Genomic DNA, 56386 nt, shown 5'->3' with positions numbered 1-56386 from the left:
CCGATGCGAGCCCTTGCAACCAGAACGCGTCGCGCATGCCCTGGGGTACGTCGCCGCGGCGGTTGTGTCCGAAGAACGGGCCGTCGGCGAGGTCGCGGTACAGCTGCGAACGCGAGGCACGTTCGCCGGCGCGAATGCCATCGAATACCTCGACCGGCAGGCCTCCGGGGTTGTCGTCGGTGCGCAACATGAATGGCGGCACGGCTGAGACGAGGACCAGTTTCGCCACGCGCGTGGAGCCGTGACGGGCGGTGTAGCGCACCACTTCACCACCGCCGGTCGAGTGGCCGACCAAGGTGACCTCGGTCAGGTCGAGTGTGTCGAGCAGCGTCGCGAGATCGTCGGCGTAGGTGTCCATGTCGTTGCCGTTCCAGGACTGCGTGGAACGGCCGTGTCCGCGGCGATCGTGGGCGATGACGTGGCATCCGTGCTCGGCCAGGAAGAGCGCCTGGCTCTCCCACGCGTCAGAGTTCAGCGGCCAGCCGTGACTCAGCAGTACCGCGTGCCCGTCGACCGGCCCCCAGTCCTTGTAGAAGATCTGTATGCCGTCATCGGCGGTGATCGTGGACATTGCGGCCTCCTCGCGGACGGGTGCGGAGCACTGTGTTCACGATGGGTCATGGCGGCCTACGGGCGAACCACGTATCGCACGTAGTTCTTCACGTCAGCGGGTAGTCGGCGGCAGGTGCTCGCGGAGCTGACGGCGCGACGAAATACCCAGCTTGCGAAAGACTTTGCGCAGGTGATAGTCGACGGTATTGGCGCTGAGGAACATGGTGGCCGCGATTTCGGCGTTGGTGTGCCCCGCCGCCGCCAGTGTCGCGACCTCCGACTCCTGGGCGGTCAATCCGATCGTTGCGGCCGCGCCGCCGACCTGTGCCCGCTCGCCGAACGCGTCGAGTTCGCGTGCCGCGCGCTCGGCGAAGGCCGTCCCACCGAAACGAGTGAATCCGTCAGCGGCAGTACGCAATTGAACCTTGGCATCGGTACGGCGACGTTGTCTGCGCAGCCACTCGCCGTACAGCAGGTGGGCGCGAAACAGGTCGATCGGGGTGTCGGTCTCGGTCAGCGCGGCGATGGCGGCCTGGTAGAGCGGCTCAGCGTCCGCTGCCGGTGCGATCAACGCGCGGCACCGCATCGCGACGCCACGTGCCCATGGCGATTCGATGTCCTCGGCGAACGCGACGAATTCGATGGTGACCCGCTCGGCGTCGGCGGTGTGACCCGCGCGCACTGCCGCTTCGATGTATTCGGGGAGCTGGTGCGGTGTGACTTGCATGAATCGGTCTGCTTCATACGGCGCCAGCAGAGCGTACGCATCCTGATAGTGCCCCTGGGCGAGGTTGCGGATGGCGAGCGCGTTCATCGTGGCGGTGTGCGCGCCACCGAACCCGGCGGCCAGGTTGAGCTCGGCGACCTGGAGGACCACCGAAGTCGGCTCCCCCATCCAGGCGAGATAGGCGCCGTTGACGACATGTTCGGCCGGGTATCCCATCGCTTGCCGCAGTTCCCGGACGCGCGCAATCGCCCGGCCTGCGGCGGTGACATCACCGCGATCGAGATCGGTCAGCGACCGCATCCACAGCAACGTGTCCAACTCTCGGAGTGCGCCCGCGTGGGCGGCGATGCGCTCGCTGCGGTCGAGCCAGTCGTTGCGGGCCCGTTCGTCCCAGAGGGCGCTGGTGAGCACCACCCCGGCCATGCTGAAATCCAGCACTTGCCGATCGTCGAGTTCGGCCAACATTCGCAGTGCCGCCCGATTCGCGGCCGCCGTTTCGCCACATGGTCGCAGGATCAAGCCGCACAGACCTGTCAGCACCGCGCGCACGCCCGGTTCAGCGTCGGCCACCGCGAGACGCATCCGTAACCCGAGCTCAGCGAAGGTGCCCGGGGCGACCGATCGTTCGGCGCTGAGCGCCGCGTCGAAGGCGCGAAGCAGTGCGAGGTGCTCGCGGTGCGAGTCGTGGCCGTGGAACAGCTCCGCCGCCGCGCTCAGCTGATTCGATGCGAGCGGAATCGCCGCCGGGTCGCCGAGAAACAGGGCGAGCGAGGCACGCACGAACAGGCGCCGCCCTGCGGCGACCGGTGCGAGCACGGCGGGGTCAGGGATGCGATCGGTCAGGTCGAGGGCGAATCGCGCGGCACCTGCCGCGGCGGCCGATTCGGCACCGGCGAGCAATCGCTCGTCACGCAATCCGGGGTCCTCGCTCAGCTCCGCGGCACGTGCCAACAGGCTCGCACCCGCGATGAGACCACCGCGGCGCGTTGCCCGCTCTGCGGCGTCTGCCAACCGCTGCGCGACCGACGCGTTCGGTCGCACGGTCGCCGCGGCGGCGTGCCACGCCTCGATATCGATCAATCCCGAAGCCTGCGCCGCTCGCGCGAGCGCACCGTGCACGCGCCGACGCGCGGCGGCTGTCGCGCCGCCGTAGACGGCCGCGCGAACCAGCGGGTGCCGAAATCGCACGGCTCCGTCGATGACAACCAGTCCGGCGACGTCTGCGGCCTCACCGGCACTCTCGTCGATATCGAGAAGAGCGGTCGCCCGATCCACCAACTTCAGATCTCCGGTGGATTCCGCCGCCGCCACCAGAATCCATTCTCGGCAGGCATCGGGCAGCGCCTCCAGTGCGCGTCGATAGAACCGTTCCAGCCGGGAACCCGCGCCGAGCGGTGTGGGTGCGAAACTCGAATCCGTGAGCTGGCGGGCGGTGAGTTCACGGGCCAGGTCGGTCAGGACGAGCGGGTTTCCCCCGACCTCGTCGACGATGTCGGCCGCTACCCGCGGATCGAGCTCTCCGTCGAACCAATACGTCAGCAACTCGATGGCCGCGGGGCGCGCCAATTCCTCGACCGGCAGCACCGGCACGCCGCCGAGGCGGACATCGACGTCATCGTCGGCCCGTGACGCGAACACCACCACCGCCGCTTCGGCGTGCAGTCGGCGCGCGACGAAACCCAACACGTCCAAAGACTCACGGTCCAGCCAGTGCGCGTCATCGACCGCGCACAGCACCGGCCCATGGCGACCGGCTATCGCCAGCAGGCCGAGTACCGCCCGACCGACCAGGAACCGGTCCGGCACCGCCCCCGCCGAGATGCCGAACGCGACCCGTAATGCCTCCCGCTCGGGATCGGGCAACTGCGTGCCGTCGACGTCGAGCGAACCGACCAGGCGTTGCACCCCTGAATACGGCAGATTGGCCTCGGCCTCGTAGCCATCCGAACGCAGGATTCGAAACCCGTGAGCCGACTCGATCAAGGACTCGATCAGCACCGATTTGCCGATTCCGGGCTCGCCCCGCAGGATCACCGCGTGCCCTAGACCGTTGCGCGCGGCGGCGACGAACTCGTCGAGGTGGTCGAGCACATCGGCTCGACCAAGGGGCCCCATCACGCAAACCTCCCACCTCGGTGCCGACGCACAGGCACATTGGGCGAGCGTAAAGCGCTCCGACCAGGCAAACTGGACTCGGCGTGCACGATTTCCAGGCTGATTGTGCAGCGCGGATCGTGCCACGATCAGGCGGAGCGTTTCCGGTCCACCAGGAGGGCGGGATCATGGCCGTTGTTTTCGATACCGGCTTCGTCGCGCCCGCGGAACGCGCCCACGCGATCACCACCGCCATGCAGGAGGCGTCCGCACCGTGCAACGTGGTGCACGAGAACCCCGATGGTCGCACGCACGCCCAGTTCGATGTGTGGGAATTCGGTGATGCCAGCATTTTTCGTGCGGATATGTCCGGCATCCAGCTGATCCGTACGCCGAAGCAGATCCGCACGACTCCATCGCCGATGTTGGCCATCGCGGTGCACGGGAAAGGCGCGGCCCGGTACGAGCAGGACGGTCTACAACGCGAACTCGCCGTCGGCGACCTACACCTGATGGACCTCAACGCACCGTACAACTTCCGATGGGTGGGCGACGGCGGGTCGACCTGCCTCCACGTTCCCCTCGATCAACTCGACCTCCCGGTCGAACGCATCCGCCGGGCAGCACCGCACCTGCATCGCAGCCCCTTCTATCGACTCGTGTCCGGTCACATCAGCGAAATGACACGGCAGGCAGATGCTCTCAGTACCCATCCGACCGCGCGCCTGACCGGCTCCGCCAGCATCGACCTGATCCGCGGACTGCTGCTGTCGGCCACCGCGCCCGACCGCCACGACGGCGCGGTCCTGCCCTCGGAGATCGCGCTCGCCGAGATCCGCAACTACGTGCGCCGCAACCTCGCCGACCCCGAACTCGACGCCGCCCGCATCGCCGCCGCTCTCAATATCTCACTGCGGCACCTGTACAAGATCTGCGCCGCCGCCGACTACAGCCTCGCCCAGTGGATCATCGGTCAACGGCTCGACCGCATTCGCGATGATCTCGCCGACCCCCGGCTCCGTCACTGCTCCATCGCGACGATCGCCCTTCGCTGGGGCTTCCGCGACGCTTCGCACTTCACCCGGCGATTCCGCGTGACCTACGGCGTCACGCCCCGCGAATGGCGTCGCAGCACCGCCGAGGACAGCAGAAACGGCGTCTTCGGCGATCCGCGGGTCTGACCGGCACCGAGGTCCGATGCGGATTGAGCCTCGACGCAGCGGGTATTGCCAGCCCAAAGCCGACTAGCCGGAGGGAACAGTGATGACGTCTTCGAATCAGCACCATGGCCCCGTAGAAAAGCGCTCCGAAGAATCCGGTGGGGAGTTTCCCGACCACGCCCGCACCACCCGCAGTCACGCAGGCGAGAGCCTCGAAGACGGCTACAACTTCCCCGGCATCATCCTGTGCGCGATGGGAATCATCGCGCTGGGACTGTGTCTGACCGCGACCGGATACGGCTTCGCCGGCTGGGCCACCATCGCCGGCATCGCCGCGGTGACGCTGGCCGGAGCCGGGGTCGCGTGGCTGCTGCTCGAGCATCGGCGGATCAAGGCCAAGGAAGGACTGGCGCTGACAGATCCCCGCGGACATTGATCAGTCGGGTGGTTCCTGCGCACCCTCGGCTTCGGCGATTTCTGGGGCGAGCTCCCGGGTCGCCATCCCGCCGTTCTTGCCCTGATCGGTAGGACCCGGTCTGCCGCCCTTCGGTTCGGTGTGTTCTTCGTCGTCGTGATCCTTCGTTCCCGACATGGGAATCCTCCTTCGTTCTCGCAGCGAATTCAACGCGGCCCGGTCGGATAGTTGTCTGAACTCAGAAAACGAGGAAAACTGCGAGCGTGCCCACGGACGTGGAGTTCCAGAATATGCTGCGGGGAGTTTCGGTGCGCGTGACGGCACCGAGGGTCGCCGTGCTGAGCGTGGTTCATGAACACCCGCATGCCGACACCGATTCGATCATCCGTGCCGTGCGGTCCCGCCTGTCGGCGGTGTCGCACCAAGCCGTCTACGATTCCCTGCGCACTCTCACTGCCGCAGGCCTGCTCCGCTGCATCCAGCCTCGCGGTCTGCTGGCCCGTTACGAGACCAGGGTCGGCGACAACCACCATCACCTCATCTGCCGGGCGTGCGGGTCGATCGGCGACGTCGACTGCCAAGTCGGCGAAGCGCCCTGCCTGACCGCTTCCGACGACCTAGGCTTCGCGATCGACGAAGCCGAAGTCATCTACTGGGGCCTGTGCCCTGACTGTGCGAACTGAACGCCCATCGAACACGATGCACTCGCAGCCCGTTAGCCCGTCCAGGAAGGAATATCGTGACCTCCGATAGCCGCCCGCCTGCTCCTGACACCGATACGCACAGCGCCAGTGAGAGCGAGAACCCGGCGATCCCCTCGCCCACTCCGAAGACCGACCAGCGCCCTCGGACCAACAAGGACTGGTGGCCGGAACAGATCGACCTCTCGGTCCTGCACGCGCACTCGTCCAAGTCCAACCCGCTGGGCGAAAACTTCGACTACACATCAGAATTCGCCGGGCTCGACGTCGAAGCCCTCAAAGCCGATATCGCCGCGGTGTTGACCGATTCGCAGGACTGGTGGCCCGCCGATTACGGCAACTACGGTGGCCTGTTCATCCGGATGAGCTGGCACGCGGCGGGCACCTATCGGATCGCCGACGGTCGTGGCGGCGGCGGTCAGGGCGCGCAACGTTTCGCCCCGCTCAACAGCTGGCCCGACAACGCCAATCTCGACAAGGCTCGTCGGCTCCTGTGGCCGGTCAAACAGAAGTACGGTAACAAGATCTCCTGGGCCGACCTGCTCGTGTTCACCGGCAACGTCGCCCTCGAGTCGATGGGGTTCCAGACCTTCGGTTTCGGCTTCGGCCGACCCGATATCTGGGAGCCGGAGGAAATGTTCTGGGGGCCGGAGGACACCTGGCTCGGCGACGAACGCTACAGCGGCGAGCGGGAGCTGTCGGGGCCGCTGGGCGCGGTCCAGATGGGTCTGATCTACGTGAACCCGGAGGGCCCGAACGGCAGGCCTGATCCGGTGGCCGCGGCGCACGACATCCGCGAAACCTTCGCGCGCATGGCGATGAACGACGAGGAGACCGCCGCCCTGATCGTCGGCGGTCACAGCTTCGGCAAGACCCACGGCGCGGGCGACGCCAGCCTGGTCGGCCCCGAGCCCGAAGCCGCCCCGCTGCAGCAGCAGGGCCTGGGCTGGAAGAGCGGCTACGGCACAGGCAAGGGCAAGGATGCGATCACCAGCGGCTTGGAAGTCGTATGGACCGCCACCCCGACCACCTGGAGCAACGGCTTCCTGCAAAACCTCTACGGTTTCGACTGGGAGCTCACCAAAAGCCCCGCCGATGCCTGGCAGTGGAAGCCGAAAGACGGTGCGGGCGAAGGCCTCATCCCTGATCCTTTCGGTGGTCCCGCCCGAACCCCGACGATGCTGACCACCGACCTGGCCCTGCGCGAAGACCCGATCTACGCCGAGATCACCCGCCGCTGGCTCGAGCACCCGGAAGAGCTGTCCGAGGCATTCGCGAAGGCCTGGTACAAACTGCTGCACCGCGATATGGGCCCACTCAGTCGCTATCTCGGCCCCTGGGTGCCCGAGGCGCAGCTGTGGCAGGACCCGGTTCCCGCCGTCGACCACGCACTGATCGACGACCAGGACATCGCCGCGCTGAAGAACACTGTCCTCGAGTCCGGTCTGTCGATCGCACAACTGGTCAAGACGGCGTGGGCGTCGGCGGCAAGCTTCCGCAGCACCGATAAGCGCGGCGGTGCGAACGGCGCCCGGATCCGGCTCGAGCCCCAGCGCAACTGGGACGTCAACGAACCCGCCGAGCTGGCGAAAGTGCTGCCGGTCCTCGAGCAGATCCAACAGAATTTCAACGCCTCGGCCACCGGTGGCAAGAAGGTGTCGCTGGCCGACCTGATCATCCTGGCCGGCTCGGCGGCGATCGAGAAGGCAGCAGGCGACGCCGGTCATCAGGTCACCGTGCCGTTCTCCCCGGGGCGCACCGACGCCACCCAGGAGGACACCGATGTCGACACCTTCGATGTACTCGAACCTCGGGCCGACGGGTTCCGCAACTACGTGCGCCCCGGCGAGAAGGCTCCGCTCGAGCGGCTGCTGCTCGACCGCGCATACATGCTGGACGTGACCGCACCGCAGCTGACGGTGCTGATCGGCGGCCTGCGCGCGCTCGGCGCCAACTACGGTGGCAGCGCACACGGCGTTTTCACCGACCGGACGGGTGTGCTCTCGAACGACTTCTTCGTGAATCTGCTCGATCAGAACACGGAGTGGCAGGTGTCGGAGTCGGCGGAGAACGTCTACGACGGTGTCGACCGGCGTTCGGGCGAGAAGCGGTGGACGGCCACGGCCAACGATCTCGTCTTCGGCTCGCACTCGGTGCTGCGCGCGGTTGCCGAGGTGTATGCGCAGAAGGACGCAGGCGCGAAGTTCGTGAACGATTTCATCGAGGCCTGGGTCAAGGTGGCCGACAACGACCGGTTCGACCTGCACTGACCTGTCTCGAGCCCCGGTCGACCGTTGGGTCTACCGGGGCTCGAGCCGTTCCTTCAGCAGTGCATGCAGCTCCGCGGTTCTGTGGCTCAGCTTTCGGCCCGGTACTTCCGTGCCACGTCGATGAGAAGGCGTGTGCCGTAGCCCGTTGCCCCCTTCGATCGCCACGAATCGTCCGAGTCCGACTGCATCGTTCCGGCGATGTCCAGGTGCGCCCATGGCGTGTCCCCGACGAAGTCGGCAAGGAAGAGCGCCGCGGTGATCGCCCCGGCGTAGGGGCCTCCGAGGTTGGCGATGTCGGCGACATCGGAATCGAGTTGCTTGCGATATTTGTGCTCGAGCGGCAATCGCCAGACCTGCTCGGCGGTGGTAGCGGCCGCGCGTTCGACGGCACCGACCACCGCGTCGTCGTTACCGAACAGCGCGGCGGTCAGCTGGCCGAGGGCCATCAGCGCGGCACCGGTGAGCGTCGCGATGTCGATGATCGCGTCGACGCCGTCCTCGTTCGCGAGCACGATGCCATCCATCATCGCCAGGCGTCCCTCGGCATCGGTGTTCTTCACCTCCACGGTCGTGCCGCCGCGCGCGGTGAGCACATCGCCGAGCTTGTAGGCCGAGCCCGACGGCATATTGTCGGTGCACATCAACCATCCGGTCACCGTCGCGGTCGCGGCGAGTTCGCGCAGTGCGGTGAAACTCGCGAGCACCGAAGCCGCGCCACCCATGTCCATCTTCATGAGCAGATGCATCGGGTCGGACGGCTTCAAACTGATCCCGCCCGAGTCGTACATGATCCCCTTGCCGACCAGTCCGAGGTGACCGGTCGACGTCTCTTCGGGCATATAGCGCAGCTTGATCATCCGCGGCTCCTCGGTGGAGCCCTGGTTGACACCGAGCAGCCCGCCGCAGCCGAGTTCGATGAGCTGCTGCTTGTCGAACACTTCGACCTCGAATCCGAACCGGGCGCCCAAGGCGACGGCGGCGGCGGCGATGTCGGTCGCGGTGAGGTGTCCGGGCGGGCAGTTCGCGAGGTCACGCGCGATGTTCGCGGCACGGGCGGTGACCGTTCCGATCTCGACGCCCTCCGACGCCGCGTCCAGGTCGGCGCCGTCGAGGCGCATCTCGACGTGGTCGAGCGGCACATCCTTCGCCTTGTCCTTCAGAATGTCGAAGCGATAGCGGGCGAGGAGTGCACCCTCGGTCAGCGCCTGCGCCACGTCGGCCGCCGCGATGTCGGCGATCGCGGGTACACGGAGGCCGATACGGGCAGATTTCGCGGTGGCTCGGGCCACCGCGGCGGCCGCATCGCGCAGCCCCGATACGCCGAGCTCTGCCGACGGTCCCACCCCCACGAGCACGAGCAGCGGTCCCGTTTCTTGCGGCAACACCAGCGAGGTACCGGGTTCGGCTTCGAATCCCGCACGGGCGAGCGCCGCACGATCGAGAGCGATGTCGGCGGGAAGCTCGCCCTCGCTCGCGACGAGGACGCCGATCGCGTCGAGGCCGGAATCGTCGAGTTCGGCGACCGCCGCCACCTGCGGTTCGCGCTCCAGCGACGGAGTGGGCGTGAAGTCCTCAGGGATCAGCTTGTTCGGGCTGCGGCTCATGCGGACTTCTCCTGGTTCTCGTCGCGAGCGGCGCGCGTCCGCTCTGGATCTTCGACCGGGTCGATGACGTCGCCGTCGTCGGGTTCGAGTTTCTCGGGGAGATCGCCGTCGCGTCGGCCGGGCATTCTCGTCGCAGGCACGATCGCGAGCAGCGAGAACGCGGCGAGTCCGAGCAGCGAGATCTGCAGCGCCCGTAGCCGAGCGTCGGCGTTCACCGCGACGGCGGCATCCAATTCGGGTCCGGTGGCACGGTCGGCGAGCACCTCGGTGAGTTGGTCGTTGGTGAGGAAGTTGGCCTCGTCGAAGTTCACCTGCGCGATGAGTTCATCGGACACCTCGGGGTGCTCGCGCGCGCCGGCGAGCAGCATGGAGGACAGCATGCTCACGGCGAAGGCGCTGGCGACAGCGATACCGACCGAGCCAGACAGGTTGTGCACGAGACCCCGCCACGCACCGACATCACCGGCGAGCTGCTTGGGCGCGGTCGACAGCAGCGTATTGAACACGAGCGCGACGATCGCGCCCTGGCCGAGGCCGAGCAGGATGAGGCCGGTCACGACGAAACCCTGACTCCATTCACCACGCACAGTGAATGCGAGCAGGACGAGCGCTGATGCCACGACGATGAATCCCGCGGTCGCGAGTACGCGCGGTGTGAACCGGCCGTAAAGATAGGCGACAAATGTCGAGGCGAGAAAGATCGACAATGTGTAGGGAATGATCGCGAACGACGTCTCGATGCTCGAACGGCCCTGCACCACTTGGATATACAGCGGGATAAGGAAATTCGCTGCCGTACCGACGAAGAGCATCGTCGCCATGCAGGCGGTCACCGCGCGCTCCGACCCGGTCGCGAGCACCCGCAGGTCGAAAATGCGGGGCTTGTCCTCGCGTGCCCGGCGGCGCAGCCAGGAGAAGAACACCTGGCCGACGATCAGACCCGCGAGCACGAGCAGCGGCGCCGGCGAGACGTCGAGCACGTCGAACGGCGCCTCCGGGGTGGCGAGCCACACGCCCCACGTCGCGAGGCCACTGAAGCCGAAGCTCAGCAGGATTACGGCGACCGCGGCGAGGAGTGCGCCCGTCCAGTCGATGCTGAGGCCGGGCTGGGCGGGCACCTTTTTGACGAGGAAGCTCAGCAGCAGATTGACGACGGCGAGGGCAACCACCAGGATGAACGACCAGCGCCAGCCGATCGTCGTCGCGAAGGTTCCAGCGATGAGCAGCGCGAGCACGCCGGCCGCGGGAATGGCTGCCGCCAACAGTCCGATTGCTTTGGCCTGCTGCTCGCCGCGGTAGTTCGCCGCGATGAAGACCGTAAGTGCCGGGGCGATGAGCGCGATCACCGCTCCCGAGGTGGCCTGGGCGATGAACAACATCGCCGGGCTCACACTCAACGCCACCCCGAGCATGGCGAGGCCGTGGATCGCGACAGCGACCTGGAATACCTCTCGGGAGCCGAAGCGCGAGCCGATTTTCGCGCCGAGCAGGATGAACGCCGCCATCGCGAAGGTTCCCGCGGTGATGGCGGTGCCGACCGAGGTGGCCGGGGTATCGAGGTCGCCCGTGATACCCGCCATCGACACGGTGAGCGCGTTCACCGCGAACGAGGCCTGGATCTGTGTCGTGACCACGACGATGAGCGGGAGCCAGGAGACTTCGGCGCTGGCGGATGTAATGGGAGTCCCAGTCGACCTACTCATGAACGATCCCCTCGAATCGACAATGGTCCGATGCCGGACTTTACTGCGCTACCGTCGACTCTTCGTTGAATACGTGCATGACGGCGCGTCGAGTGAGGTCATCACTGGCAGAGTCACATTTCCCAGCGACCGCGCGGAATCCCGTGCCGCGAAAGAATAATGAGTCCAACTACTAATTCGCTCGTGGCGACAGAAAAGCAAATATGCTCCGACCTTTGCAATTCGAAAACGATAGGTCACTCGCCACGACCGCACCTGACAGGCTGAGGGACTCGTACTCCGACGCCTGCTGCTGCCAGTCTCCCTCGCCGCGAAAGACTTTCGCCATACAGCAACGTGGTGACATGGGCCGGGACGCGAGCGGGTACCGCGACACCACGTGCTCGACTGACAACAGCGGGCTCGCTGGACGGCTACATGCTGCTGTCGGTGGCCGCGTTGGCCAGGTCGATCTCGGGCATGTGCGCCTCGGCCCAGGCGCGCAACGCGGCCAGTGGGATCTCCAACGACAAGCCGAGTTCGGTGAGTTGATAGTGCACGCGCGGCGGCACGGTCGGCTCGACCCGGCGCGTGGCCAGGCCGTCACGGATGAGGCTGTGGAGTGTCACCGACAGCATCTTCTGCGAAACTCCCGGCATCCGCCGCCGCAAGTCGGCGAACCGTACTTCCCCCGGCGCGGCGTCCGCGAGCACCTTGACCGCCATCGAGGTCCACTTCGTCCCGATGCGGTCGAGCAACTGACGCGTCGGGCACTGCGGATCGAATACATCGCCGCGCTCTGGTCGGGTGGTCACCTCGACCTCACCACCTTTCGAGAAAGTGCCTTCTTGGCACCCCAGCAAAGGTTTCCTACCGTTTCCTGGTAACCGATCGTAACCAGGAGGCCTTGATGCTCGACACCCCGCCTGCAGCCGTCACCCTGCGCAAGATCCCTACCAACGGCATCTACGCCAACGTGGCGACGGCGGGTTCCGGTCCGGCTGTCGTACTCCTGCACGGTTTTCCGCACACCTGGCAACTGTGGCGCGAGATCATCGGCCCGCTGGCCACCGACCATCGAGTCATCGCGCCGGACCTGCGAGGGTTCGGTGACAGCAGCCGGGCGCCGAACGGATACGACGCGGGCACGCTCGCCGCCGATATCGAGGGAATCCTCGATGCTCTCGACGAACCGTCAGCCGCCGTCGTGGCCATCGACGCGGGCACCCCGGTCGCGTTCTTGCTCGCGATGCGACGTCCGGACCGGATCCGACGCCTGATCCTCATGGAGTCGCTACTCGGTCGCCTTCCGGGCGGCGAGGAATTCCTGGCAGCGGGCCCACCGTGGTGGTTCGGCTTTCACGCCGTCCCCGGCCTCGCCGAATCCGTACTCATCGGCAACGAAGCCGAGTACATCGAGTGGTTCCTCGACACGGGAACACGCGGAAACGGTGTACCACAACATATTCGGGATGCCTTCGTCGACGCCTTTCGGCGACCGGAAGCCCTTCGCTGCGCCTTCGACTACTACCGCGCCCTCCCGATCAGCGCTCGTCAGATCGAAGACGCCGTCGCCACCGGCCGACTCACGGCGCCGACGCTCGCGATCGGCGCGCACCCGGTCGGTTCCACTCTCGAGCGCCAACTCCGCCCGATCGCCACCGATCTGACCGGCCACCTCATCCCCGACTGCGGACACATAATTCCCCTTGACCAGCCGGCGGAACTGCTCCGTCTCGCCGTGCCTTTCCTTGCCGCCGACGGTGATTCGTGGTGACCTGCCCGACAGTCGGTGCGCACGCGGTTGGACAGCGAGGTCACCCCGGCCGCGCGGGCACCGAGGGGAATCCCTGAGGCAAAGCTCCGGGTCGGGACCTGATGTGCCCGACAGGCCCCGACGAGACCATTGAAGAATGGAAACCGTTGGTAATCAGACTATTTCAGCAACCGTTCGACGGCGTCGTGGGATCGCCGCACTGGCATCGGTCGTCACGGTTGCCGGCATGCTCGGACTCTCGGCGGGAGTCGCGTCCGCGGACACCGCAGGTAGCTGTTTGTGGGCGGGCACCCCGTATTCGCAGGGAGCCACCGTCGGCGCCGGCGGCTGGACCTTCACCTGCGGCCGATCACTGACCGGAGACGTGCGCTGGGATCGCGGGACGTCGGCGCAGCCGACGAGCACGGTCGCCAATCCAGGCGCCGCCACCGATCCCACCGCCCGCTTCAGCGCGGGAGCCATCCAGCCGGGCACCAGCTACAACGACTACTGCGTGGGCGAGCAGCTCGTCAGCGGTCGTGATTCCGTCTACGAAGCCGTGCCGGACGGCCACGGCCTGCGCTGGCGTCCAGCGGGTTCGATCACACAGTGGCATTTTGATCAGGGCGACGGCACTGCCCCGACCACACGGTCCGTGAGCGAGTGCCGGACGACTCCGCAATACTGAGCCCAGCCCGTAGATCTCGCGAAACATGTTCACGCACAAACCTTCTCGACAGAACCGCGTTACGTTGCACCGGTGACAGCGGTCGGTCAGCCCGCTGCTGTCAGGAGCTTTCCGGCGCGCACCACGGCCTCGGGTTCGGTCCCTAATCAGCACCGAACAGCTCAGGAGATGGTCACGACCGCCCCGAGACGGGGACAGCGGGCAATTTTGTTCGTAAAGTTCATGGTTGTGTCACCGAACTCGAATACCGCGGCTGTGGCCGGGGCCCTGTCCTTGCTCGCTATGAGGCTCGATCGCCTACTGCGCCTGCACCACGCCGACTCGCAGATCTCGTTGGTGCAGCGCTCGGCGCTCACCACACTTGTCCGCGACGGCGCGATGTCACCGGGTGCGCTCGCCACCAGAGAACGGGTGCGGCCGCCGTCGATGACGCGGACTGTCAACGCGTTGGCCGAGCTGGAACTGATCATGCGCAGCCCCCATCCGTCCGACGGCAGACAGGTCGTCGTCTCGGTCACGCGAGCTGGTCAGGCGCTGGTGACTGATGAGGTCTCGGCCCGTGATTCCTGGCTCGCCGGGCAGTTGAGCAAGCTCTCCGATGAGCAGACCCTCCTGCTGAGGCAGGCTCTTGTGATCATCGGACAAATCGGCGAGGCGGAAGCCGCGCCAGGGTGACGGACTGTAGCGAGCCCGCTCCCCCGGCACCGGCCGCGCGCGTCAGCTCCTCGGGTCGAGAACCTCACGCAGCTTGTGCGCGAACGCTTCTGGTTGGCCGGGGTAACCGAATTCACCGCCGGCGAAGCCGCCGTGGTGGCTCGGGAACACCGTCGCGTGCTGACCGAGTAGCTCGGCCAGCCCCACCGCGGTGCGGGCGGTGAAGGTGCCCGAGGATTCCTCGCCCACCGCGACCACGATCCGCGTCGGGGCCGCGGCGAGCGCAGCGAGGTCGGGGCGATAGCTGCTCACCGCCCAGGACAGGTCCGAGAGCAGCGGGTCTTCGCGCGCGCCGTCGTCCTCGGTCGGCAGGCCGAACAGGGCGGGATCGGGATCGGGCTGGTCGAAGTAGTCCTCGGTGAACTCGCCCTGCCATGAAGTCATCGCGATGAAGCTCGCCATACCCGCGCCGAAGCCCTTGGCCACGTAGGCATCTCGATAGCCGGCGCGAGCGCGCTCGGCGGCCGCGGCGTCGGGAAGTACCGGGATCAACGGTGGCTCGTGTGCCACCAGCGTCGTCACGTCCGTGGGGTAGGCGGTCACGAGCGCGAGCGCCACGACCGCACCGCCACTGCTGGCGAACATCTCGACCGAATCGACGCCGAGTTCGCTGATGATGTCGTGCACGTCCTCGGCGTGCACCGCCGGCACGTTGTCGATCCGACCGTCGGTACGGGTGCTGCGGCCGAGACCGCGCGGGTCGTAGGTGATCACCGTGCGATCGCGGAAGTACGACGTCAAGGTGGTGAAGCCACTGGCGTCCATCGGCAAGCCGATCATGAACAGCGGCGGTCGGCCGTCGGTAGTGGGCAGCGGTCCGTATACGTCATAGGTGAGGTGGCTCTCGGTGGTGGCGAGCGTATGTGTCGTCATGCCAGTACTGACGTCGCCCGCGCCCGGAATTCATCGCAGGCGTCCGGGTCCGACACAGTCCCGCGAATCCTCGCTGAAAACGACTATCGCCGAACGGTACGCGCGGTCTCGGTCAACCGGCGATTGGTCACCCGCAGTTGCCGTGCGGTACTGGTGGCCAGTGCCCGCGTCTGATCGGAATCGAGGCGGCCACACACGCGCTCCCAATGCACGGCGACCCGGTCACCGACCGCCACCTCGGTCGCGAGGTGATCGTCAACCTCGGCGCGTTGCAGCGCTGGATCGGACAACCGCAGGAGCGGACCGTCCAGGACCAACCGCCGACACCGGACGGAGGCAGCGCCGCCTTCGCGGGCCACCACGGTCCCCCAGGTGATGCGGCAGCTGTCCAGGATGCGGATCGGGTGCTCGTCGGCGCCGCGTCCCAGCAGGCGGGTCCACGGATACACGCCGAAGACGTGGAATCCGTGGTTGGCGGCGGCCTCCTCGGCGAGGTCGGCGTTCAGATGCGACCAGTAGTGTCCGGCCATCGGCTCGATGATCGCGAGCAGTTCGGTGGTGAACGCGTCGGCGTCGAGGTCGGCGCCGATCCCGCCACCGAGCCAATAGGACTCGACGAGGCGCCGGTCGAGCGGATCGGCGATGCCGGTCAGTCGCGACATCGCCCGCAGGTAGGGCCAGGCTCCGGAGAACTGCCTGGCCAGCGCGCGGATCTCGGCGGCCGAGCCGTTGTGCAGCGCCCGCGCGTCGGCGGGACCGCAGTAGCCGAGCCGATTGGGCGCGTAGGCGTAGCGGGCGAACATCTCGGTCCCGTCGATGATCGCGCCTCCTGTCAGCAGATCCGTGGCAGTTGTTCTCCGGCGGGCAGATCCACCACCCGGGTGCCGCCGAGGGCGGTGCGAGCGACCACCATCCCCGGATGTTCCTCGACACACACGCCGATGGCCTCGGCACGAGCACCCAGCGGATGCGCCCGCATCGCCGCGAGCACCCGGTCGGCGTCGTCGGGGGCGACGAAGGCGACCAGCTTGCCCTCGTTGGCGACATACATCGGATCGAGCCCGAGCAGCCCACACGCGTCGCGGACCGCGTCGGGCACGGGAAGCTTCCGTTCATCCAGTGCCACACCGACTTTCGCGACGCCGGCGATCTCGTTGAGTGTGGCCGCGACTCCGCCGCGGGTCGGGTCACGCAGTACGTGCACATCGGCGCCGGTGGCCAGCATCGCGGCGACCAGACCGTTGAGCGGGGCGGTGTCGCTACAGACGGTGGTGCCGAATTCGAGGCCCTCACGGCAGCTCATCACCGCGACGCCGTGCACCCCGATGTCACCGCTGACGAGTACGACGTCGCCGGGACGGGCACGCTGCGGGCGGATGTCGACACCGTCGTCGATGATGCCGATGCCCGCGGTGTTGATGAAGATGCCGTCACCGTGGCCGGAGTCGACGACCTTGGTGTCGCCGGTGACCAGCTTGACTCCGGCCGCGAGGGCGGCGGTTCCGACGGCCTCGGCGACCCGGGCGATCTCGGCGAGTGCGGTGCCTTCTTCGAGGATGAACGCCGTGGACAGCACCATCGGCCGCGCGCCCGCCATGGACAGGTCGTTGACGGTGCCGTTGACGGCCAGATCCCCGATCGACCCGCCAGGGAAGGCCAGGGGCTTGACGACGAAGGAGTCGGTCGAGAACGCCAACCGCACCCCACCGACGGCGAGCACCGCCGAATCGCCCATGCCCGCTTCGGCGGCGGAGCCGAACGCGGGCAGGAACAGATGCTCGATCAGCTCGCCCGACATCGCTCCCCCGCCACCGTGGCCCATCACGATGGTCGGTGAGTCGCGCAGCGGCATCGGGCACACCCAGCTGTCCATGTCGAGGCCGGCCGTCACGTTGTCCTCACGCATGAGCCACCTCCGCGGGCAGGTCGAGGCGCCGGTACAGGTAGTAGGCCGCGCAGGCGCCTTCGGAGGAGACCATGGTGGCCCCCAACGGGTTTCGCGGTGTGCACTCCTTGCCGAAAGCGGCGCATTCGTGCGGCTTGATCAGTCCCTGCAGAACCTCACCGGAACGGCAGATCGAGGACTCCTCGGTGTGCAGGTCGGTGACCGCGAACCGGTGCTCGGCGTCGTAGGCGCGGTAGCGTTCCGAGAGTTGCCAGCCGCTGTCCGGGATCACGCCGATGCCGCGCCAGGCGCGGTCGGTGACGTCGAAGACGTCGGTGAGCATCGTCTTCGCGGCGAGATTGCCTTCGGCGCGGACCGCACGGGGATAGGCGTTCTCGAGTTGGTGTCTGCCGTCCTCGAGTTGGGTCACGGTGCGCCGGATGCCTTCCAGGATGTCGAGGGGCTCGAAGCCGGTGACCACCATCGGCACCCCGTACTTGTCGGCCAGCGGGGGGTACTCCTCGGTGCCCATGACACTGCAGACGTGCCCGGCGGCCAAGAAGCCCTGGACCCGGCACTTCGGCGATTCCATGATCGCGGCGATGGCGGGCGGAACGAGCACGTGCGAGACCAACAGCGAGAAGTTCTCGATGCCCAGCCGTTTGGCCTGATAGACAGTCATCGCGTTGGCCGGTGCGGTGGTCTCGAAGCCGATGCCGAAGAACACCACCTGCCGATCGGGGTTCTGTCTGGCGATGGTGAGCGCGTCCAGTGGTGAGTACACCACGCGCACATCACCGCCTTCGCTCTTGACCCGGAACAGGTCGCGTTCGCTACCCGGTACCCGGAGCATGTCGCCGAAGGAGCAGAAGATCACCCCGGGCTGCGCGGCGATCTCGAGCGCCTTGTCGATCACCTCGAGCGGGGTGACGCACACGGGACAGCCGGGGCCGTGGATCATCTCGATCTCGTCGGGCAGCAGTTGGTCGATACCGTGGCGGATGATCGAATGGGTTTGTCCGCCACAGACTTCCATGATGGCCCACCGCTGGGAGGTGGTCGAGCGGATCTGGTCGAGCAACTTCTTCGCCAGGTCGGGGTCGCTGAATTCGTCGAGATACTTCATGACGTCACCTCCGTGTCGTCGTCGGCGCCGGAGTCGGTCGCTGCCGGTGCTGCCGTGGGATCGGGGAGCCCGGATTGTTTGGCGGCGAGGGCGAACCCGTCGCCGAACTCCTCGTTGAGCACACCGAGGTGCTCGAATTCGGCCAGTGTGCGCAACGCCGATTGCTCGTCGAGGCGCTGGATGGCGAAACCGACGTGGACCACTACGTAGTCGCCGATCGCCGCGTCCGGAATGTATTCCAGGCACACGTCTTTGTGCACGCCGCCGAAGTCGACGACCGACATCATCGTGCCGTCACGTTCGTGCAGGCTGAGCACCTTTCCCGGGACTGCCAGGCACATCGCTGCTCTCCTTTCGCTCAACCCGCACCAGCGGCGAGTAGTTGTCCGAACGCGAGACCACCGTCGTTGGGCGGCAGTCGGCGATGGGTGATGACGTGGAATCCGTTGTCGCGCAGCATGGTGCGTGCTGCCGAGAGCAGCAACGCGTTCTGGAACACCCCACCCGAGAGCGCGACGGTCGTCGGGCGCGGTGCGAAATCCAGAGCGAGGTCGAGGACCAGCGCCGCCACGGCGTGGTGGAAGCGGGCGGCGATCACGGCGGCCGGGACGCCGTGATCGGCATCGGTGACCACGGCGGCCACGACCGGGGACGGGTCGATCACGGCCGGGTCGGCGGTGTGATCGAGGCCGAACCGGTAGGTGCGCGAGCCTGGGTCGACGCCGCGCGCGATGGCCTCCAGTTCGATCGCGGCCTGGGCTTCGTAGTCGACGATGTGGCGGACACCGGCCAGCGAGGACACGGCGTCGAAGAGCCGTCCCATGCTCGACGTCGGGGTGCACCCGAAGCCGGAGCCGAATTGGTGTACCAACACCGCTCGTTCGTCGGCGGGGCAGGCGGCGACCGAGGCGATCGTGTCCGACCAGTCCAGTCCCGCGGACCACAGATGTGCCAGCGCCATCCGGTAGGGCCGGTGCACGCTGACGTCCCCACCCGCGAGCGGCACGTACTTCAGGTGCGCGAGCCGCCGGAAGCCCTTGTAGCCGGCGGCCAGAACTTCACCGCCCCAGATGGCGCCGTCGGGTCCGAATCCGGTGCCGTCGAACGCGATCCCGGTGACGGTGTCCGAGGCGCCGAGTCCGTGTTCGCCCATGACCGCGGCGATGTGGGCGTGGTGATGCTGCACGGTGTGTACCGGACGGCCTTCAGCGTGGGTGCGCGCCCAGGTGGTGGATCGGTAGCCCGGGTGTGCGTCGGCGACGAGTTGGGCGGGTCGGACCCCGGTCAGTTCCGCGAGGTGCTCGGCGGCGGAGTCGAAGGCGCGCAGGGTGGCCAGATCGTCCATGTCGCCGATGTGCTGGCTGAGCCAGGCGTAGCGGCCTTCGCCGACCGCGCAGGTGTTCTTCAGGTCCGCGCCGACAGCGAGCATCGGCGGTACCGGGACGGGCAGGGTCAGCGGGAGGGGCGCGTAGCCGCGCGAGCGGCGCAGGGGCAGTTCGATGCCGTCGACGACACGCACCACCGAGTCGTCGCAGGGGGTGAGGATGCGGCGGTCGTGGGAGAGCCAGCCGTCGGCGAGTTCGGCGAGCCGGGTGTGGGCATCGGAGTCGTCGAAGCAGATCGGTTCGCCACCGAGATTGCCGGAGGTCATCACGAGCACCCGCGGGACGGGCCGGTCGCCCGACAAGCCGAACAGCAGCAGGTGCAGCGGTGTATAGGCGAGCATGACGCCCAGGTCGGGGTTGCGGGGCGCGACCGAAGGGGCCAATTCGAAGGTGTCGCGATCGAGCACTTCGTGCGAGTCGGCGCCGGATGCCGCCCCGGCGGGGATGCGGACGGGGGCCCTGCGGGCGAGCAGGACGATCGGACGTTGGGGACCCGTGAGCAGAACCGCGGCGGTGTCGTCGACCTCCGCGATCGTGCGCGCGGTGCCGAGGTCGGCAACCATGACGGCGAAAGGCTTGTCGCCTCGCCGCTTTCGACCCCGCAAGGTGGCCACGGCGCGCTCGTTCTCGGCATCGCAGGCGAGGTGGTAGCCGCCGACGCCCTTGACCGCGAGAATTCCACCCTCGCGCAACAGGTTTCGCGCCGAATCCAGTGGCCCCTCGGCGAGTGGGGCGGAAGGGCCGAGGTAGGACAGGCGGGGGCCGCAGTCCGAGCAGGCGATGGGTTGGGCGTGGAAGCGGCGGTTGGTGGGGTCGGTGTATTCGGCGGCGCAGTGGGCGCACATCGGGAAGTCGGCCATCGACGTGCGGGATCGGTCGTAGGGCAGTTCGGCGATGATGGTGAACCGGGGGCCGCAGTTGGTGCAGTTGATGAAGGGGTGGTGGTAGCGGCGGTCGGTGGGATCGGCGAGTTCGGCGGCGCAGTCGGCGCAGATCGCGACATCGGGTGAGGCCAGGGTGCGGCCGCCGCCGTCGCGGGTGGTGTCGGCGATGCGGAATCCGGTGCCGCCGTGCAGCGCGACGGTGGTCTGCTCGACCGACTCGACGACGGCCAGGGGTGGTGGTGTTTCGTGTAGTCGGTGGGTGAACCGGTCGAGATCGGCTGGGGTGCCTTCGATCTCGATGACAACCCCGCGGCTGTCGTTGGCCACCGAACCGGACAGGGAAAGTTCGGCGGCGGTGGTGTAGACGAAGGGGCGGAAGCCGACGCCCTGGACCACGCCGCGGACCATGAGGCGGCGCCGTTGCCGGTCGGCGGTCATGGCTGTTCACCTCGTCCGAGCAGGTTCAACCCGGCCAGCGCGGTGGCCGCCCCTACTTCGTCGGTCTTCTCCACGGCCAAGCCCATGTGGATGATCACCCAGTCGCCGGGGTGGACCGGATCCTGCTCCAGCAGACCGATATTCACCTTCCGGTCCTCGCCGGAGACCGTCACCAGGGCGAGTTGACCGTGGTAGCCGTCGAGGATCTTTACGACCTGTCCGGGGATGCCGAGGCACATGATTCACCCCTCCGATCGGTTCGACGGCGCGACGGGCCCGTACGAGTCGGTGACCGGCCGAGGCGGGTCCGCGATCAGTCGCGCGAGGACCGCGACGACCGCCTCGACGGCGGGATCGACCGCGGCGCCTACCGGGTCGGACAGGCCGATCCCCTCGTCTACCGAGTCCACCTGGCAGCCGACGACCACGGTCGGTGGCAGGGTTCCGCCCAGCGCGCGCACGCTCGCGAACACGGCGTCGGGGTTCATGGCGTGCGCGTCGAGCTGCGCCGCGCCCGCCGGGTCGGGTTCGGCGTGGAAGACCGCGAGGGTGCCGGGCGCGCCCCGGTCGGGGACGGCGTCGACGAGTACCAGCGCGTCCCACGGATCGAGCAGGTCGTAGGCCAGGTGCATGCCGCGGATGCCGTAGTCGACCACGCGCACGGTCTCGCCGTGCGGCGGTAGTCGCCGCACCACTTCGGGCCCGAAACCGTCGTCGCCGAGGAAGATGTTGCCGATCCCCGCAACGAGCACTCGCGCCGTCATCTCACATCCGGCGCATCTTCAGGTAGCGCTGGACGTCCGGTATCGAACGCACACCGAGCACCGCGGCGGCTGCTGCCGCCACGGCGGCGAGCGCCACCGCGATCATTCCTATCGTGGCCATGATTGACCCCTTCTCTCATTCTCGTTGGCTGTCGAGTGGTTCGATCTCCTCCGGGGCGAAATACAGGTACCGGCCGTACCATTCGTGCAGTTCGGCGGCGGGGTCGTCCTCGATGACCACGCCGACATGGGATTGCCCGTCGACATCGGCGTGCACCGAGACGACCTTGGCAGTGCGGCCGTCGTAGAACAGGTCGTGGGCATCGGCGCGCCGAGACGGATGCAAGCGCACCCTGCTGCCGTTGCGGACCCGGACCGCGCCGACCATGATCGCGTCGGTGTCGGGGCGAACAGCGTTGTCGGCCAACGGGTCCCACCAGTCGACGCCGTCGGGCACCTCGGGGATCAGGGCGGCCTGCTCGGCGTGCGGATTCCGCAGGACACCGTGCAGCTGCTGCAATGCCTCCGGTGTCATCGCGTCGCAACGGTCGATGATCTGCGCCGCCCGCTCGTCGGTCGCGCGGGCCTGGGCCTTCTCGTCGTCGGTCATGGTCATGACGCGCAAGGTGAGGATCTCGTCGATCTCGGTGGAGTCGAACAGCGGTCCCTCGCTCTGCTCGGCGATCTCGGGGTGGTCGTAGAGGATGATGGGCGAGATCAGCACGATGCTGTGGTCGCCGGGTGGCCCGGCCAGCACCGGGAAACACCGGTGCTGAGAGCAGCGGGCCACGGCCGCTTCGGCGTCGGGTGGTGGTTCGAGCAGGGAAACGTACTGGCCGCCTTCGGTTTCGGCGATGACGTGCGCGCCGATCAGGGAGCGGGCGATGGCGTCGTACTGGTCGGTCGCGGGGGTGCCGGTATTGCGGAGGGTGAAGTTCAGGCGCAGCAAGCGCTCGTCACGGTCCACGGTCAGCTGGACTTCCGCGTCGAGGTGCGCGCGGTGTCGGACCAGTCGTCCGGCCGGTGCGCCGTCGGGGCCGGGGATCGTCTCGTAGTCGGTGCCGGCCGAAATCGTCAGCCGCGCGGTCGAATCGGTCAGCGGCAGCGGACCGATCACCTGTTCGCGCTCGACCGCCTCGTCCCAGCTGATCCACGATCGGCCGTCGGCGACGAGCTCGGCGACCGGTGTGTACCCGGCGTCCTCGACGGTCCGGCGCTGCAGCTGCAGGAACCGTACGGTCAGCGTGACCGAGGCGGCCTCGTCCGCGTCGAGCAGACATTGCGCCGACAGTTCCGGGTCCTCGCCGAGTCCGGCCGCGGCCGCCCCGGTGGGGCCCAGGACACCGAACTGCCAGCGCGACTGGTTCTTTCGCGAGTTCGCCCGGTACGGGTACAGCAGGTAGCCCTCGTAGAGCACCGCGTCGGCGACCGCGCGTGCCCTGGCCTGCGACCTGGTCAGCTCGCTGCTCATGGGTCCTCCTCGGTGGTGTCGAGCAGGCGAAGTACCGCGTCGTCGAAACCGAGCATCCCGTGGCTGGACTTGTACGCGGCGAGCGCGTCGAGGGTCTCGCGCCGCAACCGAACCCAGCCCGAGTTCGGGAAGTTCGTGGCCATCAGGTCGTCCCAGACCGAGACCGGCATCTCGAACTTGTCCTCGCGGTCCCAGGGAATCTGCTGCACCGCGAAACCGGTGGTGCCCCGGATGAAGACAGTGCCGCTGAACAGGAAGATCAGCGGCACTGTCCCCTCGCGTAGGGCGTGCAGGTATTTGGCGCCGCTCACCTCGAAGTCGTAGGTACACGGCATCGGCAGGTCCACTTGGGCGCCGCCGTGGAAGCCGGGAACCATGGTGGCGCAGTGCATCCAGAGAAAGGAGCGCTGGGTGTCGCGCCAGCGTTCGCGTGGACCGAACAGGTCGACCAGGCCCGCGCTCTCCTCGTCGGTGTAGCTGCGGCGGTGCGGCTCGATCCGTACCTGGGCGCGCAGGGCGATGGCGTGCACCGGTTCCTCACCGAGCACCGCGATGCCGATCCGGGCCGACAGCGTCGGTGTCGCGGCGTAGGGCTCCGGCGCGATGTCGAGCACCGCGAAGGTCGTCGAGTAGGCCGGGCACATCACACACCACCCGGTCGCGCACGCGCCGAGACCGCGGCGAAGAACTCGTCGAGATACCGGTGCACATCCTGACCACCGTCGAATCCGCGCCACAGCATCCGCATCCGGCCGACGAATTCGTAGCAGGTGTCGATGGGCAGCAGCAGGCAGGCCGCCTCGGCGGTGCCCCGCTCGGGGACCCGGATCATCAGTGCCTCCACGTCGGGGACCGCGACAGCGATCTCGGGGTGCCGCTCGAGCAGCGTGCGCCACTGGTCGAGGGGCAGTTCGGATTCGGTGGCGCCCGCCGGTCCCGGATAGAACGCGACGGTGCGGCCCAGTGCCGAGTTGTCGAAGAAGAACGCCAGGCCCACCGGGATCTCGAGTGCGTCCCATTCGCCGTGGCCGATGGTGAAGGTCGGGAAGCGCAAGTAGCGGTCGGGCACCGCGCGGTATCGCAGGACCGCGTTCTGGTCGGTGAACAGCAGATAGCAGCCACGGCACACGCACAACAGTTGGCGCCCTTCGACATTCACCACATGCTGATGCTCTTCGGCGATGGCTTCGGCACACATCTCACATCGCTCGCCCGCCGGAACGGCAGGTTTGCGGTCGACGGTGAGGCGCCGCAGCACCCCCAGCGCGGAACTCATCCGGCCACCCCCACCGGCACGGCCACCGACAGCTCCCCCGCACGGACCAGCACCGGCAGTGGTTCCAGATGTCCTTCGCCGTCGACTCTGGCACCGGCGTGGACGGCGTCGTAGTGCGCCCGGCACGTCGGGCAGCGCAGCACGGCCTCACCGACCGGGAAACCCATCCGGCGATGCAGTGCCGCACCGGCGAGCGAGTTGTCGCAGGCGGGACAGTGATCGCGGTAGACGAACAGATCATCACCGACCCGGCAGGCGAGCACGGTCTGCCCGCCGATGACGAAGCCACCGACCTCGCCCGCACCGAGTTCCCCCAGTTCCGGGACCGCTATCCAGCTCCCGTGCTGCGACTCGACCGGGTGGGCGTCGGCGTGCACCCGGTCGAACAGCGAATCGGCGGAGATCAAGGAATCCGTCGATTCCGGTTGCGCGGCAGCCACTTCGATCGACTCGATTTCCGGCGCGGCGGCGCGCACCGCGTCCTCCACCGCCAGTTCCAGGGTCACCGACGACGAGGGACAGGTGCGACAACTGCCCGACAGTTCGAGGCGCACGACGCCGTCGGCCACACCGAGCAGTTCCACATCACCACCGTGGGACCCCAGGTAGGGGCGCACGCTGTCGAGTGCCGCGCGGACCCGGGTGTGCACGTCGTGCGGATGCAGGCCGTGCACCAGCAGCAGACTCGCTATCAGATCGTCGGCGACGAGCCGCTCGCGGAGTCCACCATCGACCAGTTCCAGGACGCGCTCCAGACCGGCACCGTAGAGGTCGGCGACCTCGCGCACCAGTTGCTCGGCGCGCTCGCGAGCGACGACCCCACCCGCTGAACTCGCGTCCAGCAGGGTCTCGATCCGGTCGCCTGCGCCGCGCCACCGGTCTGGGTCGAACGCCGCCTCGTCGTGCTCCCCCGGACGATCCGGCATCACCGTTACTCCCCGGTGAGTGTCTGGGTCGGCGAGTGGAGTTTGTCCAGGGACTTGCCGTTGCCGAGGTACATGTGCACACCGCACGGCAGGCAGGGATCGAAGCTACGCACGGTGCGCATGATGTCGATGCCCTTGAAGTGCTCGCGGTCGTTCTCCTCGAAGATCGGCTGGCCCTGCACCGCGTCCTCGTACGGTCCCGGCGTACCGAAACTGTCGCGGGGGTTGGCATTCCACGGCGTCGGCGGATACGGGTGGTAGTTCGCGATCTTGCCGTCCCTGATCACCATGTGATGGGAAAGGACCCCGCGCACCGCCTCGGTGAACCCGCAGCCGATGCCCTCGTCCGGCACCTCGAAGTGCTCCCACGTCTTGGTCCGTCCCGCCCTGATCTCCACGAGCGCCTGCTCCGCGAAGTGCAGCGCACTGGCCGCGGCGTAGGCCTGGAAGTAGGTGCGGGCACGGTTGCGTTCGATGGTGTTGCTGCCGAACGCGGGGATCTGCCATTCGAAGCTGACGGGGCCCTTCAACGCGGTCTTGGGCAGGTTGATCTGCACACTGTGCCCGGTCGACTTCACGTAGCCGATGTCGACGAGCCCGGCCAGCGCCGTCGACCACAGCCGGGCCAGCGGCCCGCCGCCGGTGTCGAGCGCCAGATGGTCGGTGCCGTCGAACCAGCGCGGCGACATCACCCAGCTGTATTTGTCGTCCATGTCGCGCTTCTGCGGCTTGGGGTTGGTGTGCTGGTTCCAGGGGTGACGCCGGTCGACCGGATTACCGAGCGGGTCGGTCTTCACGAACATCTCCTGGTCAGTCCAGTCGTCGTAATACGAACTGCCCAACAGGATTCGGATGCCGAGATTGATGTCGACCAGGGACGTGGTGACCAATTTTCCGTCGACGATCACGCCGGGGGTGACGAACATCCGTCGGCCCCACTCCTCCATGTCCTTGTACTCGAAATTGCACACCTCGGGGTCCTGGAACGAGCCCCAGCAACCCAGCAGGGTGCGCCGCAGTCCGACCTGTTCGTAGCCCGGCAGCGCCTCGTAGAAGAAGTCGAACAGATCGTCGTGCATCGGCACGACCTTCTTCATGAATTCGACGTAGCGCATCAGGCGCGTCATGTAGTCGGTCATCAGCTGGATCGTCGCGACGGTTCCCACGCCGCCGGGATACAGCGTCGACGGGTGCACATGCCTGCCCTCCATCAGGCAGAACATCTCCCGGGTGTAGCGACTGACCTGCAGCGCTTCCCGGTAGAACTCGCCGGTGAACGGATTGAGCGCGCGCATGATGTCGGCGATGGAGCGATAGCCGTGCTCGGCCGAATGCGGTGCGGTGGTCTTCTCCGCCTGGGCCAGGACGCCGGGATTGGTCTCGGCGACCATCTTCTCGCAGAAATCCACGCCGACCAGATTCTCCTGGAAGATGTTGTGGTCGAACATGTATTCCGCGGCCTCACCGAGATTGACGATCCACTCGCCCAGGTGCGGCGGTTTCACCCCATAGGCCATGTTCTGGGCATAGCACGAGCAGGTGGCGTGATTGTCACCGCAGATCCCGCAGATGCGGCTGGTGATGAAATGCGCGTCACGGGGATCCTTGCCCCGCATGAAGATCGAGTAGCCGCGGAAGATGGACGAGGTGCTGTGACACTCGACCACTTCACGGTTCTCGAAATCGATCTTGGTATAGATTCCCAGGCTGCCGACGATGCGGGTGATCGGGTCCCAGGCCATTTCGACCAGGCTGTCGGGATCGATCCGCTTGTGTGACGGCTCGGGGATGATGCCAGTCATTCCAATCGCCTCCTACCAGGTGCGGGTGGCGCCGGATTCCAGCTTCTCGCCCTTGTGCCGCCAACGCGGCTCCTTGTCCACCGTGCGTCCGGTGATGTGGCGCAGACTGCGGATCACCGACCCGTACAGCCCTGATGCCGTCGAGGAGATCTTGCCGCCGGGCGGCTCGTCCATGAACGGCATGAATTTGTCCGGGAATCCCGGCATGGTGCAGCCGATGCAGATGCCGCCCACATTCGGGCAGCCACCGACGCCGTTGATCCAGCCCCGTTTGGGGACGTTGCATTTGACCACCGGGCCCCAACATCCCAGTTTCACAATGCATTTCGGGGAGCCGTACTCGTCGGCGAAGTCGCCTTCCTCGTAATAGCCCGCCCGATCACAGCCTTCGTGGACGGTGGCGCCGAACAACCATTTCGGGCGCAGCGCCTCGTCGAGGGGAATCATCGGGGCCTGTCCGGTGGCCATGTAGAGCAGATAGGTCAGCGTTTCGGACATGTTGTCCGGATGAACCGGACAACCGGGCACGCACACGATCGGGATTCCGGCCTTGGATTTCCAGTCCCAGCCGAGGTAGTCCGGCACACCCATCGCGCCGGTGGGGTTACCCGCCATGGCGTGGATGCCGCCGTAGGTGGCACAGGTGCCGACCGCGACCACCGCGGTGGCCTTCGGGGCCAGCCGATCGAGCCATTCACTGGTCGTCATCGGCTGTCCGGTGGCGGGATCGTTGCCGAAACCGCACCAGTAGCCCTCCTCGTGGAGCTGTTCGTTCGGGATGGAACCTTCCACCACGAGCACGAACGGTTCGAGTTCACCACGGTCGGCTTTGAAGAACCATTCGAGGAAATCGTCGGCGCCGCCGGCGGGACCGCATTCGAAATCGATCAGCGGCCAGTGCACAGCGATCTGCGGGAGCCCGGGAAGAGCGCCGAGCGCGATCTCCTCGATACTGGGCTGCGTCGCGGCGGTCAGCGCAACCGAGTCACCGTCACAACTGAGACCTGCGTTGATCCACAGCACGTGGATCAGGGCCTGTTCTGCTTTGATTGCTTCCTGGGTAGGCATGGGCTGTGCCACTTTCTGAAGCGGGATCGCAGGCTCGCGGGAACCTACGTTGTGATCCTGATCACGTCAGTCTATGTCGCCGGTGCACGATCCTCAATAGTTGCCGATCGCTGCCGCCGGAGCCAGTCGTACCACTGCGCCATGCCGGAACCGCTGGTCACCGACAGTGGCAGGATCTGCGCGTGCGGGTTGATCGTCGCCGCGTATTCCCGGCATTTATCCAGGTCGAAGTCGACATAGGGCAGCAGATCGATCTTGTTGACGAGGACCAGAGATGCCGCGGCGAACATGTGTGGATACTTCAGCGGCTTGTCGGTGCCCTCGGTCACCGAGATAACCACGACTTTGCCGCGTTCGCCGAGGTCGAACAGTGCCGGGCACACCAGGTTGCCGACGTTCTCGATGAACAGCAGCGTGCCGGGTGCGGGATCGAGGGACTCCAGCGCGCGGTAGGTCATCTCGGCGTCGAGATGACAGCCCGCACCGGTATTGATCTGCACGACCCGACAGCCCGTCGCCCCGATCCGCTCGGCATCGAGAAGGGTCGCCTGGTCGCCCTCGATCACCGCGATCGGCACCTCGGTGAACTCGCGGATCGTGCGTTCGAGCAACGTGGTCTTGCCCGCACCGGGTGAGCTGGTCATGTTCAGCGCCAGGATGTCGCGAGCGGCGAGCCATTCCCGGTTGCGCTGGGCCAACAGGTCGTTTTTGGCCAGGACTTTCTGCTCGAGGGTGATGGTCTCAGTCACCGGCAGGTGCACGTGATCGCCGCCGTGACCATGGCTGTGCCGGTGCGGCTCGTGTTCGTGTTCGTGTTCGTGTTCGTGTTCGTGTTCGTGTTCGTGTTCGTGTTCGTGTTCGTGCGGGAGGGTGATCACCGCGGCGTCGTCGTCGCCACATCCACAGGTTGCGCACATTCTCGGCTCACTTCCATCGAGCGGATTCGGAGTTCGTGCCCGGCTCTGATCTCGACATCGGCGCTGCCGCACTCGCACAGGGCGATCGGCTCGAGCACAGTGAATTCGGCGCCACAGCTTCGGCAGGCCGCCCGGCCGGGTACCACGTCGATCTCGAGACGCGCGCCCTCGGCCAGGGTTTCCTCGGCAGCGAGTTCGAAGCAGAACTGCATCGCCTCCGGAACGACCGCGCACAGCACGCCCACTTCCAGGAGCACGCTGTGCACCTGTGCTCCCGCCGCGTGTTCGCATACGGCGTCGATGACACTCTGGGTGATCGCCATCTCGTGCATCGCAGTCTCGGCTCGTCGAGGGATGAACCCACCGCTCAGGTTACTCCTGAGCAACCCACCCACGCGATGGTCGGCCGGACCGGCACATGCTCAGCTGAGCCGGTGTTCGGCGAGCAGCGCGGCATCGCCGAGGATGTCGGCGGTAGGGCCGTCGGCAACGACTTCGCCGGCGTCGAGGATGACGGCCCGCTCGCAAATCCGTTGCGCGTAGGGCAGATCGTGGGTCACCACGAGCATGGTGGTCGGCAGCGACAACAGGATCTCGGCGAGCTCGCGGCGGGCCACCGGATCGAGGTTGGCGGCGGGCTCGTCGAGGACGAGGACCTCCGGTCGACACGACAGCACCGTGGCCAGTGCGGCCCGGCGGCGTTCCCCGAGCGACAGGTGCGCCGGTGAGCGCCCGGCACGATCGGTCATCCCCACCGCGTCCAGCGCCTCGCGTACGTGTTCGGCGAGGGCGTCGCCGCGGACACCGAAGTTGGCGGGCCCGAACGCGACGTCCTGTTCCACGGTCGGCATGAACAGTTGGTCGTCTGGGTCCTGGAACACCACCCCGACCCGTTGCCGAATGGCGCGAACACTATTGCGGTCCAGCCGCACACCGCCGATGTGCACCTCCCCCGACGTGGCGGTGAGTACCCCGTTCAGATGCAGCATCAAGGTGGATTTGCCCGCGCCGTTTGGCCCGAGGACGGCCACCCGCTCCCCCGGCGCGATCCGCAGGTTCACCCCGTTCAGCGCGCCGGTCCCGTCGGGATAGGCGAACGTCAGGTCGACCACACGCACCGCGGGTGCCGTCGGTTCGGTCACCGCACCATCCAAGCACCCGCGCAGACCGCGATCGCGGCGGCCGCGGGTAGGCAGCCGAGCAGCCATTGCCCGCGGGTGGCAGGCGGGGTGCCGACATCGGGCACGGTGCCGTCGAATCCGCGCGACAGCATGGCCAGATGAACTCGTTCGCCGCGTTCGTAGGATCGCAGGAACAGGGTGCCCGCGCCGCGTGCGGTCGCACCGGCTTGGCGCAGTGTGCGTGGGTCGTCGCCGCGTGAGATCCGTGCCAGCCGCATCCGCGCCGCCTCGTCGACCAGCACGTCGACATAGCGCAGCATCAGAACCACGATCATGACGATCGTGCCGGGAACGCGCAGCCGCGTCAGCCCTTCGGGCAAGGCGCGCACGCTCGTCGTCGCGGCCAAGCTCAGTGAGATGCCCACGCCTATAGTGCCTTTCGCGATGATGCCCCACGCGGCATAGAGGCCGGTCACCGACAGCGACAGCCCGAAGACGTCGGTGCGGGGTTGCCCGGCGGCGAAGGGCAGCAGGAACGCCAAGATGACGAACGGCAACTCGATGAGCAGACGCGGCGCGATCCAGCGCAGCCCGATTCCCCACCACCGCCACAGCGCGACCAGGCCCACGGCATAACAGCCGAACGGCCACAACAACTCCCGTGGTGTCGCCACGACCGCGAACACCGCGACCACCGCGCAGACGATCTTCACCTCGGTCGGCGCCCGATGCGCCGGTGAATTCCCCGCCAGATACAGCCGGTGGACAGAGGCGCTCACTTACTCCCGCTCCGTATCCGACCGCGCCGCGACGTCACCCTCGCGGGTTGCCGGGCGCGATCCGCTTCGGCCGATCCGGATCGTGCGGACCACCGCGAACAGCACGACGAAGGCGGCCCCGACACCGACGACGCCTGCCGGACCGGCCAGATCGCTGTTGCCGTCGATCGCGTAGTCCGCCAGCGGAGAACCGACGAACCGGTGTTCCTCGGCGCTTCGGGCGATGCACTCACCGTGCAGTTCCTCAGCCCCGTTCACCTCGACCGTGGAGCACCCGCGTCGGGTGGTGGCGTCGAGCCCGTCGGGCTGCGAACTCGCGGCATAGGAGAGCCCGCCGGCGACGAGCACCGCGGCCGCGGCGAACGCCCACAGGAAACCGGTGAAGGACAGCCGCACGCGAGCGGGAGAAATTTCGGCGGACACCGGTCCAGCGGCACGCAGCACATAGACAAGATCCGGTCGTGCGCTCACTACCGCCACCACGGTGATCGCGGTGATGACGCCTTCCCCGATCCCGATCAACGCGTGGGTGACGAACATGTACCCCGCGACCGCCCCGACCGTGGAGCCCGCAGCCCCGCCGATGGCGTATTCGATGACGAAACCCATCGCGGCACAGAGGGTTCCGATGTAAGCGGCGACGAATGCCATGACACCCACCCCCGTATCGCGCCGCCGGCGGAGCAGCGCTGTCCCGGCCCGAGCGACGAGATATCCCGCGCCGACACCGATCAGGGCCATGTTCGTGATGTTGGTGCCGAGTGCGGTCAGCCCGCCGTCGGCGAACAACAGCGCCTGCACGACCAGCACCACCGCCATGCACAACGCCCCGAGATAGGGCCCGACCAGAATCGCGGCCAGCGCCCCACCCAGCAGGTGCCCACTCACACCGGGCAGGATCGGAAAGTTCACCATCTGGACCGCGAAGATGAACGCGGCTACCAGCCCTGCCATCGGCGCGGCACGCTCATCGAGTTCAGCCCGCGCTCGCCAGCCCGCGAGCCCGAGTCCCACCGCCGCGATCCCCGCGAAGATCAGCGATGTCGGCGCATCGACGATCCCGTCGCTCATATGCATTGCCACGGTGCTGCCGTTCACCTATCAGAACACTACGCCCTTTATCTGTCCAAGTGAACAGATAAAGGAATGTCCGACGGCGACGTCGGTCCGGCTGCGTCAGGGGTGAGATGCGCCTAGAATTCGGTGATGGAGCGCCGCCGCAGTGAAGCCGCGCGCAGCCGTGGCGGAGGTGATCGCCGGTCGCCGTTCGATCGGTTCGTCGAGCAGGCCGAGCTGCGAGTGAGTCAGGCTCCGTTCTTCTTCGTCTGCGCCGGGATCGTCACGGCGTGGCTGGTCAGCTTGCCGTGGTGGACGGACCTCAAAACGTGGCAGGTTGCCATTCACACCGTTGCGAGCGTCTTCACGCTGCTGTTGGTGGTGCTGCTCGAGAACGCAGGCCGCCGCGCGAGCGAGGCCGCGCAAGAGAAACTCAATGTCATCGCCGAGGCACTGGCCGCGCTCCTGGATTCCTCCGCGTCCACCGATCCCGAACTCCGGGTAGCCGCGGATCGGCTACGAGAAGCCGTCGGGCTCGAAGAGCGCCACTGACTGGCCGAAGTCAGTGCTCGCGATCGCCGACGTGCTGCGGACGCATGCGAGACGGTCGTTCTACCGCCGGGACCGACTGAATGACCAGACTCAAGTTACCCGTGCTTCTGATGTTTTAGCCGATGGCCCCGGACCGCACGGACACGTCACTGCAGACTGAATGGTCTTTTGCCGATGATGAGCTTCTGATATGTGACCTTCGATTCAGTTCCTGCGGAGATGGCCTGGAACCCGCTGCGGAACGTGTTCCACCACTAGTGTCGGGGCATGGCCGTTGGTGAAGTTCACACAGCAAAGACAGCGCCTGGTCCCACACCGAAGCCGAGTAGCCCTGCGCCGGTCCGGCGGAGGCCGGCCGACCGTCGTGAGCACATCGCACGGGTCTCCGCCGAAGCCTTCGGTGCACGAGGACTGCACGGTGTGAGCATGAACGAAATCGGCGCCAAGTTGGACATCAGCCACGCCGCTGTGTATCGGCATTTCCCCAGCAAATACAGCCTGTTCCGGCAGGAGACGCTACGGCTCAGCGAACTCGGAGTGCGGGTGGTGCGCCTGCCCGAGACTGCACGGAACTGGGATCCTCGGCGCAAGTTCGACTTCACCGTCGACGCCATGATCGGTGCCGCGCTCGCCAACCGTGGCTGCGGTGCGCTACTGCGATGGCAGCACCGCTACCTCGACGACGACGACCGGCGAATTCTGCTGGATCAGGTCGCCGTCGCCGAAGCTGCTCTGCGCGATCGGATCGAACAGATGCGACCCGAGTTGTCCGGCGCGGAATGCTCCGTCCTCGCCAGTGCGTTGATGAGCGTGATCACCAGTGTCTGCGACCACCGCACCCGTGTCCCGGCCCCAGAACTGGCCGAGATTCTGGCCACGACTTGCACAACGATTGTCGGCACCACGCTTCCGACCATCGTGCCCGCCGACAGTGAATTTCCCGCGGTGCGAAGGCATCACCACGAACTGGTGATGTACCGAGCTGTCGAACTGTTCCGTACCCGCGGTTACCCCGTCGTCAGCGTCGAGGACATTGCGACCGCGTCCGGGCTGCCTTCCGCGTCGGCGCTCTACCGCTATTACCGCAGCAAAGGTGACCTGCTCACCGCCGTGTTCCATCGTCGTCTCGACCGAATCGCGACCGCCGTGACCGCTGCTTCCGACGGCGACCCGCAGGCCGCGCTGACCCAGCTGATCGAGAGCTATGTCCAGGAATCGATCACCGAGCCCGGACTGTCCTTCGTGTACCACGCCGAGATCGCCAATCTCCCGGCTGCCGACTGCACGACGATGAACCACCGTCAGCGACTCGCCATCGAGGCCTGCGCCCAGTTCGTCACCGCCGCCCGGCCTTCCCTACCGCCCGCGCACGCCCAAGTCCTCGTCCACGCCGCACTCGCCCTCGTCGTCGACCTGGAGCAATTGATGGGAGCCGACCATCCCGAATGCGGCGCTGCCCGAATCAAGCACCTGATGTCGGATATCCTCCTCAGCACCTAGGGTGTGACCACACAGTTCCAGGCCGGTCAGCTCGGTTATCGCGACGACAGTGCTCGTTCGCTGCGGCCCCTTCGCGGAAACTGAACATCGGTACTGTGCGTGCATGAAGCAAGGGCCGTCAGGTGACGAACCCCATCTGAAGCGCGCCGCCCTTCAGCGACGCTGGGATGATCGGGACCGAGCGCACAGCGATTCCCGGATTGTCGACAGCTCGACGGCGGCGTTTCGCGAGGCCTACTACGCCGAGGATTCCCGGCGCCGGCGGCGAGCACGGGAGGAATTCGATACGCGGAGTTGGGAATTCATCATCGATCCAGCGATCGATGAGTGGGCCCGGGCGTGGGTCGTGGGAGTACCAGCGGCGTTGCAGCTACGCCGGTCGACATTTCCGGACTGGGCCGATCTGCTCGGTCTCCGCAGTCCCGGCTTAACGATCGATACGGCGCTGGTGGCGCTGATCAACCGCGCAGCCGCCGACGACGTGATGTGCTTTCCGTGCCAGGGCGTGGTCACTACGGCATTCTCCAGTCGCCATCCCTACACCGAACTCACCGACGGAGTCGGCTTCGGCTTCTATCCGGACGACACCGAAGAGTTGATCGTCCACGGCTCGGCCGCAGTCCGATACGAGGAATTCGACAGCAGGCCCGAATACGGTCCGGGTGCCGTCGTTGCCGCGATCCGGATGGTGCACGATACCTTCCAAAATGCTCGACCTGGACATATGCAGCCCGGGAGATATTGGCAGCCCACTGATTGAGCCCCGTGTTCTCGAAGGATTCCTCAAAATCCAGATCGGCGAGAGTCGTTGCCTGCCGGTGGTCGATTGCGCGCTTCGCGGAGTTGGGCGTTCTCGGCCCCAGCCGGTCCGGGGCGGCGTGACGATCTGGCCCGCGCGATGCCCCGTTGGCAACCCTGTGGCAAGCCCGGTAGCGTTTGGTACTGGTGGTGCCTCGTCGATGCTGGGTGATCAATCCACTGTTCCGCAGACGAGAGGCACGTTGTGACAACCCCCGCCCGAAACCTGACCGAACCCGTTGCCCGCGTGCTGGATTCGGCAAGCGAGCGGGACCTGCGGGAACTGTTCGGGCATTCCACCGCTGTATTCGTCTCGCTCGCGGGCCCGAAGCATCTGGTCGACACGGCCAACCCCGCGTTTTTCGCCACGATCGGAAAAGACCCCGCACACACCGGGATTCCGCTCGCCGAGCTGGTGCCCGAACTACGCGAGCACGGTGTTCTTGCCGTACTGGATCAGGTCTATCGCACCGGTGAACCCTCCACCAGCCATGCCGTTCCGGTCCTGCTGGGCGCTGACGCCCACAAAGTGCGGTCCTCCTTCGATTTCAGCTACGAACCACTCCACAACGACGAGGGGTCCGTGATCGGGATCCGGCTGATCGGCGTGGAGACCACCCAACTCGAACACGCGCACCGACTGATGGCCGAGCAGCGCGCCCTGGTCGAGCAGATCGCCCGCCAAGCGCCCCTGGCCGAGGTTCTGGACGGCATGGCGCGCGCGATCGAAGATCTCGCACCCGAACAGGTACTGGTCTCGGTGCTGCTTGCCGACCCGGACAGGCGACATCTACGCCACGGTGCCGCGCCGAGCCTGCCCGACTTCTACAACGAAGCCATCGACGGGATCGCCACGGGTGAAGGCGTCGGCTCGTGTGGCACCGCCGCGCATCGGCGCGAACCGGTCATTGTCACCGATATCGGCACCGATCCTTTCTGGGACGACTTCCGGGAGCTGGCCGGGCGAGCACAGTTGGCAGCGTGCTGGTCGACGCCGATTCTGGCCCGCGACAGCACCCTGCTGGGAACCTTCGCCATGTATCACCGCAGCCCGCGCGCCCCGCAGGACAGCGATCTCGCGCTTGCTCGGGTCTTCGCCGACACCGCCGCCCTGGCCATCGAGCGCCACCACATCGAGCAGGCGAAAGCGGCGGCCGAGGCACAAGCCGAAGCCGCGCGCGAAGAACTGGCCACAGCGCTGCGCATCGAACACCAGTTGCGTACCGAGGCCGAGCAGCGCGCCGAAGCGGCTGCTGAACTCAGCGCCCGGATGGACAGTGCCGCAGCAGCGCTGGTGGCTGTGCCGCGTCCTGAGCATTGCGAGCTCGGCGGGTCCGCGGGCTGTAACGAACCGGCCGAGATCAAGGTCGCTGATTCCTGGGGTGACGCGGCGTGGGGTTGCCCCGACCACGTCGAACACTCCCTGCTCAATGTGAGTTCGGTGTTCATCGCCAACGAAGATCTCGGTGGCCTCGCCGCCTACCGCAACCGCTGACCTCGACTCACCACCGGCCGTCTACGCGTCACCCGAGGGAGACGCAGCCCTGCAATGTCTGGAAGTCACCGGCCAGTGCCGGGCCACCGACGCAGGTCGGTGTGGTCCTGCCGTCGATGGTGACGCTTGCCCCGGCGCCGGCGATCCCGAGCGCCAGTCCGGGCCGCACACCGCTGACGTCGACCGTCGATCCTGGGCCCACTGCGAGCGCGGCAGGCCCGGACAGGCCCTGTGCTTGCGAGGTTGCCGCGCCTCCGCCGACGCCGATCGCGAGAGCGAGCCCCTGTGGCCCCGCCTGCGCGGCCGCGGATCCATTGACTCCGAACGCGGCAGCGGCACTTCCGCCGACGCTCGAAGCAGCGCATTCCGAAGTGTCCGATGAATTCTCGATCATGCCCGCTCCGGGGACGCGGCAATCGACTGGCGCTGCGGCGGCAGTCGGAGCCATCGCGATCACACCCGCGATCGCGATGGCCGCGCCGAAGCCGATTCCTGCTGCTCGCCCGTAATGGTGATTGTTCATGTCAATCTCCTAGAGAGGTGTTCGATGTTTCTCGTCGAGATATCGACGAGATTGTCACTGCGGCATCAGAACCGAATCAATCAGGTAGACCGTGGCATTGGCGGTATCGATGCCACCGCAGATCACCGCGGCGTCGTTGACTTTCAGCTCGTCACCGGAGCCGGTGACAGTCACCGTGCCACCCTGCACCGTCGTTTGCGTACCCACGATGGCGTCCGGCGCGATCCGGCCCGGCACCACGTGATAGGTGAGAATCTTCTCGAGCGTGGGTGCATCGGTCTTCAAGCTCTCGATGGTCGCGGGATCGACCTTGGCGAAGGCCGCGTCCACCGGAGCGAAGACTGTGAACTCGCCGCCGTTGAGCGTGTCGACCAAGTTGACCTGCGGATTCAGCTGACCCGATACCGCAGCGGTCAAGGTGGTGAGGAGCGGATTGTTCGATGCCGCCACTGCCACCGGTACTTCGGCCATGCCTTCGACCGAACCCGGCCCGGTCGGGACTTGCGCGGCATACTCGGCGCAGCCCGGGCCCACCAGGGTGTCCCCCGCCGCAGCACCCGAAGTCGGCGCCATCGATTGTGTCGACATCGATGACGTTGTCGCCATCGACGACGATGTCGAGTCCGATGACGAATCGTCTGACGAACACGCCGCCAGGCCGAACATCGCCGTCGCTGCCACCGATACCGCTGCCACAGTTACTCTCGTGTTGCTTCTCATCGTGTTCACTCGCTTTCTCCTTCCGACGAGGCGGCGGGTTCGCCACCACGATTTCCGACGGTCATCGAACTTTCGTCCAGGTTGCCGACGGCCAGAGGAGAGGGCACCCAAGGCTCGTGCGGGCTGGTGCGAGGGCAATTCCGTGAGTTGATCAGGGTTGCCGAGTGGTCGCCGACATGCGGTTGTCACCTCCAGTGATCCTAGGAGCGAAACGGACGCGATCAAGCAAATGATGCAAAACTGATGCACACTTTTTCGTGTTCACCTGGCACGGTTCCGCGTGCGCATTTGGTAGCGACGCTCCGCGTAGGAGAGATCGTCACGCCACAATCGGGTCGCGGCGTGTGTCATCAGCGGCCTCAGCGCGGCACCAGCGTGTCGGGCTACGCGGAAGCCACGCCTGGCGCTGTCTGCGACCACTGCTTCGATGACCGCCGTGCGTGGCTGTCCATCAGGTCCGACGCCCAGTGGAGTGGCATGGGTTTCGACGACACTGCCCTGTCCTTCGCCATCGATGATGCGCATCGTCAGCGTTCGTGGTTCCGGGCTGATGAACTCCGCGTGCACGGGGACGCCGAGCCGACCGCCGACCCGGAAGGTGACCGCGACGACGAACCGTTCGACAGAGTCGGCGGCGCCGGGTTCGGACGCGGGAGATTCGAGCACCTCGAGATGGGCGAACGAGTACGGGTGAAACCAGGATCCGTGCCAGGGATCGAGCCGGTTGGCGATGATGTCGGCGGGCTCGCACACCCCGGTCACGGTGGCGACCGCCGAGATCGCGCTGTTCGAGGCTGGACGAGCACCGATGACCGGCGCGTCCAACGGCGGTTCGTCGCCGATGTGGTCGAGTCGGACCCAGACCAGCACCCCGTCGTCGTGGCACGGCAGCGCTGCCCACCCCGGCCCACCGTCCCCGCTGAGCCGTAGGCCGTGCCAGCGGCACACCAGCGCTCCGCAGTCGATTCTCGCCTGCGCCAAAGGCGCACCGAGGTGCGGGCATGCGCCGGGTCCGACCACCAGCTGTCGATGCTCGTCACGCCAGGCGACGAGCTCGACGTCGGCGACAGTGGCACCGAAAGGCCGATCGTTTCGGACGTCACGGCTCGCGCCGAAGACGTACCAGTTCCCGGAGGGACGATTCTGCGATCGTTCGAGTGCCGCGCCGATGACAGCGGGGTCGGCGTCGCGGTAGGTGGGATTCTGGGTGGACCACCGTTCGGAATCGACAGGTTGCACCGGCCAGCCGGTGGGCCAGCGCCGAAAGATCCTGTCTCTCATACAGATTCCTCCTGGATTGCCGCTTTCGACATTTCGCGCGCGGCGAGACGTCGCAGTACCGCGTGTCGTCCGGTGGTGGGCACGGTGTACAGGTCGTGCCCCTCCGAGCCCCATTGCGTGAGCAGGGCATTCGCCGCGGTCCAGCCCGTCGTGGCAGCACGTTCCATCAACGCGACAGGCAGGTCGATACGGATGCCGTCCCCGGCCAGCATCAGCTTGTCGTGCGGCGTGCGAACCGGTGGGCGGGCGGCGTGGTCGCCTACTCCGAACAGGGGGCAGTCCTGTCGCCACTGCACCTGTTCACCGACGATCCGCGCGTCGGCGGTCTCGGGATACAGGTGGTGCAGTCGAGCGAGAAGCTGCGCGCGGATCTCACGATCGAGCTCCGGTGTCCGAACCTCGGACAGTGCGTAGGCATGCAGTTCGACCACCGCACCGTTGTGCTGCTCGGCCCAGGAGCGGGCCTGATCCTCGTAGCGGTCCAGGACGCTGATGTTGTCCAGCGGAGGCATGCCGCCGGTGGCGAGAAACGCCGGTCTCTCTTGCGCGACCGGCCGATCCAGCCATAGGCGATGGACGAGAAACGGCGGGGCGCTGCGCAACGCCTGGATCCGTGAGCGCCAGTCGGAATCGCCGAGATCCGGGGAGTCGGCGACGATACGACGCAGCCCTGCGACATCGGTCGCCAGCACAACCGCATCGGCATCGACGACGCCGCCCGCATCGTCGTGGACTCGGAAGGTTCGGTCTCCGCCCGTCTGCACCCGGGTGACTGTCGTTCCGGTGCGGATCCGGGCTCCGCGCGCTGCGAGGTACTCGCTCAGCGGCGACCACAGCGCGGTGTCGTAGTTCGACGTCGGCACGTCGAAGAGCAGCCCTTCGCTGGATCCGAGGAAATAGATGTGGAACATGGCGGCCAACTCGGCGGCCGACATCTGCGCCGGCGGCGCGAAGAAGCTCCGGGAGAAGACGTCGAAGGCGAGATGGCGCGCGGCGACGGGAAATTTGATCTTCCGCAGAAACGTTTCCGCGTCCACATGATCCAACTGCTCGTAGATGGCGGGCACTGACACCATCGCCAACGGGGCCGCGGCCCTGGCATCGAGTCGGCGCAACTCGTTCAGCGGAAACGTCCGACTGCGCGCCGCGAAGGCGAGCGCGTTCCACGGCGGTGTGAGCGGCAGGCGACGGAACGAGTCGCGTCGGCCTTCGGCATCTACCAGCGGATAGTCGTCGACGCGCGTCATGCGCTGCAGCAGGGGATCGGTGCGGCGCAACAATTGCCGCAGGTTGTAGTACTGCCGGAAGAAGGCATGAAAACCACGGTTCATCGCGATCTGGGTGCTGTCGGGAAGGGCGTCGGTCCACCCGCCGACGCGACCGCCGAGGTATTCCTGGCATTCGATCACCTCGACCCCGATGCCGCGTTCGGCGAGCCCGGTAGCGGCGGTCAGCCCGGCGATGCCCGCACCGACCACAACCACGTACGGGCGGGTGCCCGGCTTACGACCGATGGGAGGGGCGGCGGCATGGCGAACGATGCGCCGATCGCGGCCGATAGCAGCGTCCACTAGCGCTCGATCCCATCCAGGTTCGGAGAACGATGGGTGGTCGCCAGGAACGTGTGCACGATGCCGTGTTGCCAGCCTGGAACGGTTTCGCTGCAGACAGCCGTGAAGCCGTTCTCGCGCAGCCGCTCTCGGAATCGGGACGTGCTGTCGAAGGAGACGACGCTTCGTTGGAGGTGCCGGTACAGGGTGGCGTCGCGGCTGAGCATCCATCCTGCGGGCACGATGATGGTGCGGCACACCGTGTTCCAGACGATGCGAGCCCACCTCGATTCCGCGACCGAGTATTCGTGCACCCCCAGTGGGGCGCCAGGGCGTAGCAGTGCGGCGAACGCGCGAAGCTGGGCGTCGGGGTCGGCGAGATTGCGCACGAGATAGGCGGCGAAGATGCCGTCGAAGGGACCGACAATGCCGGCGGCCTCGATATCCTCGATGCGGCTGTGCACGAATCGGACGGAATCGGGCCACGTTTTGGCACGCGCTCGCGCGAGCATCTGTGCCGATCCGTCGACAGCGACGATCTCCGCTTTCGGGGCGACCGATAACAACGCGGCGGTGGAAGCACCTGTCCCGCAGCCGGCGTCGAGCAGTCGCAGCCCTGCCCCGCGGTCGGGAAGTTGCATCCGGCGCGCGGAGGTGCGCAGGTGTTTGTGATAGCCGGGATTCACCGCGACGAGGCGGTCGTAATCATCGGCGACCGCGTCGAAGGCAGTCGGGACCTCGTCGCGAGACAGCCCGTCGACGCCGATTCGAGAGTCGTTCACAAGCGCACACCTTTCCGATCCCGGATTCGTTCGCGTTCCCACAGCAGCAGGACCGCGGTGACCATGGCGAAGCCGAACAGGTAGTCCTCGACCGGGATGTCCCACGGGAACCGGATCCCGGTGATGTGTTCGGAGTTGTAGAGAACTAGCGGTGCGGTGAGTTTGGTGAGCCAGCCGTCGACCAAGATCTGGAAGCTGAGCACGATGATCATCGACAGCCAATAGCCGGGCCGACGGAACAGCCCTGTCCGGAGGAACGCGAGCTCCCATCCACAGACGAGAACCACCGCGACCAGCGCGGGCAGCGTATAGCCGAGGCCGGTCACCGGGTCCGCTCCGAGGGTGCCGAGGACGACTCGGTGGGGTGCAGCCGCTGGAGAATCGACTCGACCGCGTTGTAGGTGAGCAGTGCGCACAGCGGTATGACGAGGAAGAAGATCAGTTCCTCGACCGGTATCGCCAGCGGGAGCGTCCAGCCTGTCAGATAGCGCGGGCTGTAGCTCCAGACGCCGGCAGCGATGGCCATCGCGTCCCAGACGAGGAACACGGCGGCGACCGGGAGCACGCAACGGGCAAGGCGGGCGGGGCGCCGATAGACCCCCTCGCCGAAAGACTCCAACGGGAGGGTCACCAGCAGGCAAAGTCCCATGACGATCAGGTATTGCCAGCGTTCCATCGTGTCACCTAACTTTCGGTCAACAACACGCGGTCCAAACGGCGAAACCATCGGCCCATCTGCTCAGGGATTCCGAGGCATCAGGTACTCACAGCACAAAGTAGTCCCGAACCCCGCCGAGTTCGATGACCCGCACCGCCTGTTTTCGCCGAGTTCGAGAGATCACGTCAGCCTTCGGCCTTGGTCATTGCGCGTGCGCGCCCGCCTCGCCGCGCCCACAACGCGCGAGCCAACGCCGAACCGGCGACACGGGTGCGACGCGCGTTGCCCACGGTGGCTCGCGCGGTGAACACCGCGAAATCGGTCTCCTCGATTCGGTCGAGAATTTCCGAGTACAGCACAGCCGCGGTGGCGACACAGGGTCGCGACACCGGGTGCAGAAGCGCGATTCCGGCGTCGGCGTCTCGGTACCAGTCGCGGGCGATCGCATGTTGTGCGGCCAGGGCCGATCGCACCCTGGGATCGGTGCGGCGATTCGTCCGACACCACTGCAACCGGGCGCGGTCCACATCGAAAGCAGCCAACTCGTCGGCAGGCAGATACACCCGGCCACGGTCGAGGTCTTCGGCGATGTCTCGAAGGAAGTTGGTGAGCTGGAACGCTTTTCCCAGCGCCGCCGCGTACGGCGCGGCATCGGCTTGTGCGCCCACGGTGCCCAACACCGGTAGTACTTGCAGCCCGATCACCGCTGCCGAACCGTGCATATAGCGATCCAGCGCGGCCCGGTCCGGGTAGTCGGTCACCGTCAGATCCATGCGCATCGAGTCGAGGAAGTCGTCGAACAAGGTGTGGTCGATCCGGTATCTGGCGGCGGTATCGGCAAGCGCGGCAAGGATCGGGTCGTCTCCGGGGGTCCCGGAAAGACTGTCGTGCAAGTCCTTCGCCACCGCGTCCAGTCGTGCCGCCGCAGAGCCGGCGGCAGCGTCGGCCGGGGGTTCGTCGACGATGTCGTCGGCCCATCGGGCGAAGCCGTAGAGCGCGTGGATCGCCGGCCGTTGGGCGGGCGCGAGCAATCGAGTGGCGAGGAAGAACGTGCGTCCATGGCGCGCGTTGAGGTCCCGGCATTTCTGATAGGACTCCCGCAGCCCCGCAGCGCGGATGCCGGCGGCGTCGAGTTCGGTGTGCATCATCGTCGATCACTCCTGGTCGCAGTCGAGGCCCGCGAGGTCGACACCGTGCCGGTGACGCGGTCGGCGGCGAGACGGCCCGACAACAGGGCCGTCGGCACCCCGACGCCGGGCACGGTGCCGCAGCCGGCCAGCACCGCGTTGGCCGTGCCGCGTGGCATGTTCGCGGGACGAAAGGGGCCGGTTTGGGCGAAGGTATGCGCGAGTGAGAACGGAGTACCGGCCAGCATGCCCTGCCGTTCCCAATCGGCGGGAGTATCCACGTGCATGATCTCGGCGTTTTCGACGAAGCCCGGCACCAACCGGTCCTCGACGATCGCCGCGAGCTCCTCGCCGTAGGCGGTGGCGCGACGATCCCAGTCCAAGTCCTTGCTGCGGTAGAGGTTGGGTACCGGAGCGAGAACGGTGAACAGATCGCGCCCGTTCGGGGCGAGGCCGGGGTCGGTCGCGGTGGGCCGGGTCACCAGCAGCGACGGGTCAGACATCAACTCCCCCGCACCGATCAGTTCGTCGAAGGTCTGCTTCCATGCTTCGCCGAAGACGAGGTTGTGATGTGCCGTCGGCACCGTGGCGGGAATTCCGATATGCATGACGACCGCAGAGGGTGCCGGACGCCAGCGGATCGGACGGCGCGGTGAGCGATCGAGCAATTCGTAGGCGGTGGGAAGTTCAGTCGCCACAACGACGGCATCGCAAGGGATTCGACGACCGCGATCGGTGAGCACCGAGGTGATCCTGGAACCGCGCCGTTCCAGGTCGTGAACTGTCTCGCCGTAACAGAACGTCACACCGGCATCGACAGCGGCGGCGGCGAGGGCGTCCGGTAGCGCGCGCATTCCTCCGCGCGGGAAGTAGACCCCGCCCACCGTGTCCATGTAGGAGATCACCGCATACAGCGCCAACGCTCGTTGTGGCGACACGCCCGCGTAGAGCGATTGGAAGGTGAATACCCGGCGCAGTCGTTCGTCGGTCAGAAAGGATCCGATCGCCCTGTCGAGGCGCCGGAATCCGCCCAACGCGATCAGCCGCGCGAGCGCCGGTGTCAGCAACGAGAGTGGAGAATCGGCGTTCGCGGCGATGAACCGATCGAATTCGACGCGGTACAGCTCGCTCATCCACGCGCGCAGTCGGCGATACCCGTCGACTTCCTTGGGTCCGGCGAAGGCCAGGACCGATTCGTCCATCGCCGATGCGTCGCTGTGAACATCCAACCCGCTGCCGTCGGCGAAGTGCGCGCGGTAAGCAGGAACGACCGGCAACAAGTCCAACCGGGAGTCGAGATCCTCACCCACCGCGGCGAGGGTGTCGGCAACGATATCGGGCATGGTGAGCACCGACGGCCCGGTGTCGAGTAGATAGCCATCGACATCGCGGCGTCCCGCTCGACCACCGGCGAACATCTCACGCTCCACCACTGTGACACTGCGACCGCGTCCTGCCAGGTGCAACGCCGCGGCCAGACCCGCCAGACCGGCACCGACGACGACCACCTCATCGGTTCTTCCCGAGATCGTTCGCATCGTTACCTTTCAGTCGGTGGTGACGGCGGTCAGTGCGTACGGTGTGTGCACAGCAGCGCCATTCGGTGCAGAGAATCAGCCACCGAGGGTTCGAGATCGGCGACGTCGAGCAGTCGACGCGCATGGTCGACGCGGTCGCCAATCATCTGTTCAGCGCACTGTCCTGCGCCACTGTCGGTGACCACCGCCTGTGCGAGCGCCACGTCTCGCTCATCGATGACCTTCTTCGTCCAGAGATCTCGTAGCCGGGCGCGATCCGACGGCTCGGCCAGCTGATCGGCCAGCGCGATCACGGTGGTCGCCTTCCGTTCCCGAACGTCGTCGCCGGTCGGTTTGCCGGTTGTCGCGGGGTCGCCGAAGATGCCGAGCAGGTCATCGCGAATCTGGAATGCCTCCCCGATCACTTCGCCGTATTCACCGAGAAGGCGCATCACCGTCTCGTCGCAATCGGCCATCGCCGCACCCAGCTCGAGGGGTCGGCGCACGGTGTAGTTGCCGGACTTGCGGCGCGCGATGTCCATCACCGCGTCCAAGGTCGGAACGCGGTTCGCGTCGTTGGACAAATCCGCGAGCTGACCTACCGCCAGTTCGCTGCGCATCGAGTCATAACGTGGCCATGCCCGATCCAACGCAGCGGGACTTACGCCACTTTCACGCAGCATGCGCTCGGCCCACACCAAGTACAGGTCGGCGAGCAGGATCGCCGCCGACTCACCGAATCGGGCCGACGATCCAGACAACCCCTGATCGGTGTGCCACGCGGCGAGACGCAGATGGGCCGACTTCCGTCCCCGCCTGACCTGGGACTCGTCCATCACGTCGTCCTGTACGAGCGCGAACGCGTGCAGGAGCTCCGCGCTCGCGGCCGCGCGCAGCGCGGGTTCGGACTCACCGAGACCGCCACACAGCCAGCCGAGATAGACGAACACCGACCGTACGCACTTGCCGCCCGACGCGAAGTCGATCATCAGCCGACCAGGTAAGGAGAACCCTTCTGGATCCAGTTCCGCCGCGCAACGCGCCCGGACGAACTCATCGACGTGATCGCGCGCCGAGCGCTGTGTACGGTCGAGCCACTCTGCGAACTGCGCAGAACCGTCTTCGCTCGGCGCCGCACGGCAGCGCTGGATCGCGATAGCTACTCGCTCTGCATCCACATCGCCCATTGTGGCATCAACTCCCGAATTTTGCATCGTTCATGCATCGAATACTGGGTCCGAGATTGATCACGCCTAGGTACAACACCCAAGATTCACACGGTTCGGCCCCGACATCAGGCAGGCACGCACCAACGGCGACGTGTCGTCGACCGGAGCGGCGGGCAGCGGCCCAGAGTGGTCGGCGGCCCACCCAGTATTGTGAATCGTTCACCTGCGGGGACAGGTGCCGAACGACGGGATAGACGACACATGAGCGACGAGCGACAAATCCTCACTCCCGGCGAAACCTGCTGGCAGATCGCCCAGGCAGATCGCCTGGCCTGCATCATCGACGCGGCAGACTATTTTCACTACGCCAAGGCCGCGATGCTGCGGGCTCGCAAACGCATTGTGCTGATCGGCTGGGACTTCGACACCCGGATCAAGTTCGAACCGCAGGGCAAGACCCTCGAAGGGCCCGATCGGCTCGGCAAATTCCTGTCCTGGCTGCCGAAGCAACGTCCGGATCTCGAGATCTACCTGCTGAAATGGAATGTCGGTGCGTTCGCCGCGATCGGCCGGGGGATGACACCGATCTTCGTCGTCAATTGGATGACCGACCGACGACTGCACTTCGAAATCGACGGCGCGCACCCCGTCGGCGCGGCGCACCATCAGAAGATCATCGTGATCGATGACCAACTCGCGTTCTGCGGCGGCATCGACATGACCGTCGACCGCTGGGACACCCGCGACCACCGCGACGACAATACCTACCGAACCGCGCCGAACGACGACCGCTACGGCCCTTGGCACGATGCGACCACCGCCGTGGACGGCGCCGCGGCGAAGGCGATCGGCGAACTGGCCGCCGCCAGGTGGAAATCGGCTACCGGGCAAGAACTGAGCCCGGTCGACGAGATCGCCGGGGAAACGCCGTGGCCCGAAGACCTGGAGCCGACGATGCGCTCCGTCGATGTGGGGATCGCCCGAACTCTCCCCGAGCTCGCCGACCGCGCCGAGGTCCGCGAGATCGAGGCGCTGTATCGCGCGGCGATCGCGGGCGCCACCCGCGCGCTGTACATCGAGAGCCAGTATCTGGCGTCGCGCACCCTCGCCGAGGCGATCGCCGCGCGCCTGCGCGAACCGAACGGCCCGGAGATCGTGCTGGTACTCCCCCGCAACGCCGATGGTTGGCTGGAGCAAGCGGCAATGGACGGCGCCCGCCGACGCCTCCTGCATCTGCTGTGGAAAGCCGACATCCACCACCGGCTCGGCGTCTACTACCCGGTCACCGCCGCCGGTGCGCCCATCTATGTCCACGCCAAGGTGCTGGTGATGGACGACCGGCTCCTGCGGGTCGGATCATCGAACCTCAACAATCGATCGATGGGCTTCGACACCGAATGCGACCTCGCCGTCGAGGTCACCCCGACGACCGCCGACGGCGAAGTCCTCCGCGAGACCATCCTCGGCATCCGCCGCCGCCTGCTCTGCGAACACCTCGACGCCGACCCCGCGAAATTCGACGCCACCCTCGCCGAAACATCCTCGCTCGTGCGCACCGTCGAAGCGCTGCGCGGCGAAGGCCGCACCCTGGTCCGATTCGACCCCGAAACCGTCGCGAACGAGGACAGCGTCCTGGCGGAAAACGAACTGATGGATCCCGAACGCACCCCGACAAGATTGTGGGACAGCCTCTTGCCGAGCCGAGACGTTCGCCGCACGAGGTCGACTCGATAAACACGGCCACCTCCTCGAGGGGGCATGGTCCGCGCCACACCTCTTCCTGCCAAGCCGACTCGAAAGCTATTCGGACACCGGAGATGTCGGGTCGAGGTCGGCGCAGGAGCTACGCGTGCCGTCCAGCATGTGTTGTTCGCGTAATGGGCCGGCGGGTAGCTCAGTCACCGACGTGGACGTGTCCCGCCCACCTGGTCGGCACGGCTGGATAGGCGTTCCGCATGCTGCGCAATGTTTCGGTGAGCGCGGTGGCCGCCTCGGCCGTGTCGGGCGGCCGGGTGCCGTGCGCGGTGAGCGCCGCGTAGACCGCCTCGGCGGTCTCGGAGCTGTCCGCGGTGTGCCATAGCGTGCCGATGACGCCGCGGAAGCCCGCGAGGTGGAACGCCGACGCCAAGTTCAGCGGCTCGTCCAGCAGGGCAGGGTCGGGGCCCGCGGTGTCGCAGGCGGACAGGAACGCCAGCTGCGCCGTTGTGGTGCGCAGGTCGTGCACGAACGCGGGCACGAACATGCCGTCGCTGAGCACCAGTCCACCCTGGGCGGGATGCTTTGCGGAGCTGACCGCCCGGCCGTGGCAGGCGAAGTGGGCGATCGCGTGCTCGTGCAGGCCCTGCTCGATGGCGTCGAAGTCGGCGTCGGCGTCGATGAGCACAGTGGAGCCGGGCAGCAAGTTCGCCACCGCCTCAGCCTCGGCGCGGGCGCTCGGCAGCACCGATACGCCTTTGCGCTCGCCGACACCGACGATGAGCGCGGTGTGGCGGGCGTGGCGCGGCCGGGGTGTGCTCAACGTGTCTGCGAGCGCGGTCAGCGATGGCGTGTAGGAGGAGACGACCCGGTCGAACACGGTCTGCCCGGCATTGTCGCGGTGCCAGCCGGCCGCATGCAATGGCAGCTGGGCCATGATTCCGATCGGGCACCACCACAGCCGCGTCGCGTTGACCCGGTCCAGCACCGGCCCGGCCGTGGTGTTCCACAGCCATTCCAGTACAGCGTGCACGTCCATCTGGGCCTGCTCGCGCCGGTCGAACGAGCACGCCGGGTCCTTCACATCGGCGAGCGCCGCTCGCAACCGCTTGACCTGGGCGCGGGCGGCGATCTCGGTGAGCTGCCGTAGCGGCACGGCCTCGACGGGCTTCGAAAGATCGGCGGGAACCACGAGCGCGGCGCCCTGGGCGCTGACGATCACCACGGTCTGCCCGGCCGTGCGCGTGCGCAGGACTTCGAGGTTCGGCGGCGCCAGCAGATCCTCGAATCCCGGCAACGACCGAGCATGCGCGAGCAACCGGTCGCGCCGCGCCGAGAGTTGCCGGATCTGTTCGACGGCCTGTGGTCGTGGGTCCCAGTCCTGGGAGGCGAACCGGCCGTTGGACTCCACCTCGATGTGAAACGTCACGTCGGCGTATCCGTCGGCATCAGTGAGGTCGCGCTCGACCTCGCTGAGCTCCTCGGCCAGCCGGGGTTGTGTCTCGCGCAGTCGTGCCCAGCCGCGGCGGATACCCCACGCGTCGCCGAACAGCACACCGCGGCACCGTTCGACCAGTTCCAGCGCTCGGTCGAGTTGACCTGACCGCACACCGGCGTCCACCACCCGATCGGCGAGGCCGTCCAGCTTCCGCACCGCCTCCACCCTGCGGACCCACGACAGCGCTCGGCTGACCGTCGCGGGGATTACGGTGATCACACGTTCCTGCGCGTCCAACCACGTCGCAGGGTCCGCCTCGGCGAACATCGCGGCCTGGGCCTGTTCGCAGATCATCCGACGCTGCGTGCTGGTGGCTGAGTGCGCCGACACTGCCCGATAGTTGGTGATCGCGAGCTCGCGCAACCGGTCGGCACCCGGCCCGCCGAAGGTGGCGAGCGCACGGGCCGAGCGCGCGAGTGCGAACGCCCGCAACGGCCACCAGTGGTGGTCCCGAGGTGTCTGACCGACGGCTTTCTCCGCGAGCGCGAGAGAGTCGTCCAGCGCGCCGAGATCGCCGCACTGCCGGTATCGGTGGTACAGCACGTCGGCGATAGCACTCTCGATGCGTGGCACGTCAGGGTGATCGGGACCCACGAGCGCGAGTCCGGTCCGGTAGGCGCGTTCGGCCTCGTGAAACGGTTCCGCATGCGTGACATTCGTGCTGACCACCCGGGCTAGCACGGTGGCGGCATAGTTGTAGAGCATGCCTACCCGGCGCACATCGTCTACCGGGAGGGTGGATACTGCGGATGCTGCCGCGTCGACAGCTGTGGTGAACATGCCGTGGTCCCCGGCCTCGGCCACCTCCTCGGCCGCCGCGGACAGGGTCGACCAGCGCAGCGGGAGATTCGAGTCGCCGGGCGGGGTCAGCGCGAGGGCCTGCTCCGCGACGGTGACAGCCTCCCGGCCAGCCGCGGGGTTGCCGCCGACTCTGGATTGCATGATCAGCGCGGACGCGAGCGCGGAGAGCCGGAGTGCGCGCTGATCATTGTCCGGGGCCGGCAAGTTCAGCGCGGCGCGGGCAGCGTCGACCGCCAGCTTCGCTTCGTCGCGGGAGCCGGTCCGCATTGCTGCGGTCGTCGCGCAGTGGGCGAGCGCCTTCAGCAGCTGCGCCCGGATCGCGTCGTCCGGTGAGGTGATGAGCAGCGCTTCGGTCACCGCGTCGTAGGCGAGCGTGATCGCGTCGGTGTCGCCGCCGATATCCCAGAGGTCGGTATGCGCGTAGTAGAGGTCCAGCAGCGCAGCCGGCCTGTCATCGTGGTCCAGCGGTAGTCCGACGGCGAGCACCCACGCCTCGTCACGTCGTCGCGCCAGCACTTCACGGGTGACCGGTTGCCGCCGCAGGCTCTCGACCAGGTCGTACTGCGCCTGCAGAGCGCGCGGATCGCGATGGCAGGTCATCAGGAATCGCGCTATATCGGGACCGATCTCCCTGCTGACCTCTTGCTCGAGCTGCTCGAGCGCGGGCACAGTAGCTGTGCCGGCGTAGTCCCGCTCCAACGCATCGGCGAGGTCACGGCATGTCACCAGCGCGCCGGCCAGATGGATGGGCGCTCCACCGTCGATGTAGAGATCGGTTTCGTATTGGGCGAGCTCGACCACGACGTCGCGCCAAACCGGGCGTTCCCGCAACGCCAGTTGGGCAGCGGCCCGATAGTCGGCGACGATCTTCCCCGGCGCCAGGCCCGCGTTGTCCTGTGCTCGGGCGCGATCGACCAGCCTGCGGGCGCGTTGCGGATCGTCGCGAGGTGTGTGAGCAATCGTCCAGTTCAGCCCGTTGACGACGGTCTCACGGTAGGTGTCGGTACCGTCGTGCTCGTCGAGTAGCAGCAGCAATGTGGCGTGATCGGCGGTGAGCGCGGCTTTCATTCGCTCGTCGTCCAGTGCGTTCAGCACCGTCGTATAGGCGTTCGCGAACAGCACCAGCGAGTCACGGTCCTGGTAGCGCTGGAACTGCTCGCGTGCCTCGTTCAACACCCGGTATTGCGGCATGGCGATGACGCTCGCGACCGCGAGATCACCTGGCGTGCCCGCGATGGCGGCCGCGATCTCCCGGTCGACCAGCCCGGCGAAGCCGCTCTGCGCCTGGAACCGGTGCGAGTGCGCTTGGGCCAGGTGCGGTAACAGGTGCGCAGGGCATTGCTGCGGTGGCGGTAGGCCCGCGGCCAGCAGTGCACCGATGTCTCCGGTGTAGGCAAAGTTCTCGACCACCAACCGAATGTCGTCGTACACGCGAAGCCCCCGATCCCGTTCGGTCCACGGTAGCGTGATCCCAATCACCAAGCGGGAGGTTCGAATTCGGCATGACACCAACGACCGGTCCCCGAGTCGAGGTTCTCTGCGAGCAGGCCGGAGCGGCGCTGGCCGAACGCGCGTCCCGCTACGGCGTCGCCGACGTACTGGCCCGAATCGTCACGGCAGCCCAACAGGGTGAGGTGTCCGAAGCAGACCTCGACCTGCTCGACAGCGCCTTCGCCCAACACGGCATCGACAACCTGACGCGGGCGCACCGCGGTTTCGAGCCGTGGAAGGGACCGCGCGACATCGGAGTCACGGCGTGGGTGTGCCCCATGAGTGCGTGCACTCGGGCAGGGATCGACGAAGGTCCGCGGTGCGGGCTCACCGGGCAACCGTTGCGCAGGATCGAGCTGTGAACGCGTTCCTCACCGAGCTCGGCAAGAACCTGGCTACCCGCTGGGCTGCCTTACTCGCGCTGCCCGCCGCGGTGTTCGTGGCCGTTGTGGTGGTGGCGGTCGCGCTCGGGCCATCGCACGCACTCGACTTCAAGCTGTTGTGGACCCGGGTGACGACGGTGTCGACCGGTCCCGTGCTGGCGTGGGCCGCAGTGGCGTTCCTCGCCGCGACCGCGGTGGTGGGGCTGGCGGCTACCGCGCTCGGCGGCATCGTGATCGCCGCGTGGGCAGCCCCAGACACCGGTGTCGGCAGACCGTTCGTCGCAGTGCGCCACCGCCGTTGGCAGCGGGCGACGGTCAAGGCGGACGCCGCGGTCAAGGCGGTGCTGGCCGACCGATCGGACCGCCGGGCAAGGAACAATGCACAGCGAGCTGTGCTGCGACGCAACGCGATCTCCGAGATCGAACCGGCATGCCCTACGTGGGCGGGCGACCGGCTGCGGAGCGTGGACGACCGCGTCAGCCGTGGCACAGGACTCGACCTGACCACGACGTGGCCGCGCTTGTGGCTGGTGCTGCCCGACGCGGCGCGAACCGAGGTGACGACGGTCCAGGAACGGTGCGCCTCCGCCGCCCGCACCCCGGTGTGGGGCTTGGCCTATCTGGCAGTCGGTGTGTACTGGTGGCCGGCGCTCGTGCCGGGAGTGTGGGCATTGCTGGTGTCGCGCCGTCGGATCCGCCGCGTGGTGGGGGTCTACGCGGACCTCGTGGAAGCCTCGGTCGACCTGTACGCCCGCGACGTCGCCAACCAGCTCGGGTTCGAACTGACGGGCAGGTTGACACCGACGATCGGCGAACAGTTGACCGAGGTGCTGCGGAAACGGCCTGGGTAGCTGGCGGTCGGCCCAGTTCTCCCGCAACTCCGGCAGGGTGCACGAAAGGTCAATCGAGGTGGTAGATGGTGACGCCGACCCGACGGGCGGTGGCACTAGATATGGCGCGACCATCCCGAAGTCCTTGCCTCGCAGCCGTGGCGACTCGATCAGGTGTCCGCACCCAGTTCGACCCGTTCGATGACGTCCCATTTGTAGGAGTTGTCCCGGAGTTCGAGCGAAACCAACGTAGCCCCGGTGGTCACGATGTCGAAGCCGTGGACAGCACTGCCAGCCGTCGCTGCAGCTGCGGTAGCGATCTCTTCCAGACTTTCGAAAACTGGGTATGCGATCGTCACATGGGGATCCGCTGTAGATTCTTTCAGCGACGCCTGCGGCAAAACGGAGATCGTTGCCGCACGTAGCGTGTCACGAAGTTCCATCACCGGCGCCGCGGGTGAGATAACGAAGCCGATCGCACCACGTATGTTGGTCAGCCGATCAACGGACAGGCTGAACGGCTGCAGGTTTCGGCAAGCATGCTGCGCAGCTACTGCAACAGAAGCCCGTTGTTCGAACGTGCACGTGTAAGGGCGCGAGATTCGATCCAACGTCAGATGGAGACCGTCGATCGGCGTGGTCTTGAAGTACGCCGGATCGATAGCTTGCTGGCATTCTTTGGTCCGCGAATGAAGCTCCGAGGCATGATCGAAAGTCAAGAACCAATGATAACCGAGCGGGCCGTTTTCGAGCGGACGCCGACGAAGGCTGTCCAAATTTCCGGTCACTTCTCACCGTCCTTCCTGGCCAACGCATCCCGGACGCCCTGCAAATGCGAGGTATCCCCCCACTTTTCGGCCACGTCAATCATAACCAGCGACCTTCCCATGAGGAGTTCGTGTTGTTCATGTCCGCCAACGCCAGCTCCGCATACTGCTCGTCCGCCATCGCCGACGACAGATACGATGTCGCTGCATTTCCAGCCACCTGCGCCGCGCTGAAGCTTCCCGACGAGATGCTGGATGGCACTCCATCCGGGGCATTATCACTCGTGACCAGTTCGTACGCCCGGTCCACCGCTCGGACGAGTCCGTCTCCAGCATAGTCCCACGCTCGCTCATACCTACCTGCGTAATACTCACAAAAGCTTTGCGGCCCACGTGCTCAGGCTGCGCGAGTCAGCCGTGCACCAGTGGGGTCAGGGCCTTACCTGCCAGTTCGAGGATGCCCGGCTCGTGACCGTTGGCGACCATGTTCACGATGAGGCCGTCGACCCCGTGATCGAGGATGCGGCGCTGGATCTGCTCCGCCACATCGTCAGGGGTGCCGGCGAACACACTGTCCTGCGAGATCACCACCACGACGTCGCGCTGCATGAACTCCTGCGCCAGCTTGCGCGCCCGGTCGCCGTCCTCGTCGACGACGACGACCGCGCGGAAGCTGGTCTCCAGGGTCTGCGGGTCGCGCCCGACCTCCTCGCAGCGCTGTCGCAGTGCGGTCAATTTCTGCGGTAGCGCGGTGGTGTGGCAGAGGAGGTTCAGGTGGTCGGCGTACCGCGCGGCCAGGCCGAAGGTCTTTTTCTCACCGCTGCCACCGAGCAGGATCGGCAGGTCGTCACGCACCTGCGGCTCGTTGATCGCGTTCTCGGCGCGGTACCACTTGCCCTGGAAGGTCGGCCGCTGCCCGCGCAGCATCGGCGAGATGATCTGCAGGGCCTCGTCGAGCCGCTGGAACCGCTCGGTGAAGCTGCTGTATTCGAAGCCGTAGCCGATGTGCTCCAGCTCGAACCAGCCCGCGCCGATGCCGAGGGCCGCGCGGCCGCCGCTGATCACGTCGAGCGTCGTGACGATCTTGGCCAGCAGCGCCGGATTGCGGTACGTGTTGCAGGTCATCAGGGTGGCCAGCTGGATTCGCTCGGTGACGGTGGCCAGCCCGGCCAGGGCAGTGTAGGCCTCCAGCATCCAATCATCCGGCTGCCCATAGACCTGATAGAAGTGGTCCATGAAGAGCACGGCATCGAATCCGGCCGCCTCCGCCTCCTGCGCCTGCGCGATGACCTGCGGGAACAGTTCGCGTGGGGAGGCCGCGTAGCCGAAGTAGGGCATCTGGTATCCGAGACGAATGCTCATGCTCGACGACCCTACGGCCGTTTTGCGCGCCGCCAGGGAGCGATAGCCCTTGGCAATCAACCGGACCTCACACGCCAATGGCTCGGAAATTCACCACACGCCACGGGCGCGCGATTCTGCAGAATTCCCGGTGGGCGGGACCGTATCGGTCAATTGTCCAATTCGCCGGGTGTCGTAGGCGCTCGGCAACTACGGTCCCGCGCATGCCCCGCACTCACCGCATACTCGCCACCGCCGCCCTGGCCGCTGTCCCCTTCGCCGCGGCAGCGCCTGCCCCTGCGGCTCCGGTCGTGAACAAGGTCGTGGTCATCGGTATCGACGGCACCCTGTGGAGTGAGGTGTCGGCGGCCGATGCCCCCAACCTCGACCGCCTGGCCGCGGAGGGCACCCTGGCACGCACCTCCATCGCCCCACACACCACCATGTCGTGCGTCTCGTGGGCAACAGCACTGACCGGCGTGTGGGATACCAAGCACGGGATTCAGGACAACGGATCCACCTGCAACGCAGGACCTTTCGCACAGTATCCGACCATATTCACCCAGGTGGAGCGGGAGCGTCCGTCGCTGTCGACGGCCTCCATCGGGACCTGGGACAAGATCGGCATGATCGCGCGCACCGGCAGCCCGCAGGCCGACCGGGTGGCCGTCACACAGATCGATCCCACCGGCGCGGGCGTCTGTGAGACCACCGCCGATTCCCATGCCACCGCGGAGGTTGTCTCGGCCATCACCGAGGACGCGACCGATCTGTTGTTCACGCACCTCGATCAGGTGGACATCGTGGGTCACACGCTGCGCGGAGTCTGGCCGCAGGCCTATCGCGATGCCATCGGACGAGTGGACGGCCTGGTCGGGCAGATCACCGCCGCGGTGGACGCGCGAGCGGCCTCGCATTCGAACGAGCGGTGGACCATTCTGGTCACCACCGACCACGGACACAAGCCGGATGGGGGGCACGGCGGTCAGAGCGCCTACGAGACAGCCAGTTTCGTGATCGCGCGGGGAGCGGGGTTCGCGGCGGGAACGCAGAACAACGGATTCACCCTCGCCGACATCACCCCGACCGTCCTGGATCTGCTCGATGTCTTGGCTCCCGCGAATCTCGACGGCGAGTCGATGTTGACGGGCGGCTCGGGCAATCCGGCAGCACCGGTGCCGAATACGCCACCGGTCGACTCCGGGATCACCGGTTCGTCGTCCGGTTCGGCGCAGGCGGCCATGGTGGCGAATCCGTTGTGCATCCTGGGAAGTGGATCGGCGAGCGGTTCGTCCGAGAAATAGTGTGTCGACACCGAGACCACGCGTGACACCGGAGGATCGGCGATAGCCTCGGGGTATGACTGACAACGATCAGCCTGCCCAGAGGCATCGGCGACCCGTCGGCGTCAACTCCTCGACAGTGGCAGCGGTCGGCAAGCTGTCGGAGGCGTTGGAGACGACCGAACGTGCTCGCGGGCACCTCTACAGCTTCCACCAGCTCACCGGCGGCGCCGATCTCGCTCTCGGTGAGGCGGTGGACATGCTGCGCGAGGCCGGCCACCATCAGCTCGCCGAGAAGCTGGCCGCGAGGCTGGTCGGCCGCAACGTGCTGCCCGGCCGGTGGACCTTCCAGATCGTGGAGGAATACGACGAGGGCTACTACGCGCAGTTCCGACAGATCGAGCGCGAGATCCGCTACGAACTCGTCGGCGGCCGCACCCACCTGTACGAGGCGGAGATGAAAGAAGCTCGCCGCTCCCACGGTCGTCCTG

54 protein-coding genes and 1 pseudogene (2 of these 55 running past the window's edge) are annotated in these 56386 nt (G+C 66.8%); 16 read left to right on the top strand and 39 right to left on the bottom strand.

The genetic code is table 11. The features are described 5' to 3' along the window. Both IBJ82_RS23320 and IBJ82_RS23315 read right to left on the bottom strand, forming a co-directional pair. Positions 1 to 571 carry the 5' portion of an alpha/beta fold hydrolase gene (locus IBJ82_RS23320; protein WP_194828096.1) on the bottom strand. It extends 257 nt beyond the left edge of the window, so 571 of the gene's 828 nt are visible here — the first part of the coding sequence; its start codon is at positions 569 to 571; its stop codon lies beyond the left edge, outside the window. Between the two features lie 93 nt (positions 572 to 664). Continuing rightward, a complete protein-coding gene (locus IBJ82_RS23315; protein WP_194828095.1) occupies positions 665 to 3394 on the bottom strand; it encodes an AAA family ATPase in 2730 nt (909 codons plus the stop codon). A 167-nt stretch (positions 3395 to 3561) separates the two neighbouring features. Here IBJ82_RS23315 and IBJ82_RS23310 point away from each other — a divergent pair, with 167 nt between their 5' ends. Both IBJ82_RS23310 and IBJ82_RS23305 read left to right on the top strand, forming a co-directional pair. After that, positions 3562 to 4554, top strand: a complete 993-nt coding sequence (locus IBJ82_RS23310) for a helix-turn-helix domain-containing protein (protein WP_194828094.1) — start codon at positions 3562 to 3564, stop codon at positions 4552 to 4554. A gap of 82 nt (positions 4555 to 4636) precedes the next feature. After that, complete coding sequence (locus IBJ82_RS23305; RefSeq protein ID WP_194828093.1) at positions 4637 to 4969, top strand: hypothetical protein; 333 nt, start codon at positions 4637 to 4639, stop codon at positions 4967 to 4969. Here the strand turns inward: IBJ82_RS23305 and IBJ82_RS23300 are convergent, their stop codons facing one another. Then, a complete protein-coding gene (locus IBJ82_RS23300; protein WP_194828092.1) occupies positions 4970 to 5125 on the bottom strand; it encodes a hypothetical protein in 156 nt (51 codons plus the stop codon). Between the two features lie 113 nt (positions 5126 to 5238). Here IBJ82_RS23300 and IBJ82_RS23295 point away from each other — a divergent pair, with 113 nt between their 5' ends. Both IBJ82_RS23295 and katG read left to right on the top strand, forming a co-directional pair. Beyond that, positions 5239 to 5631: a Fur family transcriptional regulator gene (locus IBJ82_RS23295; RefSeq protein WP_194828432.1), complete on the top strand. Its 393-nt coding sequence runs from the start codon at positions 5239 to 5241 to the stop codon at positions 5629 to 5631. 56 nt (positions 5632 to 5687) lie between these two features. After that, the gene (gene katG, locus IBJ82_RS23290) at positions 5688 to 7919 is read left to right on the top strand and encodes a catalase/peroxidase HPI (RefSeq protein ID WP_194828091.1); all 2232 of its coding nucleotides are present in this window, start codon (positions 5688 to 5690) and stop codon (positions 7917 to 7919) included. A gap of 86 nt (positions 7920 to 8005) precedes the next feature. On the opposite strand, the gene IBJ82_RS23285 is transcribed toward katG, so the two are convergent. From IBJ82_RS23285 to IBJ82_RS23275, 3 genes are all read right to left on the bottom strand, one after another. Continuing rightward, positions 8006 to 9523, bottom strand: coding sequence for a leucyl aminopeptidase (locus IBJ82_RS23285; protein WP_194828090.1), 1518 nt, complete (start codon positions 9521 to 9523; stop codon positions 8006 to 8008). Then, positions 9520 to 11226 carry an MFS transporter gene (locus tag IBJ82_RS23280; protein ID WP_194828089.1) on the bottom strand — a complete coding sequence of 569 codons (1707 nt, stop codon included), beginning with the start codon at positions 11224 to 11226 and terminating at the stop codon, positions 9520 to 9522. The genes IBJ82_RS23285 and IBJ82_RS23280 overlap by 4 nt, the downstream gene beginning before the upstream one ends. 413 nt (positions 11227 to 11639) lie before the next feature. After that, entirely contained in the window at positions 11640 to 12020 is a 381-nt protein-coding gene (locus tag IBJ82_RS23275; RefSeq protein WP_194828088.1) for a helix-turn-helix domain-containing protein, read from the bottom strand. A gap of 95 nt (positions 12021 to 12115) precedes the next feature. On the opposite strand from IBJ82_RS23275, the gene IBJ82_RS23270 reads away from it, so the two are divergent. From IBJ82_RS23270 to IBJ82_RS23260, 3 genes are all read left to right on the top strand, one after another. After that, complete coding sequence (locus IBJ82_RS23270) at positions 12116 to 12982, top strand: alpha/beta fold hydrolase (protein WP_194828087.1); 867 nt, start codon at positions 12116 to 12118, stop codon at positions 12980 to 12982. Positions 12983 to 13208: 226 nt separating this feature from the next. Next, positions 13209 to 13649, top strand: a complete 441-nt coding sequence (locus IBJ82_RS23265; protein ID WP_194828086.1) for a hypothetical protein — start codon at positions 13209 to 13211, stop codon at positions 13647 to 13649. 282 nt (positions 13650 to 13931) lie between these two features. Continuing rightward, a complete protein-coding gene (locus IBJ82_RS23260; protein ID WP_228537555.1) occupies positions 13932 to 14324 on the top strand; it encodes a MarR family winged helix-turn-helix transcriptional regulator in 393 nt (130 codons plus the stop codon). Positions 14325 to 14366: 42 nt separating this feature from the next. Here the strand turns inward: IBJ82_RS23260 and IBJ82_RS23255 are convergent, their stop codons facing one another. The 20 genes and pseudogenes from IBJ82_RS23255 to IBJ82_RS34780 form a co-directional block, all read right to left on the bottom strand. Further along, complete coding sequence (locus IBJ82_RS23255) at positions 14367 to 15236, bottom strand: alpha/beta fold hydrolase (protein ID WP_194828084.1); 870 nt, start codon at positions 15234 to 15236, stop codon at positions 14367 to 14369. A gap of 83 nt (positions 15237 to 15319) precedes the next feature. Continuing rightward, positions 15320 to 16039 carry a DUF6390 family protein gene (locus IBJ82_RS23250; RefSeq protein ID WP_194828083.1) on the bottom strand — a complete coding sequence of 240 codons (720 nt, stop codon included), beginning with the start codon at positions 16037 to 16039 and terminating at the stop codon, positions 15320 to 15322. Positions 16040 to 16068: 29 nt separating this feature from the next. Next, entirely contained in the window at positions 16069 to 17142 is a 1074-nt protein-coding gene (hypE, locus tag IBJ82_RS23245) for a hydrogenase expression/formation protein HypE (RefSeq protein WP_194828082.1), read from the bottom strand. Next, positions 17135 to 18247: a hydrogenase formation protein HypD gene (gene hypD / locus IBJ82_RS23240; RefSeq protein ID WP_194828081.1), complete on the bottom strand. Its 1113-nt coding sequence runs from the start codon at positions 18245 to 18247 to the stop codon at positions 17135 to 17137. The genes hypE and hypD overlap by 8 nt, the downstream gene beginning before the upstream one ends. Then, on the bottom strand, positions 18244 to 18588 hold the full coding sequence (locus tag IBJ82_RS23235; protein WP_194828080.1) for a HypC/HybG/HupF family hydrogenase formation chaperone: 345 nt from the start codon (positions 18586 to 18588) through the stop codon (positions 18244 to 18246). Before IBJ82_RS23235 ends, hypD begins: the two co-directional genes overlap by 4 nt. Positions 18589 to 18605: 17 nt before the next feature. Next, positions 18606 to 20954 carry a carbamoyltransferase HypF gene (hypF, locus tag IBJ82_RS23230; protein WP_194828079.1) on the bottom strand — a complete coding sequence of 783 codons (2349 nt, stop codon included), beginning with the start codon at positions 20952 to 20954 and terminating at the stop codon, positions 18606 to 18608. Continuing rightward, positions 20951 to 21193, bottom strand: coding sequence for a HypC/HybG/HupF family hydrogenase formation chaperone (locus IBJ82_RS23225; RefSeq protein ID WP_194828078.1), 243 nt, complete (start codon positions 21191 to 21193; stop codon positions 20951 to 20953). Before IBJ82_RS23225 ends, hypF begins: the two co-directional genes overlap by 4 nt. 3 nt (positions 21194 to 21196) lie before the next feature. After that, positions 21197 to 21718: a hydrogenase maturation protease gene (locus IBJ82_RS23220; protein ID WP_194828077.1), complete on the bottom strand. Its 522-nt coding sequence runs from the start codon at positions 21716 to 21718 to the stop codon at positions 21197 to 21199. A 136-nt stretch (positions 21719 to 21854) separates the two neighbouring features. Then, the gene (locus tag IBJ82_RS23215; protein WP_370585471.1) at positions 21855 to 23177 is read right to left on the bottom strand and encodes a hypothetical protein; all 1323 of its coding nucleotides are present in this window, start codon (positions 23175 to 23177) and stop codon (positions 21855 to 21857) included. Positions 23178 to 23185: 8 nt separating this feature from the next. After that, positions 23186 to 23833: a DUF6084 family protein gene (locus IBJ82_RS23210; protein WP_194828075.1), complete on the bottom strand. Its 648-nt coding sequence runs from the start codon at positions 23831 to 23833 to the stop codon at positions 23186 to 23188. Continuing rightward, complete coding sequence (locus IBJ82_RS23205; RefSeq protein ID WP_194828074.1) at positions 23833 to 24465, bottom strand: DUF5947 family protein; 633 nt, start codon at positions 24463 to 24465, stop codon at positions 23833 to 23835. Before IBJ82_RS23205 ends, IBJ82_RS23210 begins: the two co-directional genes overlap by 1 nt. Then, positions 24462 to 25391 (bottom strand): NifU family protein, encoded by a 930-nt coding sequence (locus IBJ82_RS23200; protein WP_194828073.1) that lies wholly within the window; start codon positions 25389 to 25391, stop codon positions 24462 to 24464. Before IBJ82_RS23200 ends, IBJ82_RS23205 begins: the two co-directional genes overlap by 4 nt. A gap of 5 nt (positions 25392 to 25396) precedes the next feature. Continuing rightward, positions 25397 to 27193, bottom strand: a complete 1797-nt coding sequence (locus IBJ82_RS23195) for a nickel-dependent hydrogenase large subunit (protein WP_194828072.1) — start codon at positions 27191 to 27193, stop codon at positions 25397 to 25399. 12 nt (positions 27194 to 27205) lie between these two features. Continuing rightward, complete coding sequence (locus IBJ82_RS23190; RefSeq protein WP_194828071.1) at positions 27206 to 28261, bottom strand: hydrogenase expression protein HypE; 1056 nt, start codon at positions 28259 to 28261, stop codon at positions 27206 to 27208. A gap of 71 nt (positions 28262 to 28332) precedes the next feature. Beyond that, positions 28333 to 29178: a hydrogenase nickel incorporation protein HypB gene (gene hypB / locus IBJ82_RS23185; protein WP_194828070.1), complete on the bottom strand. Its 846-nt coding sequence runs from the start codon at positions 29176 to 29178 to the stop codon at positions 28333 to 28335. Continuing rightward, the gene (locus tag IBJ82_RS23180) at positions 29136 to 29510 is read right to left on the bottom strand and encodes a hydrogenase maturation nickel metallochaperone HypA (RefSeq protein WP_194828069.1); all 375 of its coding nucleotides are present in this window, start codon (positions 29508 to 29510) and stop codon (positions 29136 to 29138) included. The genes hypB and IBJ82_RS23180 overlap by 43 nt, the downstream gene beginning before the upstream one ends. 90 nt (positions 29511 to 29600) lie before the next feature. After that, positions 29601 to 30320, bottom strand: a complete 720-nt coding sequence (locus IBJ82_RS23175; protein ID WP_370585442.1) for an energy-coupling factor ABC transporter ATP-binding protein — start codon at positions 30318 to 30320, stop codon at positions 29601 to 29603. Beyond that, positions 30317 to 31078, bottom strand: a complete 762-nt coding sequence (gene cbiQ, locus IBJ82_RS23170) for a cobalt ECF transporter T component CbiQ (protein WP_194828067.1) — start codon at positions 31076 to 31078, stop codon at positions 30317 to 30319. The genes IBJ82_RS23175 and cbiQ overlap by 4 nt, the downstream gene beginning before the upstream one ends. After that, positions 31079 to 31474 carry a PDGLE domain-containing protein gene (locus IBJ82_RS34785; protein ID WP_370585470.1) on the bottom strand — a complete coding sequence of 132 codons (396 nt, stop codon included), beginning with the start codon at positions 31472 to 31474 and terminating at the stop codon, positions 31079 to 31081. Positions 31475 to 31510: 36 nt separating this feature from the next. Beyond that, positions 31511 to 32155: pseudogene (locus tag IBJ82_RS34780) on the bottom strand (energy-coupling factor ABC transporter permease); the annotation flags it as partial. Between the two features lie 129 nt (positions 32156 to 32284). Here IBJ82_RS34780 and IBJ82_RS23160 point away from each other — a divergent pair. The 4 genes from IBJ82_RS23160 (at position 32285) to IBJ82_RS23145 (ending at position 36479) form a co-directional block, all read left to right on the top strand. Then, positions 32285 to 32686: a low affinity iron permease family protein gene (locus IBJ82_RS23160; protein WP_194828065.1), complete on the top strand. Its 402-nt coding sequence runs from the start codon at positions 32285 to 32287 to the stop codon at positions 32684 to 32686. 267 nt (positions 32687 to 32953) lie between these two features. Then, positions 32954 to 34186 (top strand): TetR/AcrR family transcriptional regulator, encoded by a 1233-nt coding sequence (locus IBJ82_RS23155; protein ID WP_194828064.1) that lies wholly within the window; start codon positions 32954 to 32956, stop codon positions 34184 to 34186. Positions 34187 to 34289: 103 nt separating this feature from the next. Continuing rightward, entirely contained in the window at positions 34290 to 34946 is a 657-nt protein-coding gene (locus IBJ82_RS23150) for a hypothetical protein (RefSeq protein ID WP_194828063.1), read from the top strand. Between the two features lie 243 nt (positions 34947 to 35189). Beyond that, positions 35190 to 36479 (top strand): GAF domain-containing protein, encoded by a 1290-nt coding sequence (locus tag IBJ82_RS23145; protein ID WP_194828062.1) that lies wholly within the window; start codon positions 35190 to 35192, stop codon positions 36477 to 36479. Between the two features lie 28 nt (positions 36480 to 36507). Here the strand turns inward: IBJ82_RS23145 and IBJ82_RS23140 are convergent, their stop codons facing one another. The 10 genes from IBJ82_RS23140 to IBJ82_RS23095 form a co-directional block, all read right to left on the bottom strand. After that, positions 36508 to 37002: a DUF6764 family protein gene (locus IBJ82_RS23140; RefSeq protein ID WP_194828061.1), complete on the bottom strand. Its 495-nt coding sequence runs from the start codon at positions 37000 to 37002 to the stop codon at positions 36508 to 36510. A 54-nt stretch (positions 37003 to 37056) separates the two neighbouring features. Then, positions 37057 to 37722 (bottom strand): fasciclin domain-containing protein, encoded by a 666-nt coding sequence (locus tag IBJ82_RS23135; RefSeq protein WP_194828431.1) that lies wholly within the window; start codon positions 37720 to 37722, stop codon positions 37057 to 37059. A gap of 261 nt (positions 37723 to 37983) precedes the next feature. Next, positions 37984 to 39003, bottom strand: coding sequence for a DUF5914 domain-containing protein (locus tag IBJ82_RS23130; protein WP_228537554.1), 1020 nt, complete (start codon positions 39001 to 39003; stop codon positions 37984 to 37986). After that, on the bottom strand, positions 39000 to 40574 hold the full coding sequence (locus tag IBJ82_RS23125) for an NAD(P)/FAD-dependent oxidoreductase (protein ID WP_194828060.1): 1575 nt from the start codon (positions 40572 to 40574) through the stop codon (positions 39000 to 39002). The genes IBJ82_RS23130 and IBJ82_RS23125 overlap by 4 nt, the downstream gene beginning before the upstream one ends. Continuing rightward, positions 40574 to 41335 (bottom strand): class I SAM-dependent methyltransferase, encoded by a 762-nt coding sequence (locus tag IBJ82_RS23120; RefSeq protein WP_370585441.1) that lies wholly within the window; start codon positions 41333 to 41335, stop codon positions 40574 to 40576. The genes IBJ82_RS23125 and IBJ82_RS23120 overlap by 1 nt, the downstream gene beginning before the upstream one ends. Further along, a complete protein-coding gene (locus tag IBJ82_RS23115; RefSeq protein ID WP_194828059.1) occupies positions 41332 to 41661 on the bottom strand; it encodes a lycopene cyclase domain-containing protein in 330 nt (109 codons plus the stop codon). The genes IBJ82_RS23120 and IBJ82_RS23115 overlap by 4 nt, the downstream gene beginning before the upstream one ends. Beyond that, positions 41658 to 42011 carry a lycopene cyclase domain-containing protein gene (locus IBJ82_RS23110; protein ID WP_194828058.1) on the bottom strand — a complete coding sequence of 118 codons (354 nt, stop codon included), beginning with the start codon at positions 42009 to 42011 and terminating at the stop codon, positions 41658 to 41660. Before IBJ82_RS23110 ends, IBJ82_RS23115 begins: the two co-directional genes overlap by 4 nt. 167 nt (positions 42012 to 42178) lie before the next feature. Next, positions 42179 to 43141: a phytoene/squalene synthase family protein gene (locus tag IBJ82_RS23105; protein WP_194828057.1), complete on the bottom strand. Its 963-nt coding sequence runs from the start codon at positions 43139 to 43141 to the stop codon at positions 42179 to 42181. Next, complete coding sequence (gene crtI / locus IBJ82_RS23100) at positions 43138 to 44658, bottom strand: phytoene desaturase family protein (protein WP_194828056.1); 1521 nt, start codon at positions 44656 to 44658, stop codon at positions 43138 to 43140. The genes IBJ82_RS23105 and crtI overlap by 4 nt, the downstream gene beginning before the upstream one ends. Before the next feature lie 29 nt (positions 44659 to 44687). Then, a complete protein-coding gene (locus IBJ82_RS23095; protein WP_370585440.1) occupies positions 44688 to 45824 on the bottom strand; it encodes a polyprenyl synthetase family protein in 1137 nt (378 codons plus the stop codon). A gap of 243 nt (positions 45825 to 46067) precedes the next feature. On the opposite strand from IBJ82_RS23095, the gene IBJ82_RS23090 reads away from it, so the two are divergent. Then, positions 46068 to 47540 carry a phospholipase D-like domain-containing protein gene (locus tag IBJ82_RS23090; protein ID WP_194828054.1) on the top strand — a complete coding sequence of 491 codons (1473 nt, stop codon included), beginning with the start codon at positions 46068 to 46070 and terminating at the stop codon, positions 47538 to 47540. Between the two features lie 160 nt (positions 47541 to 47700). On the opposite strand, the gene IBJ82_RS35460 is transcribed toward IBJ82_RS23090, so the two are convergent. Further along, complete coding sequence (locus tag IBJ82_RS35460; RefSeq protein ID WP_194828053.1) at positions 47701 to 51210, bottom strand: CHAT domain-containing protein; 3510 nt, start codon at positions 51208 to 51210, stop codon at positions 47701 to 47703. A gap of 92 nt (positions 51211 to 51302) precedes the next feature. On the opposite strand from IBJ82_RS35460, the gene IBJ82_RS23080 reads away from it, so the two are divergent. Together IBJ82_RS23080 and IBJ82_RS23075 are read left to right on the top strand one after the other, a co-directional pair. Continuing rightward, positions 51303 to 51653 carry a hypothetical protein gene (locus IBJ82_RS23080; RefSeq protein ID WP_194828052.1) on the top strand — a complete coding sequence of 117 codons (351 nt, stop codon included), beginning with the start codon at positions 51303 to 51305 and terminating at the stop codon, positions 51651 to 51653. Beyond that, on the top strand, positions 51650 to 52525 hold the full coding sequence (locus IBJ82_RS23075) for a hypothetical protein (protein WP_194828051.1): 876 nt from the start codon (positions 51650 to 51652) through the stop codon (positions 52523 to 52525). Before IBJ82_RS23080 ends, IBJ82_RS23075 begins: the two co-directional genes overlap by 4 nt. A gap of 149 nt (positions 52526 to 52674) precedes the next feature. Here the strand turns inward: IBJ82_RS23075 and IBJ82_RS23070 are convergent, their stop codons facing one another. Both IBJ82_RS23070 and IBJ82_RS23065 read right to left on the bottom strand, forming a co-directional pair. After that, on the bottom strand, positions 52675 to 53292 hold the full coding sequence (locus IBJ82_RS23070; protein ID WP_194828050.1) for a 2'-5' RNA ligase family protein: 618 nt from the start codon (positions 53290 to 53292) through the stop codon (positions 52675 to 52677). A gap of 390 nt (positions 53293 to 53682) precedes the next feature. Beyond that, positions 53683 to 54633, bottom strand: coding sequence for an LLM class F420-dependent oxidoreductase (locus IBJ82_RS23065; RefSeq protein ID WP_194828049.1), 951 nt, complete (start codon positions 54631 to 54633; stop codon positions 53683 to 53685). Between the two features lie 203 nt (positions 54634 to 54836). Between IBJ82_RS23065 and IBJ82_RS23060 the strand changes: the two genes are divergently transcribed. Next, positions 54837 to 55916, top strand: coding sequence for an alkaline phosphatase family protein (locus IBJ82_RS23060; RefSeq protein WP_228537553.1), 1080 nt, complete (start codon positions 54837 to 54839; stop codon positions 55914 to 55916). 55 nt (positions 55917 to 55971) lie between these two features. After that, positions 55972 to 56386, top strand: partial view of a hypothetical protein gene (locus IBJ82_RS23055; protein ID WP_194828048.1) — the 5' portion only. Its footprint extends 26 nt past the window's final position; 415 of the gene's 441 nt are visible here — the first part of the coding sequence; it begins with the start codon at positions 55972 to 55974; its stop codon lies off the right edge, out of view.

Source organism: Nocardia sp. XZ_19_231 (assembly GCF_015355705.1).
In the GTDB taxonomy this organism is placed as follows: domain Bacteria; phylum Actinomycetota; class Actinomycetes; order Mycobacteriales; family Mycobacteriaceae; genus Nocardia; species Nocardia salmonicida.
The sequence above is the reverse complement of the archived record's forward strand: the minus strand, read 5'-3'. Positions and strand labels throughout refer to the sequence as shown.

Excerpts from the sequence above, each read along its gene's own strand:
- IBJ82_RS23250 (WP_194828083.1), bottom strand. The coding sequence starts at position 16,039 with ATGTTCGCCCGCTACGCCTACGCGCCCAATCGGCTCGGCTACTGCGGT.
- crtI (WP_194828056.1), bottom strand. The coding sequence starts at position 44,658 with ATGCGAACGATCTCGGGAAGAACCGATGAGGTGGTCGTCGTCGGTGCC.
- IBJ82_RS23095 (WP_370585440.1), bottom strand. The coding sequence starts at position 45,824 with ATGGGCGATGTGGATGCAGAGCGAGTAGCTATCGCGATCCAGCGCTGC.
- IBJ82_RS23285 (WP_194828090.1), bottom strand. The coding sequence starts at position 9,523 with ATGAGCCGCAGCCCGAACAAGCTGATCCCTGAGGACTTCACGCCCACT.
- IBJ82_RS23060 (WP_228537553.1), top strand. The coding sequence starts at position 54,837 with ATGCCCCGCACTCACCGCATACTCGCCACCGCCGCCCTGGCCGCTGTC.
- IBJ82_RS23295 (WP_194828432.1), top strand. The coding sequence starts at position 5,239 with ATGCTGCGGGGAGTTTCGGTGCGCGTGACGGCACCGAGGGTCGCCGTG.
- IBJ82_RS23180 (WP_194828069.1), bottom strand. The coding sequence starts at position 29,510 with ATGCACGAGATGGCGATCACCCAGAGTGTCATCGACGCCGTATGCGAA.
- IBJ82_RS23105 (WP_194828057.1), bottom strand. The coding sequence starts at position 43,141 with ATGATGCACACCGAACTCGACGCCGCCGGCATCCGCGCTGCGGGGCTG.
- IBJ82_RS23065 (WP_194828049.1), bottom strand. The coding sequence starts at position 54,633 with ATGAGCATTCGTCTCGGATACCAGATGCCCTACTTCGGCTACGCGGCC.
- IBJ82_RS23090 (WP_194828054.1), top strand. The coding sequence starts at position 46,068 with ATGAGCGACGAGCGACAAATCCTCACTCCCGGCGAAACCTGCTGGCAG.
- IBJ82_RS23200 (WP_194828073.1), bottom strand. The coding sequence starts at position 25,391 with ATGCCGGATCGTCCGGGGGAGCACGACGAGGCGGCGTTCGACCCAGAC.
- IBJ82_RS23210 (WP_194828075.1), bottom strand. The coding sequence starts at position 23,833 with ATGTGCCCGGCCTACTCGACGACCTTCGCGGTGCTCGACATCGCGCCG.
- hypB (WP_194828070.1), bottom strand. The coding sequence starts at position 29,178 with ATGTGCGCAACCTGTGGATGTGGCGACGACGACGCCGCGGTGATCACC.
- IBJ82_RS23110 (WP_194828058.1), bottom strand. The coding sequence starts at position 42,011 with ATGGAACGCTGGCAATACCTGATCGTCATGGGACTTTGCCTGCTGGTG.
- IBJ82_RS23190 (WP_194828071.1), bottom strand. The coding sequence starts at position 28,261 with ATGCCTACCCAGGAAGCAATCAAAGCAGAACAGGCCCTGATCCACGTG.
- IBJ82_RS23260 (WP_228537555.1), top strand. The coding sequence starts at position 13,932 with ATGAGGCTCGATCGCCTACTGCGCCTGCACCACGCCGACTCGCAGATC.
- IBJ82_RS23160 (WP_194828065.1), top strand. The coding sequence starts at position 32,285 with ATGGAGCGCCGCCGCAGTGAAGCCGCGCGCAGCCGTGGCGGAGGTGAT.
- IBJ82_RS23310 (WP_194828094.1), top strand. The coding sequence starts at position 3,562 with ATGGCCGTTGTTTTCGATACCGGCTTCGTCGCGCCCGCGGAACGCGCC.
- IBJ82_RS23255 (WP_194828084.1), bottom strand. The coding sequence starts at position 15,236 with ATGACGACACATACGCTCGCCACCACCGAGAGCCACCTCACCTATGAC.
- IBJ82_RS23155 (WP_194828064.1), top strand. The coding sequence starts at position 32,954 with ATGGCCGTTGGTGAAGTTCACACAGCAAAGACAGCGCCTGGTCCCACA.
- IBJ82_RS23140 (WP_194828061.1), bottom strand. The coding sequence starts at position 37,002 with ATGAACAATCACCATTACGGGCGAGCAGCAGGAATCGGCTTCGGCGCG.
- IBJ82_RS23305 (WP_194828093.1), top strand. The coding sequence starts at position 4,637 with ATGACGTCTTCGAATCAGCACCATGGCCCCGTAGAAAAGCGCTCCGAA.
- hypE (WP_194828082.1), bottom strand. The coding sequence starts at position 17,142 with ATGCGTGAGGACAACGTGACGGCCGGCCTCGACATGGACAGCTGGGTG.
- IBJ82_RS23135 (WP_194828431.1), bottom strand. The coding sequence starts at position 37,722 with ATGAGAAGCAACACGAGAGTAACTGTGGCAGCGGTATCGGTGGCAGCG.
- IBJ82_RS23220 (WP_194828077.1), bottom strand. The coding sequence starts at position 21,718 with ATGACGGCGCGAGTGCTCGTTGCGGGGATCGGCAACATCTTCCTCGGC.
- hypF (WP_194828079.1), bottom strand. The coding sequence starts at position 20,954 with ATGACCGCCGACCGGCAACGGCGCCGCCTCATGGTCCGCGGCGTGGTC.
- IBJ82_RS23235 (WP_194828080.1), bottom strand. The coding sequence starts at position 18,588 with ATGTGCCTGGCAGTCCCGGGAAAGGTGCTCAGCCTGCACGAACGTGAC.
- hypD (WP_194828081.1), bottom strand. The coding sequence starts at position 18,247 with ATGAAGTATCTCGACGAATTCAGCGACCCCGACCTGGCGAAGAAGTTG.
- IBJ82_RS23300 (WP_194828092.1), bottom strand. The coding sequence starts at position 5,125 with ATGTCGGGAACGAAGGATCACGACGACGAAGAACACACCGAACCGAAG.
- IBJ82_RS23195 (WP_194828072.1), bottom strand. The coding sequence starts at position 27,193 with ATGACTGGCATCATCCCCGAGCCGTCACACAAGCGGATCGATCCCGAC.
- IBJ82_RS23150 (WP_194828063.1), top strand. The coding sequence starts at position 34,290 with ATGAAGCAAGGGCCGTCAGGTGACGAACCCCATCTGAAGCGCGCCGCC.
- IBJ82_RS23265 (WP_194828086.1), top strand. The coding sequence starts at position 13,209 with ATGCTCGGACTCTCGGCGGGAGTCGCGTCCGCGGACACCGCAGGTAGC.
- IBJ82_RS23225 (WP_194828078.1), bottom strand. The coding sequence starts at position 21,193 with ATGTGCCTCGGCATCCCCGGACAGGTCGTAAAGATCCTCGACGGCTAC.
- IBJ82_RS23315 (WP_194828095.1), bottom strand. The coding sequence starts at position 3,394 with ATGGGGCCCCTTGGTCGAGCCGATGTGCTCGACCACCTCGACGAGTTC.
- IBJ82_RS23205 (WP_194828074.1), bottom strand. The coding sequence starts at position 24,465 with ATGAGTTCCGCGCTGGGGGTGCTGCGGCGCCTCACCGTCGACCGCAAA.
- IBJ82_RS23280 (WP_194828089.1), bottom strand. The coding sequence starts at position 11,226 with ATGAGTAGGTCGACTGGGACTCCCATTACATCCGCCAGCGCCGAAGTC.
- IBJ82_RS23270 (WP_194828087.1), top strand. The coding sequence starts at position 12,116 with ATGCTCGACACCCCGCCTGCAGCCGTCACCCTGCGCAAGATCCCTACC.
- IBJ82_RS23080 (WP_194828052.1), top strand. The coding sequence starts at position 51,303 with ATGACACCAACGACCGGTCCCCGAGTCGAGGTTCTCTGCGAGCAGGCC.
- IBJ82_RS23130 (WP_228537554.1), bottom strand. The coding sequence starts at position 39,003 with ATGAGAGACAGGATCTTTCGGCGCTGGCCCACCGGCTGGCCGGTGCAA.